Source organism: Hespellia stercorisuis DSM 15480 (assembly GCF_900142165.1).
GTDB classification, from domain to species: Bacteria; Bacillota; Clostridia; order Lachnospirales; family Lachnospiraceae; genus Hespellia; species Hespellia stercorisuis.
Map to the genome: position 1 here is coordinate 1 of NZ_FQZY01000006.1, position 57,671 is coordinate 57,671.

Below are 57,671 nucleotides of genomic sequence, written 5' to 3' on the forward strand. Positions count from 1 at the left end.
CTTCCTTGTGTTTTATGTCTCCATTGTACTAAAAACTCAGGAAAAAAGCGAATTCACATAGATTCACCTATGGTGAAAATGACTGTGGATAAGTAATGTTTTTCAATGTTCAGTTGTTGTTAAATATATTCAAAAGCCATAGAATTTGGCTTTGAATCAGAGTTATTTGAAAGATTGAAAGAGTAATCCACAATGAATTAAATTATTCAATCACAAACAATTGGTTATCCACCAATTACCGAAATAATATCGCAAAACAGGTTTTAAAAATTCTCTGTTTTGTACAAAAATTAATTAGTTCCCCAAGGGGGTTCTGAACAGTTACAGAAATTCTATGATCAGATGATTCAATTTATCCGTTCACTGTTTGAATCTGCACTGAAGACGAACGAATATCTGGAGTTTGCGGTGATTACAGGGTGTCTCCGGATCAGTAAGGAGTCGATTTTTACCGGACTGAACAATCTGAAAATCATCTCAATATTGAATGAAGAATACGATGAACATTTTGGATTTGTAGAATCAGAAGTTCGGGACTTGCTTTCGTTTTACCAGCGGGAAGCGCAGATGAGTACGATGAAGAAATGGTATGATGGCTATCAGTTTGGCAATACGGAAGTATATAATCCGTGGAGCGTGATCAATTACGTGAGTGCACTGATTCCGAATGCACATGCATTCCCGACAGCGGCATGGAGCAATACCAGCTCGAACAGCATTGTGAAGGATCTGATCTATCGTGCAGATGACACGGTGCGGGATGAGATTGAGTCACTGATGAACGGCGAGACGATTGAGAAGAAGGTGCATGAGGATATCACCTATGAGGATATCTATGCTTCGCCGGATAATCTGTGGAATTTCCTGTTTTTTACCGGATACCTCAAACAGGTTTCCATTCGGATGCAAGGCGTAAACCGTTATGTGACGATGGCAATTCCAAACCATGAGTTGCTGCATATTTATGAGAACACGGTTGAAAACTGGTTTCGGGATGAAATTCAACTGCAGGATTTATCAATTCTGTATGATGCCATGTTGAATGGCAGAACAGATATTTTTCAGCAGGAGCTGGAGAAACAGCTGCAGAGCACCATCAGTTATATGGACAGTAAGGAGGCTTTTTACCAAGGTTTCCTGTTGGGACTGCTGGCGAACTTGAAGAAGTATATTGTGAAGTCGAACCGGGAGGCCGGACTGGGGCGGTATGATATCTGTGTCCGCAGCAATAATGTGCGCATCGCGCCGGTAGTGCTGGAACTAAAGTGGGCGAAGAAGTTCAAGCTGATGGAGGATGCCTGTGATGAGGCGCTGAAGCAGATCGAGGACAAGAACTACACGGAAGGTCTTGAAGAGAATGGATATACCGAAGTGATCTGCTATGGTCTGGGGTTCTTTAACAAGCAGGTGCGGGTGAAGATGGTTCGGAAAGAACTGGAATGCAGCTAAGGTGGGATGCTTGTTTCAGCAGGGGATTAAAAGCCCCTGCTGAAAGGCAGCGTAGCTGCGGTGTTCATAAGCAAGTAGCAGAGCGGATTGCGAATGTCCGCTTTACTAGGAGACCAGTATTTATTTCAGTGAGAAATAGATACTGGTTTTCTGCGTCTCAGGGTATAGACATCGTTAAGTTTTTGTAAATAAGTGAGGTCGATTTTACTGCGAATTTACCGTTTGATTTACTGCTTATATTTACTGCTTAAAATCAAGTATTTGTATTGCAAAAACATTTGGAATATGTTATAGTCCAACTATTATTTCACAAGACAATCGTCTTGAAAGTTTCAATGAATCTAGCTGTATCAGCAAGATATTCAAAAACAAAAAAGTCAAAAAAGAAATGTGGTGAGTGCTTATGGATGTCGCGTCTGTGGTTTTATGCTTTCAATAAAAATATACCATGAGGAGAAAAGGCCTATGAAAAATAAAAAGGAAGATTTGATTCATAACAGCAGTATAGTGGAACAGGATATTCTGCCAGAGGACTATCAATTTAATCTCAGTGATTTTGCACTGTTTTTGTTTGTAATGAAAAGACGAAAAGCTTACGAATGTACACTCAGTATCATATTGGACGAACCGAATATCAAATTAGCAGACGTTAAGGTTGAACAGGTTGTTCTTAACAAATCAGGAAAAAGGGCAATTCGTCTGGACGCTTGGGCAATGTCAACGGATAACCGGCAATTCAACATGGAGATGGAGAATCATAGTAAAAAAGACTTTCTACCAAAACATTCCCGATATTATCAGGGAATGTTGGACAGCCCAATCCTGAAATCGGGTAAGAAGACAAAATACAAGCATCTTCCGTCCACGGTAATTATCTTCATTACGCAGGATGATTTGTTTGGAAAAGATTTGGCAAGATATACATTTACAGAGCAATGCGAAGAAGTGGAGAATCTTCATCTGGATGACGGAACAAAGAAAATATTTTTAAACATGATCAGTAAAAATGGTTCCAAAGAACTCGTAAGTCTGTTACAATATATGAAAGAAACAGATATTGAAAATCCGGAAATTGTAGTGAAGGATGAACGGATTATCGAACTGGATCACATCGTGACAGAGGTAAAAGAGTCAGAAGAATGGGAGGCGGTGAAGATGAACATTCTTGAAGTTGGAATTAAAAAGGGCGAGGCTTTGGGAGAAGCGCGTGGAGAGGCGCGTGGTCTTGAGAGAGGCATTGAAGCTTTTGTATTGGATAACCGTGAGGAAAATGTGCCAGAGGAACGGATTATAGCAAAACTTGCGAAGCGTTTTGAATTGACCGAAGAGAAAGCGAACGAGTATTATAAGCAATATGCAAAATAGACGCATTGATTAAAACTGTTATAGATGTTCTGGTAAAACCATCTATAACAGTTTTTTCGTATAAGGGGAGGTTGCATAATGACGGATACACCATTACCAATAGGGATTGATGATTTTGAAAAGATTATTACGAATAAAATGGCTGGGGAGGAGAAATCTTTACTCTTAAATCTTTCCTCTTGACACCAAATAAAAAAGAGAGTAAAATCACTTTAGTCTATTAAATAGCTAAAAGACAGAAGTGAAATTCTAAAATTCAAATTCACTGAAGGGAACAAGTAAAAACGATATCCATGTCAACAGAGAGCTGCGTATGGTGGAAAGCAGTGGCCAGAACGTTTTGAACATCATCCCCGAGAAGAGAAGCCGAACGTGCACGATGCTACGATTATCAAAGCAAGTAGGTTTCTACGGTCTGACCCCCGTTACAGGAGTCGCGTATGTCGGTACGTTGCAGAATCGTACTTGTTTCAAGGAAGAGACAGGGTGGTTGCGGATACTATATTCCGTCCCTAGTTAGGGGCGGATTTTTTAATGCCGTAAAATCTTCCAGTCATCCATAAAGAAGCAACAGCACAGGGTCCGGGCGGCTGTACTGTGCAAGATTCTGAACATCTGTAAGCATTCCCCCACTTCAAGTGCGTAGAGCACTAAGTGGTGGGTAAGGGGGATGCTTGTTTCAGCAGGGGATTAAAAGCCCCTGCTGAAAGGCAGCGTAGCTGCAGGATGTTCATGAGCAAGTAGCAGAGCGGATTGCGAATGTCCGCTTTACACCGGCGTTGTCTGAAGGAGGAGAGAAAATGAAAATGTACAAAAAAATCATGGATGGAGTGGCGGTGGTAGAGAAAGCCATACTGGTGTCGTCTACACTGCTCATTCTTGTACTGACTGTGGGAAATGTATTTTCCCGTAAGGTCATTCACCGTTCCTGGTCATTTACGGAGGAACTGGTAGTGGCGGTCTTTGTTCTGATCACATTGCTGGCGGCAGCACTTGCGAGCAGAGAAGGAGAACTGGTCAGCCTGTCGTTGTTTACTGACCGGCTGCCGGAAAAAATAAAGAAACCTTCAATGATCCTGATCACTGTGCTCAGTGTTATTTTTACTGCGGTATTGTTCAAATATGGATTTGACAAGGTTCTGATTCAGCTGGCCAACGGCAAGCGCACGTTCGTACTGAACTGGCCGGAGTGGATATTCTGGTCGTTCATCCCGATCGGTGCGGGCTGCATGATTCTGCATCTGATCGAATATTGTATTGATTTCTGCCGAAAAGACAGAGAGATTACGTCAAAAGAAAAGGAGGATAAATAAATGATAAGTGCAGTGCTTTTTCTTTCGTTTTTTGTTTTCCTGATCCTGGGTGTTCCGATCGCAATCTGCCTCGGATTGTCATCGATCTGCGCCATCATCTATTCGGGCACATCGATGATGATCGTTGCGACGAATATGTATTCCGGAATCAGCAAGTTTCTGCTGCTGGCAATCCCGTTTTTTGTATTGTCCGGAAATATTATGGCGAGAGCTGGGATTTCCAAGAGACTGATTAAATTTGTGGATACCTGTGTCGGACACAGAAGAGGCGGTATCGCTATCGTGTGTGTTATCGTGGCATGTTTCTTCGGTGCGATTTCAGGTTCCGGTCCGGCGACGGTCGCGGCTCTGGGAGCGGTTCTTGTTCCGGCTATGGTGGAGCGCGGCGGATTTACACCGCGGTTTTCGACGGCACTGATGGCGACTGCAAGTTCCATTGCCATCGTCATTCCGCCGAGTATAGCATTCGTTGTGTATGCATCGATCACAGGGGTATCCATTGCAGATATGTTTATGGCGGGAATTATTCCCGGAATCCTGATGGGGGGTGCGCTGGTCATCGTGGTTATGTGGGAGGCCAGACGCAAGAATATTCAGCCGGTACAGGAGAAAGCGACGGCGAAAGAACGCTGGGATGCCTTCAAGGATGCATTCTGGGGATTCCTGATGCCAGTGATTATTCTGGGCGGTATCTACGGCGGATTCTTCACACCGACGGAGGCGGCGGCAGTATCGGTTGTCTATGGCCTGTTCGTTGGAATCGTAATCTATCGTGAGATTAAACTGAAAGATTTATTTGATATTATCGTGGAGTCCGGTAAGACGACCGGTGGAATCATGCTGATCGTGGCAAGTGCATCCCTGTTCTCTTTCGTGTGTACCAAATTCGGTATTGCGGATGCGGCTTCAGGGCTGCTAGGCAGCATCGCGCACAACCAGATTGTGTTCCTGCTGATCGTCAACGTGATCTTCCTGATTGCAGGATGCTTTATCGATGCGAACTCGGCAATGTACATTTTTATTCCGATCATGCTGCCGGTATGTAAGGCACTTGGATATGATGTCGTGGCATTTGGCGTCATGGCAACGGTTAACCTTGCAATCGGTCAGGTGACACCTCCGGTTGGGGTGAACCTGTTTGTGGCAATTGGAATCAAGATCAAGAAAGGTATGGAAGTGACATTGCAGCAGATTTCCAGGGCTGTTATGCCGATGATCGCAGCCTGCGTTGCAATCCTGCTGATTGTTACCTACATTCCATCCGTATCTACAGGACTTCCGAAGGTGCTGGCGAAAAATGGTTCGTACACCGGGGATGTCACCACTGCATCTGCGGAGGAGAGCAGCGCGGCGGCAGCCGGATCGGACAAAGACCAGTCTTTCAATGAGATTGGAGATTACAGCGATCTGAACTGGGAGGACACAACATGGAATTTTGCCTGCTCCACAACAGAGAACAGCACTTGGGCAGACGGTGGACGTAAGTTTGGCGAACTGATGGAGAAGGCTACCGGAGGAAAAGTGAAGGTCAACATCTATGCGGCCGATCAGCTGACCAACGGAAACCAGTCCGAGGGAATCCAGGCGCTGATGAATGGGGATCCGGTGCAGATTTCCATGCATTCCAATCTGATCTACTCCGCATTTGACCCGCGATTTAATGTGGTATCCCTTCCATTTATCTATGATTCTGTGGAAGATGCGGATGCAAAATTCGACGGGAAAGCAGGAGACCAGATGAAATCCATTCTCGGAGAATATGGACTGCATTGTATGGGAATCGCAGAAAATGGATTCCGCGAATTGACAAACAGCAAGAATGAAGTGAAATCTGTGGATGATATGAAAAACCTGAAGATCCGTGTGGCAGGCTCCAATCTGCTCATGGAATGTTATAAGAGATGGGGCGCAGATGCCACGAACATGAACTGGTCTGAGACCTACACAGCACTGCAGCAGAATACTGTAGAGGGACAGGAAAACCCGCTGCCGGCAATCGATGCAGCCAGTGTGCAGGAGGTACAGCCGTACTGCTCCATGTGGGATGCAATCTATGACTGTCTGTTCTTCTGTATGAACAACGATATTTACAACGGACTGACGAAAGAGCAGCAGGCGGTTGTGGACGAGGCAGGACAAAAGGCAGTAGAGTATGAGCGTTACATCAACCGTTCCGGTGATGAAGAGATCATGAATCGCTGGGCAGATAAAAATGGTGTGACGATTACGAAAAAAGAAGATATGGACATCGACTCGTTCAAGAAAGCAGTGGACGGAGTGGATGAGTGGTATATGGAAGAACTGAAAAATCAGGGATACGACGATGCAGAGCAGCTGGTGAGTACCTTTACATCAGACAGTGGCGCTGAATCCGATGAGTACGCAGTGGAGGATCACAGTGATCTGAACTGGCCGGAGACGACATGGAATTTCACCTGTTCCACAACGGAGACCAGCACCTGGGCAGAAGGCGGCCGAAAGTTCGGCGAGCTCATGGAGCAGGCAACCGGCGGCAAGGTGAAGGTGAACGTCTACGCGGCCGATCAGCTGACCAACGGAAACCAGTCCGAGGGAATCCAGGCACTGATGAACGGAGACCCGGTACAGATTTCCATGCATTCCAATCTGATCTATTCCGCATTTGACCCGCGATTCAATGTGGTGTCACTTCCATTTCTGTTCAACTCTGTGGAGGATGCGGATGCAAAGCTTGACGGTGAGGCAGGAGAAAAGCTGAAAGAGATTCTTTCAACGTATGATCTGCACTGTATGGGAATTGCGGAAAATGGATTCCGTGAATTGACCAACAGCAAGCATGAAGTGAAATCCGTGGACGATATGAAGAATCTGAAGATACGTGTGGCTGGTTCAAATCTGCTGATGGAGTGCTATAAGAGATGGGGCGCAGATGCCACGAACATGAACTGGTCTGAGACCTACACAGCACTGCAGCAGAACACGGTGGAGGGACAGGAGAATCCACTGCCGGCAATCGATGCGGCCAGCGTGCAGGAGGTACAGCCGTACTGTTCTATGTGGGACAGCATTTATGACTGCCTGTTTTTCTGCATCAATCAGGATGTCTATGACAGTCTGACGAAAGAGCAGCAGGCCGTGGTCGACGAGTGCGGACAGATGGCAGTGAAGTATGAGCGTGATATCAACCGTTCCGGTGATGCAGAAATCATGAGCCGCTGGAGTGAGAAGAATGGTCTGACCATTACAGCGAAAGAGGACATGGACATAGACTCCTTTAAGAAAGCAGTTGACGGTGTGAAGGACTGGTACATCAAAGAGCTCAAGAGCGAAGGATACGACGATGGAGCTGATCTTGTGGAAACATTTACAGCAGATGAGACATCTTCCTTACAGTAATCCGACAATGCGAAGTGCACACCACACCAGGAGCAGTGCCATCACCAGATTCATCAGCTTATAATGGCTGTCATAGGCGTGGCGGAGAATGTTGCCGGCGACGGCCCAGATCAGATTCCCGACGGCACCAAGCACCATCAGATAGACTGCAAAAAGGAAGAGGGCCGGAATCCGGGTCTCATAGGGCAGAATAAAAGAGGAAAACATGGTCAGCCCGTACACAATGATCTTTACATTTAAAAGTTGAAGGATGAGACCCATCAGGTAGGATGGGTCTTTTCCTGTATCTGCATCGGAAGGCGGGCGCCTGCGCAGGGTCGTCCACGCGAGAAACAGGATGTAGACGGCGCCGATGTATTTCATGACAGGCTGGATACCGGGGACGACGCGCGCCAGTGTGCTGCAGAAGATTCCGCTCAGACACATGAGCGTCAGCGAGCCGGTCCAGATGCCCAGGAGCAGATGCAGATTTTTTTTGACACCATACCTGCTTGCGGTCGACAGCAGGAGGATATTATTAGGTCCCGGTGACCACACGGTAATGCACGCGGAGATAGTCATCTCGAGGAAAACGGTAAATGGCATGGTAAGTGAACTCCTTTCAAGTCAGGCAGTGCGGTACTCCTGAATAAGAAACGACATCTGCAGCAGGAACTTTGTGTGGGTATCCTCCAGATCAATCTGGCAGAGCTCCAAAATCCGGTTCATGCGGTAGCTGAGCGAGTTGCGGTGGATAAAGAGGCTGGCCGCGGTGTCTTTGAGACTACAGTTGCATTTTAGATAAGTTTGTAACGTCTGATACAGAGCCGTGTGGTTTTCGGCGTCATATTCTTTCAATGTATATAGGGCAGGATGCACAAAACGCATCAGAGAATCAGGGCTTTGAATCTGTGAGAACAGATCAAAGTCCTGAAAATCTATGTACAGGTAAACATCTTCCCCGGCCCTGTATTTCTTTCCGAGAACAAGCGCCTGGTGAGCCTGCTCATAGTAGGGGACAAAATATTTGATATCGGATAAGGTATTGCTGATCCCGATATGGATCTGTTCCTTTTGCGCAAAGTCCTGGAGTGCGGACAACAATTTGTCACTGATCAGGGTGGTGCGCTTGAGCGGAACAATGGCCACGATTCCGTGCCTGTGAAAAGTCACATACGTTCCGGGGATGTTGCGGATCAACCGGTCCGCCACTTCTTTTTTCTTGTGCCATCCTCTGGGATAAAGGTCAGAGGACAGGAAGAGTACCACATTGTATGGCGGAAAACGAATCTGCGTCAGACGGGGGAGGATTTCCTCGGACGGCGCACCGATCAAAAGATCATAAAGCAGCTGCTGATGGACTGTGATCACCTCAGACAGATCAGGGACATAGTGGGCAATCGTGTAGGCGACGGCGTCGCATACTGTGCGCAGCATATCTCCGAGGGCGGAGGGAGAAGCAATGTGCGCCCCCTCGATCAAAAGAATGAAACCAATCTGAGTGTCGTTTAAGAAGACCTTACAGCTGAGCTTGCGATAAGGGGATCTGGTACAGGTCACCTCCACCGCAGCAGTGGTAGTCTCCACCACATTCTGGACAGAACTGAGTGCTTTCACCTCCTGGATGAAATCATAGTTGCAGTATCCCTGCCGGATGTTTTCAATCCACAGTTCATCCACAATCGGAATGGAGGTGGAGGAAGAGATGATTTTAAATGTAGTGTCACAGAAAATCAGGGACTGTCCGAGCTTGATGGAGGCAAAGTCCAGAACAGAGTCTATGCTGTGCGTCTCGTCGGCCAGCGCCCGAAGCTCTTCAAAAAGTCCGTTGTTGAGAGTGGTCTCAATGAGCGTCCGGCAGGCGTTAAAAACGGAAAAGAGCGCAGAGTCGCTGATAAAAGCCATGTTGCCGATATCATTGGAAAAATCGGCAGAGCTCCCGCCCGGCAGGTGCTGGGCAGATCCCGGTCCGGTGTTCTCGGAATGGGCGAGAATACACTGGGCCGGAATGCTGGAACGGTCCAACAGCTGCTGCTCGTAGCCAAAATAAAGAACGTCCATGGAAAAGGCTGTCTGTCGATCATCAATCAGGGCGAGATCACGGATCGGTATATGGAATTTCTGAGAAAAAATCTCGAAATCATACTCTCTGCTCAGTGAAGTGATTAATTTTGAAAATGTCATACACACCCTCCTGTCGAAGCGTATCCAGGTAGATACCCGGAATCCGCGTTGCTGTTTTCCTGTAACATTTTTTGTAAGGTTATATCTGCGAAATGTATGAAAATATGTCTGTAATCCGCACATACATTTCCGTGATAATTTCACTATAGTGCATGGTGCACAAAAAGTCAATTTTTTCTCTTGCACTGCACACATGGAAGAAAAAGTGCAATTTCCTTATAATGAAATCAAACGTTGAAAAAGGTATAAAACAAGAAAAAATGAACAAAGAAACCGTAAGGAGGGATAGAATGTATCAGAAATTATTTGAATCAGGAACCATCGGAAAGCTGACCGTGAAAAACCGATTGGTGATGTCACCTATGGGATGTGGACTCGCCAATCTGGATGGTACACCGTCGGAGGATATGCTGGCATTTTACGAGGCGAGAGCAATCGGAGGTGCCGGATTGATTATCCCGGAGATCACCCGTGTGAATGACGTGCATGGAGCCGGTCTGATGAGACAGCTGTCCGTGACGAAAGACAGTCATATTGCACCGCTGGCGACACTTGCAGAGAGAGTCCATAAGCATGGAACTAAAATCTTTATCCAGCTGCATCATCCGGGACGCGAGACCATGTCTGTGCTGATAGGCGGACAGCCGGTAGTGTCGGCTTCGGCAATTCCGTGCAAGTTTACGAAGCAGGAGACTCGTGCACTGAGCACAGAGGAGGTAAAGGAGCTGATCGGACAGTTTGTGGCGGGGGCAGGCAGAGTGCAAAAGGCCGGGTGCGATGGCGTGGAGCTGCACTGTGCGCATGGATATCTCCTGCAGCAGTTCCTTTCTCCGTATACAAACAAACGTGAGGATGAGTACGGTGGAAGTTTTGAGAACCGCCTTCGTATAGTGACAGAGATCATTGCAGGAATCAGAAACCTGTGCGGACCGGATTTCCCGATTGGAGTTCGGTTATCCGTGGAAGAATTTCTGGACAAAACCGGGGTGAGTGAGGATTATATCCACATTCAGGATGGCGTGAAAATCGCTATGGCGCTGGAGCAGGCGGGAATTGATTTTGTGGACGTGAGCTGTGGCTTATATGAGACAGGCATGACCTGTGTAGAGCCGGTATCTTATCCGCAGGGATGGAGACGGAATCTGATCAAGGCAGTGAAGGATCATGTACAGATTCCAGTGATCGGTGTGTCGGTAATCCGAGAGCCGGTGGTGGCAGAAAAGTTTCTGGAGGACGGGGTGGAAGATTTCGTGTCCATGGGCCGCACCTGGCTGGCAGATGAAGCCTGGGGAAGAAAAGTACAGGAGGGCAGGGAGAAGGAACTGAGAAAATGTGTATCCTGTCTGCGCTGCTTTGAGAGTCTGAGTGAATACAATGGGGCCGGTCTTCCGTTTGAATGTTCGGTGAATCCAAGACTTGCGAGGGAATATAAGTTCGGAGACCTTGTTCACGATACAAAAGAGCATAAAGTGGTAGTTGTCGGCGGTGGACCTGCGGGAATGTGTGCGGCACAGACGCTTGCAAAACGGGGCGAAAAGGTAGTGCTCATGGACCGCAAGAGTGAGCTTGGCGGAACCGTCAATCTGGCAAAAATGCCGCCTTTAAAAGATCGCATGCAATGGATTGCAGACTACTATGTGGGAGAGTTTGAGCGACTTGGCGTGGACACCCGGCTGGAAACCGAGGCGACGATAGAGTGCGTGATGGCGGAGAAGCCAGATGCGGTCGTTGTTGCGACCGGTTCCGCATCCATCATTCCGGAGAGCATTCCGGGGGTGAAGGCAGATCATGTATATACGGTGGAAGCCGTGCTGACCGGAGAAGCCCCATTGGAGGGCAGGAAGGTCGCTGTGATCGGAGCGGGACTCACCGGTCTTGAGACTGCAGAATATCTTGGTGCAAAGGGCAATCAAGTCACGATCATTGACATGCTCACCGCACCGGCACCGAATGCGAACCAGACGAATGTTGGGGACGTCTGCGGACGTCTGGCAGCACAGAAGGCACAGTACAAATTAGGATATTCCTTAAAAGAAATCAAAGAGAACGGTGTAGTCATAGAGCACATGGAGACAAAGGAAATTGTGACAATCGAGGCGGACGCCGTGGTGCTTTCTCTCGGATTCCGGCCGGATCAGTCATTGGCAGAAGGACTGAAGGAACAGGGCGTTACAGTGAAGGTGATTGGAAGTGCAGTGCAGGATGGCGTCATTGCACCTGCGACCCGCGCCGGGTTCCAGGTGGGCCGGGAATTGTTCCTGGATCAGCCAGGGGCAGCGAGTTTCCGGCTTGAAAAGACAGATCTGGAGAACTTTGGCCGGGTTTCCCTGATGGACAATCAGGAGGGGGTATATCTGGCGTATCTGACAGATCCCGCTGCAATTGCAAGAATCCTGCCGCCGCCGCTTAAACCATTCTCTATGCCGGTTGTGACGCTGTCAGTATGTCACGTCAACAATCCTACATTTGCAGATGATTATTATGAGGCAATTCTCGGGGTCTATGCAACCTATGGACAGAGCCTTGGGCTCTATACGATGGGACTGGTGCTCGGCGGACCGGGAGCAGAGATGGCAGTACAATGTGGCCGTGACAACGGAAGTATCCCGAAAAAACTGGGGGCGGAGTTTGTGATCCGCAGGAATGGAGCAGATGTGACGGTCGGAGTGACGAGAAGAGGTACGCAGTTGATCGACCTTTCCATGAAGCTGGGCGAGTACAACAGTCCACTGACACACATGCTGTATCAGGCACCGGCAGCAGGAAAACAGACATTTGGCGGAGGCTTCTATTTCCATATTGACAGAGAACCGGATGAAAACGGAGTTTCACATTTCCAGAACGGAGCACTGCTGATGAACCAGTGTGAATACAATTACAAATCATGGGAGCCGGGAACCGTGTCATTGAAGCTTCAGTCAAGCATCGATGATCCGTGGGCAGAACTTCCGATTAACACCATCATCGGCGGGGCATACTCAGAGAACAGCCTGCTGGTTCACAAACTGAATCTGGCAGAAGAAGTGGATGCTGATGAGGTGGTTCCGTATCTTCTTGCCGGAAGGTATGACAGAACGGCATTTATGGAAACCGGCCGCCGATAAGGCTGCTTTTAAAGCGCAATGAAGCTGCCGGACGTCCACGAACAAGAAACAGAACGAAGTGTGGTTTCCGATGTATTCGTAAAAGAAGAAGTATTGGAATGATTTTGAATTATGCTGAAAACAGCATTGGAATGAATGAGTGCAATTGAAAAACGTATAAAACGAAAGGAAGGAAAAGAATATGGAAAATGTATTTGATCTGACAGGAAAAGTAGCAGTGGTAACAGGTGCAAGTTCGGGGCTTGGCGCAGATGCGGCCCTTGCCTACGCAGAGGCAGGTGCCGATGTGGCAGTGCTGGCACGCCGCGTGGAAAAGCTGGAGACCGTGAAGGCCGACATCGAGAAGACTGGGCGAAAGGCTATCGCAGTTCCTTGTGACGTCACCGACGAAGAGAGTGTGAAGACGGCAATGCAGACGGTACTCGACACATTTGGACACATTGATATTCTCCTCAACAATGCAGGCGTTGCAGTGCGGGGCGGTGTGGACAGCATGTCCGTGGAAGACTGGGATAAATCCTTTAACACAAATGTAAAGGGAATCTTTCTGGCGAGCAAGTATGTTGTGCCGCAGATGAAAGAGAGAGGCTATGGAAAGATCGTCAACATCGCGTCGGTCAATGCGGTGATCGCCGACAAAGGTGATATGTTTATCAGACATTCCTATAATTCTTCCAAAGCAGCGGTTCTCGGATTGACAAAAGGTATGGCGGCATCTTATGCGCAGTACGGAATCACAGTCAATGCAATTGGACCGGCCCTGTTTGAGACGGAGATGACGGGAGGAACCCTGTTCAAGTCAGAGAAGTTCCTGGCCGGATATAATATGATGAATCCGGCGGGCAGACCGGGGAAAAAAGGGGAGCTGAACGGAACAGTGCTTTATTTCTCAAGTGATGCTTCCAGCTATGTACAGGGGCAGTTTATCATTGTTGATGGCGGCGGATCCATTGTATAGATTTGAAAGAACTAGAAAATATGTTCATGCGCTGTGGGTGGAGACTCACGGGCAAGCAATGAAGCGGATTGCGAGTGTCTGATCTGCGGAGAAGAGAAAAGAACGGATGGGGAAGTGTCCGTTCTTTTTTTGCGTTCCGCAGTGAACCGCACTCAGTAGTTCGGTGAAACGAATAACAATATGGATTTATCGAATAACAATAAAAAAGTATTGAAAAACAGATATGTCTGTGCTATAGTATTTTACAACAAAGGAAGTAAAAGGTGTTCGAAGCTTATGTCAGAGTATCTGTCAGAGCATCTGTCAAAGTATCTGCCAGACAAGAAGTAAAGGAGACAAAATATGAATGAAATTATGACCAAAACAATTAACTGGGGGAAGATTACAAAGATAATTCTGGATATTATGTTTTTTTCCGGGATTATCGTGACAATCACACTTCCGTTCAGTCTGAAATGGGCGGGAAACCATTACGCGCAGTCCATTGAAGAGCATTACATCTCTATGCTCATGATATTTGGCGGATCGGCGTTCATGGGGCTGTTCATTATTGCCGAGCTGAGGAGCATGATGCGGACGGTAGTGCAGCAGGACTGTTTTGTGTATCGGAACGTGAAAAGTCTGGAGCGGATGTGTGGATTCAGCCTGATGATTTTTGTGTTGTTTCTGATAAAGGTATTTATTTTGCCGACTCCGGCGACATTGATCATTGTGCTTGTCTTTTTCATTGCGGCACTTTTCAGCGGAGTGCTGACGCAGGTGTTCGCAGAAGCAGTACGGTACAAGGAAGAGTATGATCTGACAATATAGGAGGTGCCATATGGCAATTATAATTAATCTTGATGTCGTGATGGCACAGCGGAAAACAAGTTTGAAGGACCTCGCGAAAGAGGTGGATATCACGATGGCGAATCTTTCCATTTTAAAAAATAATAAGGCAAAGGCGGTGAGGTTCAGCACACTGGATGCCATATGTAAGGCGCTTCACTGTCAGCCGGGAGATATTCTGGAATATGTGGAAAGCGATGAGGTGCCGGAGGAAGTGTAGCATAATAAACATGCAGTTATGATCAGGGAGAGGAGTTTGAAAATGAAACAATATTATGAACCAGGGGATAACTACGCCCTTTTTGGAGGAATGAGTCTGTTGTACGGTGTGATGTTCACGTTCTGTCTGTACAAAAATCTTGCGGGAATCACATTCCCGCTTTATGTGGCGGCAACAATCGCATTTGCGATATTTATGATCGGACACCTGAAGGCTGGGGCGAGACCTGTATCTGCAGGGAATGAGAATGTGGAACAGGAAGATGATATGCCTGGAGATGTGGGAAGTATCCCGGGAATACACGCGTTTGGAGCATTGAAAAAGAACACAGCAGGATATTTTGCGGGGATGATGATTCTTGGTCTGGCAAATGCCTGCACGACGAATCCATTTTTCATTCTGTTCAATTGGATCGGGATGGCTCTGCTGTTGGTGGTTTCTATGGTGCATCAGTTTTATGATGATAAGACATGGAATTTTACAGAATATTTTTCGAGGCTTGCAGTACTGTTCTTCGGCTGCTGTACATCGATTTTTACGCCGGTCACACATGGCGCTCGTTATCTTGGAGCCAAAGAAAGCGGAAAAAATAAGACGGCGATTTATGTCCTGCTTGGAATATCCATTGCATTTTTACTCCTGTGTGTGCTGTTTCCACTGCTGCTTACTTCAGATATGATTTTCCAGAGTGTATTCAGCCGCCTGCTGGCTCATATCAATGTGATTTCGGTAATTGCAGCAATTGTCTGGGGGCTGGCCGGAATGACAGCATGCTATGCATTTTTCTGCGCACTCTGCAGGAGAAATCTGCAGAGCGTTAAAGTGGGAAAGAAGTTTACGCTGAATCCCATTGTCGGAATTACATTTACCTCAATCATTGCCTGCGTATACACGCTGTACAGCGGAATCCAGGTCGTGTATCTGTTCGCGGGGCTGGAGAATGGACTTCCGGCAGGGGTGACCTACTCACAGTATGCACATACAGGGTTCTGGCAGCTGCTGTTCGTGAGCATCATCAATTTTTTGATGGTTCTGATCTGCAGAAATTTATTTACGGAGAGCAGGGTGCTCAATGCAGTGCTGACCGTGATTTCACTGTGCACGTTTGTGATGATCGCATCGGCGGCATTCCGCATGATTCTCTATGTACAGGAGTACAATCTGACATTTCTGAGACTGCTGGTGCTGTGGTTCCTGCTCGTGTTAGTGCTGATTATGAGCGGAACGGTGTTCAGTATATATAAGAAGAGTTTTCCGCTGTTTCGCTGCTGTATGCTGGTGGTTGCCGTTCTTTATATTGCATTTTCCGTATCGAAACCGGATTATCAGATCGCAAGATACAATATAGCACACGACAGCGATATGACGATTATGGATTTGTCTTATCTGGTGCATCAGCTGTCAGACGATGCGGCTCCGGCAATCGCGGAGATTGACCCGGAACAGATAAGCTATGACAATGAATATGGGAGTGTTTATGGCGGAAGTGAAAACGGATGGGGAGACGATGAGATCACAGTCTCGGCGGAGGAGATGCTGAATGATTATTTTGGAAATGTGTCGCTGAACTATGAGAATCTGGGAATCCGGAGAATGAATATTGCGAAGCTTCAGGCGCGGAGAGCAGCAGCGGATTGGAATCGCGCGGGTATTTTTACGCGATGAACCGCTCCTGCCTATGGCCGAGCCGACCAGTAATCTGGGTGCATCAAGGCTGCCCCTGATATATTTTCTTCCATTTCCCGGTGCGGTATTGCATAAAAGAGATGACCCAGTTTGCAAACCAGCCAACTGGCACGGCATACCATACCACAGCGATTCCATAATGGGGAGCAAATGTCATTGCAATAAAAACACGGATAAACAGATTTACTAAATTTGCAATCGTAAACAGCTTCATATCACCGGCTCCCCGCAGCAGACCGTCAACTGCCATTTTGAATCCGATCAGGCAGAAGAAATGCCCCATAAAGATCAGATAGCTGCGCCCGGTCGATATGGCCACACTGTTGCCGTCGGCACCCAGGAACAGTGCGATGATCGGCTGATTGAACAGCTCTAATATTAGAAAGAGAATGGCGGCGCAGATCAATACCAGCTTATTGGCAACATGATATCCCTCGATCACCCGCTTCTCCTTATGGGCACCAATATTCTGTGCGGTATAGGAGGAAACGGCGTTCCCTATGCCGATCATGGGAACTATGCACAGCGCTTCGATTCGCATTGCCGCTGAAAATCCCGCCAGTGCTTCAGAACCAAAACCATTCACGACAGACTGTACCAGCATCATTCCGATGGAAACGGTGGACTGCTGCAGGATGGACGGAAGAGAAATCCTTGCCATAGGCAGTAACTCTTTTCCGGAAAATATCCTGGAGTGTCCGGCGTCCATTTCTTTGAATTGAAGGATAAGAACAACAAAAGACAGGACGGACGATATACTCTGTGCAATCAAGGTTGCCCATGCTACTCCCGCGACACCCATATGAAACTGTGTCACCAGTATCCAATCCAGAATGATATTAAAAACGGAAGAAAAGATAAGAAAACAGAGCGGTATTTTTGACTTTCCCAGTGCGTTGAACATTGCGGACAGAACGTTGTACATAAAAAGAAACGGCAGGCCGATAAAATAGATATTCAGATATTCGATTGCCACATCAAACACATCGCCCGGTGTGTTCAGGGCGGTCATGATTTCTCTGCTGAAAAGCAGACCGACTCCGCCTAAGAGCACACTCAGGACCAGAAATACGATAAGAGATGTAAAGACAGCCGTTTTCATTCTGACAAAATCTTTTGCACCGAAATACTGGCTGACGATAACAGAGGCACCGATCCCGCCTCCGATCGCGACACAGATAAAAATGTTGGTCAGAGAATAGGACGCCCCGACAGCGGCCAAAGCCTGCTCGCTGACATAGCGTCCTACAATAGCGGAGTCTGCCATGGTATAGGTCTGTTGAAAAAGATTCCCGATGATAATGGGAAGTGAAAATATAATTAGCGCATATAATGGCTTTTTTTGAATCAGATAGTCATTTTCCATAATGATGTTCCCCCAAAAGTTTTGAAGCTATTTAGAATATCCTGTTTTGGATTGCGTGATTTCCAAATCGAGATTTTGTTTAATCATCATAGTGTAAAATCAGAGCGCTGTCAATATGGGGAGATATCCGGATTGCCCGGAGGAGCCATACAACGATTACAATGTCTAACAAATTATAGAGTAAAAAAAATATACTAACAATTTTCTACATTTGAAAAATTCGCCTATCTTGCTGCTGGATGAAGTAACTGCCAGCTTGGATGTGGAGAATGAACTTGCTGTTAAGGACGCTATCGCTAATCTGCTAAAGGACAAGAAAACGGTTGTAATGATCGCTCACACGCTATCCATCGTCCAGAAAGCCGATCAAATCGTTGTCATTTCCGATGGAAAAGCGGTTGAAAGTGGAAACCATGAAGAACTTTTGAAAAGGAGGGGCAAGTATGCTGCCATGTGGAACGCAGAACAGCAGCTTTCAGCATAAAAATGAGTTGGGACATGATTTATAGGCAACCCATGTATAGAATACTTTGAGGGCTTTGCACAAAGATGCAAAGTCCTCTTCCGGGTTTTTGGGGAAGTATGCTTATAGAAAAATCGTCATGTAAATTGGTAGGTAGAGGATATCATCCGCTTGTTTCAGGTCTTTTGTATAGATAATGAAACGCTGTCCGATTTTCTTCCCAAATTTCTTTTTGAACTTATCTAAAGACGTATGGCGGGCATAATTGGAGGATTTGACTTCAATAGGGCAGATGCGTTTCTCTTTGCTGATCAGAAAATCAAGCTCCATGCGATCGGCTTTATTTTCGCGGCTGCTTTTGGAATAGAAGAATAACTTATAGCCATTCGTTTTTAGAGACTGCGCAACGATGTTTTCCATAAGCATACCTTCATTTAAACTGAGCCGGTCAAAAAGTATCATCTTATAAATACCTTCTTCCATAAGTTCCTTATCAGAGAATGCAAGGCTGAGCAGCAACCCGGTATCTGCCATGTAGCATTTTAGAGTCATGCGTTCCGAATTCAGAGACAAACCGACGGTAGGATCAGTGGAGTTAAAGCAGGTGTTAATAATCATTGCCTCATCCAGCCAGATAAAGGAATCTTCATAATCGCGGAAACGGGCTTCCTTGCGGATAGAGGATAAGGTGTATTTTTTTTCGTGTTTTGATAATTGAGATGGTATCCCATCGAAGATGGAAAGGACTTTACTTTCATATCCCTTTGCAAATTTTGTGACATCATTTCGGTACAGCTCCAGAATTCGTCTTTTTACGCGATCTGTTTTCTCAAAATCTTTGGTTTGCGCATAAGTCAGGACGGCTTGCGGCATACCGCCTACGAGCATATACTGACGAAAAAGATTCATGGTCTTTCTGTGGACAGCCTCACCAACGGGGCAGTGTCGGTCAAAGCAGGTCTTTAGATAGGAAATGGTTACCTCATCGCCAAGGGCCCATAAGAATTCCTCAAAGTCCATAGGCTGCATGACAATCTTTTCTTCTTCTGAAGGAATAACGATGTGTTCAATATTTTGTTTCAAAGTAATAAGAGAGCCTGTTTCAATGTAGTCATATCGACCATCAGCAACAAAATGTTTGATCAACTGCCTTGCACGCGGATACATCTGTATTTCATCAAAAATAATTAACGACTTCCTTGTTACAAGGGTGATACCATAAAAAACAGAAAGCTTATTAAAAAAAAGATCCAGATCCATAGAATCATTTTCAAATACATCCAGAATCTGCTTTGTAATATTGGAGAAGTCTATGAGCAGATAAGAATCGTATTGTTCCTTACCGAAACTTTCTGCAATATAACTTTTCCCGACACGTCTTGCACCTTCGATGAGCAATGCACTTTCTCCATTACTTTCTTTCTTCCAATCACACAATTTCTGATATATTTTTCTTCTCATTTATTATCATCCTCCAATCAATCACGAAAACAAGATATGTTTACATGGTTATTATACACGAAAACAAGAAATGTTTGCAATGATATTATGCACGAAAACGAGAAAAGTTTATATGGCTATTATACACAAAAACAAGAAATGTTATACATTTTTGTAAACATCCAGGAAAAAGACTTGACAAATACGTAATGAATAAATACAATATAACTAAGTTATATAACTTGGTTATAGGAGAAAAATTGTATGAATGAAAATAACACATTAGATCGTATTCTGATTTACGGCAAAGACTTTTTTCTGAAATATACCTTTAAAAGTGCGCCATTGCGAAAAATTGTAGAAGCAGCAGGAGTGACTACGGGCGCTTTCTATGGTTACTTTGCGAATAAAGAAGAGCTGTTTTATGCCTTGACGGATGATACGGCAAATGGTTTGATGGCAATATTGAACTCTGTAGCAAATGATATGAACAATTTCCCTCCAAACGAAAAGATATTTAAAATGTGTGATGCGTATATCCATAGAATACCTGAAATTGTGGATTATCTGCTGGAACACCGCGATGAAATGAAGCTGATCATTGCCTGCTCACAAGGAACAAAGTACGAAAATTATTTCAATATGCTTCAAGAGAGAAATCAGGACAACATCTCGCAGAGCGCAGAAAAATCCGAGCAGATCCATTTGCTTTCGCCCGACACCATTGAATTATTGATGAGCGGTTACTTTTCAATGTTGGCAAAGCTTATAACAGAGGAAACTGATCGAGAGAAGATGATTCGCAGTATGACGGAAGTCGCAAGGATTTATCAAGGAGGAATGTTAGCTTTAATGCAAGAGGAGGCGGAATGATATGCATGAATACTACAGAAAAAATGAGGGCCGGTAGCAAACTGGCCGCAACATATTCTTGATTCAAATGACCCATTAAAATAATGCGAATAATTTGGCGGTAGCTTATGCCGCCTTATTATATAAGTGACGGTTAGTGAAAACTAACACTAGAATGAAAGGAGTTCTATTATGAACAAGAAAACCGTATTTGAACAATTAGCACAGCTTAGTTATCTGCCATTGTACGAGAAAGTACTGACGGCATCTCTTGAACTGGATGTCTATTCTCATCTGTGCGAGAAAACGACAGCTGAGATTCTCGCTAAAAAGCTGGGATGGAACGCAGCGAATACCTCTTATTTTCTGGAGGGATTAACAGCTCTTGGTTTTGTGATGAAGGAGGGAAATCTCTTCTATAATAGTGAGGAGGCGGAAAAATATCTCGTCAAAGGGAAGCCGGAGTATCTGGGAGGTTTTATACAGTACTACAGCGCGAACGAAGGTTCCATGCCTTTTGAGGTGGTAAAACTGGTGACTGAGGGACCACAGCCGATGCAGCAACAGACCAATGAACAGTCTATCGACTTTGTTTCAATGGGAGCTATGATGCGTCAGGCGCAGGAAGGTTACCGACAGCAGGAACTTTTAGAAATTGTTCGTTCTCTGCCTGAGAATGATACAATAAAGTCAGTTCTTGATCTTGGATGCGCAACCGGACTTCTTGGGATGTCGGTGGTTAAAGATAATGACGAACGCACAGGTACATTTATCGATCTGATGCCATCAGAAATCGTGATGGAATCCGCCGAACAGATGGGACTTTCTGATAGGGTCAAGGTTATGAATGGGAATTTCCTGACAGGTGACATTGGCGGTGGATATGATTTAATTCTCGCAGTATCAGTGGCACTTTTTGCCAAAGGGAACATGAATGCTTTCCTTAAAAAGTGCTATGACGTTTTGAACCCTGGCGGTGTGATGCTGGTGATTTCCGAGGGTATTGAGACGGATCACACCGGTCCCTGGGACATGGTGATGGGATATCTTCCTTATTACATGCAGGGGATGAACATGGGTGTGCAGAAAAATGAAGTCAGCGATGAAGCAAAGCGCATAGGTTTTGTGAAATGCGAAAAGCGTACGGAGATGCTTTGCTCTGGTGTTCAGGATATTGATATCTTGAGAAAATAATAGAATTCTGCGAAGTCGGACAATTGGGGAAATATCTAATCGTCCGGCTTTTTCTATTGTGAATAGATGCTTATCCTTAAAAATCTGGAAATTACAAGAAAACTTCCAGTGAATCCTTATTTTGCTATAGTTTTGTGTACTGATTTTAGAATATAATGAATGAAAACTAATACAAAGTACAGACTTTTTTGCGAAAAAACATTTACAATCAATATTAGTGCGCTCAGTAAAAATGGTTCCAAAATCAATGAGAATACTAATATCGGCTTTGGAAGGAGGCACAAAATGAACACAAACTATAGCGAAAATATAAAAAAGTTAGAAGAGTATAAGAAATGGCTGTTAGAAGATGAAAAAAGTGAGAATACAATTGAAAAATATGCAAGGGATATACGTATGTTTTTGGATTATCTAAAAGAAGAATATGAGGATGGAGAGGCAGTTACGAAACAGCATTTGATAAAGTTCAAAGAAAAGCTGGAAGGCTCTTATGCGATATCCAGTGCAAATTCTATGCTGGTGGCAGTAAATGTGTTTTTAAAATATCTTGGATTAGAATGTCTTAGGGTAAAACTGTTTAAAGTTCAAAAGCAGGTTTTTTCGGAAGAGAGTAGGGAATTGAGTAAAACGGATTACATGAAACTTATGGAGGCTGCAAAACTACTTCATAAAAACAGGCTCTGTCTCGTAATGGAAACAATCTGCTCAACAGGGATCCGAATCTCAGAACTCGAATACATCACAGTAGGTGCTGCTAAAATAGGACGTGCTGAAATAAGCTGCAAGGGAAAGAAGCGAATTATTTTTATTCCAAAAAAATTATGTAAAAAATTAATTGTATATACAAGAGATAATGAAATTGATACGGGGATAATTTTCAGAACAAAGACTGGGCGGCCGCTGGATCGCTCTAATATATGGCGCGAGATGAAGAAGCTATGTACAGACGCTTGTGTGGAGGCAACAAAAGTGTTTCCTCATAACTTCCGGCATTTGTTTGCCAGAACTTACTATAAAATAAAAAAGAATATCGTTCATTTGGCGGATATTTTGGGTCATAGCAATATAAACACAACAAGAATATATACTGTTTCAAGTGGCACAGAGCATATGAGAGAAATTGAAGAATTAGGATTAATTGTATAATTGACTACATAATAAGAATTATGTGGTCATTAATTATATGGTTTTTAAAATTATTACTTTCTATTTTAAATTCACATATTGCATTATCTGTATTTTATGCTAATAAAATCCCTCTGTTAGCATAGAAACGGTACACAAAAATGCCGGGAGGAGAATTTTCCTCTCCGCTCGGCTTTTTTGTGTAAAATATTATATTTACTAAGCTATGGTTTTCTATTTTTCGACAAAAAACGATTGTTTTTTGAGGGGCATTGTGATAACATAAAGAAAAAATTTTATGTATTACCACATAATTCTTATTATGTAGTGACATATTGTAAAAGCAGTAGAGTGCTACTTTTTTTTACAAGGAACTAATACCATGGCTATCTTAGTTTGATTCTTATGAAAATACAGGGAGGAAATAAACGTGCAATTAACAATCACGACCGATTACGCAATAAGAATTATATGTCTATTGGCTAAAGAAAATCAAATGTGTTCGTCTTCGTACATGGCATCCATGCTTGGCATACCACTTAGTTATATACCTAAAACAACCAAAATATTAAAAGATGCGGGGTTGATTGAGGCAGAAGAAGGGATACGAGGTGGATATCGATTAATAAAAGCACCTCAAGAGATTACATTGCGTGATGTCATTGTACATTCGGAAAGCACAATGAAAATCAATCGCTGCCTGGAACGGGATGGTTATTGCACTGCTAATGCAGCCTCTCAATGCAGGGTCCATAAGATACTGCTTGGATGGCAGGAAGATTTCGACAGCAAATTAGACAGCATTACGATTGCAGAGTTGATAGGAAAAGAAAACAAGAAACACTTTGGAACCTTTTATGTAGTTATGAAAGTTGATACAGAGCTACAAACATATACCCAGATGTATGCACATGACAAACAATATAAAAATAAAATACCGAAAGAGGGACTGTATTCTGAATTTGTATCTACATATCTGGAACATTTTGTTTGTGAGAAGGATGTCCAGAAAGTAAAGGAATTTCTGGATTATAGGAATTTGACGCAGGATTATTTCTATGGACATTTTGAAAAGGACACAAATTACAGGAGAAAAACAGGTGGAAAACCAGGTGATTGTGTCTGGATGGAAATGAAGGCATATTTTGATGAAGATGAAAACAGTGTGATGCTTTCCTTCCATAATTCTAAACTGGCTGATAAAAGAATGACCGCCATGGAAGAGGAATTACAAACGAAAGACCGCAATATTAGAGAGCAATACTGGAAGATGGTGTCTTTACTGATATCAGTATTGGACCATAACCAGATTATGAGTGCGGAACACAAAAACGAGATGAAGTGGCATACAGAATTACTTTATAGAAAGTTGGCTGAACTTAATCCAGACTATGGAATTACTGAGAGCGAGATTGTCGATGTGTCACATCTTGCAGCAATTCATGATATAGGAAAAATCAAAATACCAATTCAAATTCTAAATAAAGGTGGGTCATTGACAGAGGAAGAAATGGAATTGATAAAAATGCATCCATTGGAAGGTGCCGAGATGACGCTACGATTCCCGCAGGATCCATCCACAGAGATCCTGAACAGGTACAGTTATGATATCTGTCGGTCACATCATGAACGATATGATGGTACTGGATACCCAGATGGTTTGAAAGGTGATGAAATACCACTGTGTGCACAGGTGGTCGGTTTAGTAGACGTGTATGATGCACTGGTCAGTGAACGTGCGTACAAAAAGGCATTCAGGCATGAAGAAGCAATACAGACCATATTGGCTGGAAAATGCGGAACTTTTTCTGATAAATTATTGCAGGCGTTTCTAATAGCAGCCATGCAGCCGGAGTGGATGAACAACTAAAACGATAAGTATGCAGGAAACATTACGGGAAGGTGACACGAAGATGAAATGTAAAAAAATCTACAGACAAATAATTGCATACTTGCTAATCATTACAATGCTCATGACACAGGTCAATGTGGCAGTGGCGGCTGAAAATGATTCTGGGAAGAAATCCGTAGAGAACATTACGGATTCAACAGATGAGCTTACAACAGATGAAGAACAGAAAGAATTGGAAAGCCAGACTGATACATCTGATGTCCCATCATCTGATGAAGAGGAAACAGAGCCCGTAGAAGAAGCGGATAGTGATTCAGCAAAGACGCAGGAAGAGAGCGTGGATATTTCCCTGTATTATCAAGACAATAGAATCTGCATTTATAATGAGAAACAGCTGGTTTTAATCGGAAGTGGACAAGCTGTCAAAGAAGGTGATATTCAGGAAGGCTCGGATGGTGGAAAGGAGATTCAGGTAAATGGAACACCATTGCTTTATGGGCTGGATAGTAACTACTATCTTATGAATGATATATCACTAAGTGATGTCCGCTCATGGACACTGCCTGAGAGTTTTACAGGAACTTTTGTGAGTGGGGAGATTACAGAGGAAGATCCTCTTTATGATGAAGAATCGGACACCATCTTTATATATAATCGCTACCAACTTGCATTGATTATGGGAGATACGGCGGAAACAGAACCTGTTATGTCTCAGGATATGATTGCAGAAAATGTTGGGTTAGGTAATTTTATTTATCCTTCAGGTGAGGAGGATGGACAGAATTACCTCACCTATAGCTCCTCGCACCATTATGCGGTATCCCAAAAGTTTACAGAGGCAACACCGGAATTGAAGGCAAATACTTTAGTAACCTCTTTCAGTGATGAAGATGCAAAAGATGGACGAAGTTATGCGGGGCAGGTGGTCTATACCAATGGCGGCAAGGAATACATACTGATTGGAAACAAACAGCAGCTTGAGACAATCGGAAAGCCTGACGCTGACGGCAAGTATTATAAAGTTACGGAGCCGGTGTGGGGGCAGGAACAACACTTTATAGGCCTTACACTTGACCTTGGTGCGTGGACAGACACTCAGGCTGTGCCAACGCTGCTGTATACGGGAGATGCAGACATCACGGCAGATCAGACACTGTATGCAAAAGATACAACATATAAAGCGGTTGGAGGTTCAGACCACTCTGTAGGAATGTATCTTACACAAAAAAGAACGCTGTATATCGGCAGCAAGAAAGTAACCGATTCTAGTTCCGGTGCAATCACTTACACTTATGACCGAACTGCAACCGCTCATAATGTAAACATGGAGACAACAACGGATCTTACCTATTCACCCACAGCCAATTATATTATTTTCCGTGATATCGATCTGACAAACGAAGCATGGACACCGATGATGTTTTCGGGAACGATGATTGGTGCAAAGGCTACAGCGGGGAGCAGTATCTGGGATGATAGTGGAATCACAGCCAGTGAAAGACCGGTCATCTCTAATGTTTCGGTGGAACAGACCGGGGAATTACCAATTGAAAATTATATCGGTATTGGCTTCTTTGGTACCATTACAAATGAAATTAATGTAAATAATGTGGGTGTCAGTGCTGGCACGGTATCGGTCTCTAATATAGCAATCAACAATATAGCTGTTAACAATGCATCCAATACCACGAAAAATACGCAGACTGTTATAAGCGGACTCACCACTATATTAGGCGGCTTATTAGGAGGCGTTGTAGATTTATTAATTGGTGTCATATCTTTTGGAAATGTTAAATTGAATTTAAAGGATACATTAAGTGCGCTGTTAAATGCCCGTGCAGAAGATCCTACCATTTTTGCAACAGGAACATTTGCAGGCCGAGTTGTTGGCGATGTGAACATCACAAACTGTACAGTTTCAGGCAATGTTATGGTATCAAATATCAATGACCGTACCGGTGGATTTGTTGGATACAGTACAGGAATGACAGAGTATGATGGCTTATCTGATTTGCTTGGAATAACGGTCAACGTGTTGTCCTCTCTGCTGAATGCGATTCCTGGTTTGGGGCTGGGTGATTTGATTACCATTTTACTGGACAATGCTCTGCCGGTTGGAAGTCTAATTCCAACGGATTATATCAATCCCGTATTTGCAAACTGTAGTGTGGAAGGACTGACAGGCACACTGGGGCAGAAGGATAAAAATTATTCGGGTGGTTTTGTTGGTCAGCAGGTCGGTACGATTATTACAGACAGCACGATTGCCGACAGTACTTACACGATTCAGGCATCCGGCTACGGCGGCGGATTTTCCGGTCTTGCAAGAGACGCTGAAATCAAAGGATTGCTTTCGGATGTAGGGGTAGAACTGCTGAGGCTGATGCAGCCGCAGAGTATGGTGATTAATAGCAGTATAAATAACAGCAACGTAACAGTGAGTGGCGGCAATTATCTCGGCGGTTTTATTGGAGCGCAGACCAACAGCTATGCCATCAATGATAGTATAACAGGAAGTGTTGATGTATCTGCTGCAGAAAGCTTTGCGGGTGGTTTTTCCGGAATCGCAACAGTGGGCTGGCTTAGCAATCTGGGAAAAGATGAAGTTTCGGATACGAGCCTGCTTAGTACTGTAAAAGAACTTCTAACAGGACTCTTGGGTAGCAACTCATCCAAGGGTGAGATGCTGCTTTCGCTGGTTGGTGTTTCTCCTTCTGCTATTTTAGGATGTCAGATAAATGGTGCGTCCGTTAAGGTAGCAGCGAAAGATTATGCAGGAGGCATGCTTGGGCGAGGAGATGGGGTTTATCTTGCAGCATCCAGTGCAGAATATCTGGAAAAATTATCTTATTGGAAATATGATGCTGACGGTTATACAGATACCGCAGCCATTTCTGAGCGGAACAATATACTAACTGGTTTACAGGCGGTATCAGTAGCTGAAAATTATGCCGGAGGCATTGCCGGCAGTGTTGGAACGGCAAGTGTAGGCGGACTCCTGAACGGCACAATAGGGCTTGGCGGTTTTCTTGGATTTACTGCAAAGAGTGTTACGGTAACGGGTGTGGAAGCAGGATATGAGGTATCAGCAACTGGGAACTATGCCGGAGGCGGCTTTGGAGAAGCTGTTGGTGGAACTATTGCAGACATGAATCTAAGTGCAGTAAAAAGCATTTCTGCGAACAATCGAAGCGGTGGTTTTGCAGGATGTGTTGGACCAGGTGATCTTGCCGGTACTGGAGGACTGAAGTTAAGCCTGCTGGGACTGAATTTGTTGAAAGCCAATGGACTTTTGTCTGTGGCTCAGGGCGTGAACACGACAATTGAAAATATAGAAATATATGGTATTTCTGATGGATTTACGGTTGAAGCAACTGGAACAAATGGCGCAGGGGATACCAATATATTTACTGCATCAGGCTTTATTGCCAAGAGCAACAGTACGCAGGTGACCAATGCGAAGGTAACAAATTTACGTTCTGTAAAAGCGGACGGGACAGACGGTGTTGCCGGCGGGTTTATTGGAACTTCACAAAGCGGTGGACTGGCAGATGTTTCTGATGAAACTTCTCTTACGGATCTGATTCAAGCAGGAAATCTGCTTACAGCAGTGTCTTATTTGATCCCGAAATATACAACCTGTTCGGTTTCTTTTGTAGATGGTGGTTTCGTAGAGGCTGATACAGCTGGTGGATTTGCAGGGGATTTTCAGAGTGGAACCGTAGACAACAGTGCTAAAACAGATGATTATTATGCTGTATATAACATTGATCATGTTACGGGAGGAAGCTATGGCGGCGGCTTCGGTGGAAAGGTCTATTCAGGTGGTCTTGCGGATTCCAACGGTGGACTCAGCATTTTGGGCGGTCTTGCAGGACTCAGCATCAGTTCGGAAAATCTGCTTGGCGTTGTAAATGCTTATGTACCTTTTATAAAATACGCAGGAGTAAAATCAGACAAGGGATTTACTGTGGTGGCAGCTACGTTAGATGACATGGATGCAGTATCTGGAAGTGCTGGTGGATTTATTGGCTATGGAAGCGGCGTACAGATATCAAACAGTGATGTAACCAACTTGAAAAATACAAAGGTGACAGAACCTAAAACATTAGAAGCGGTGAGTGCAGATAGTTATTTTAACAATCAAAGCACATATTCCGTAACAGGCGGAAGGTACGCTGGCGGGTATATCGGATCCATGGATATCGGAAGTGCAGCTTCGGTAGGCGGCGGATTGAAGATTCTCGGAAATACCTTGCAACTTACGAATATTCTGGATGCTCTTTCCGTGGTGGTATCTACAATTGAACATTCAGACGTAACAGGAAATGTAGGCGGATTTTCTGTGCTGGCAACCGAGGCAGATAAAAATGGGGCAATCGGTATGGCAGGCGGATTTGCCGGAAATATATCCGGTGGACATATTCAGGATTCAAATTCCTATAACTTCTCTTATGTAATAGGACAGATTGCTGCCGGCGGCTATGTAGGGAATTACGAACCGGGCAATGTTGCCAATGTGTTAGGTGATGCAAGCATACTCGGCTCCTTAGTGGATACACAAGAAGCCCTCGCTTCTCTTGCGGAAGATTTTGTTCCAACGATTCGCAATAGTAGTACTACCTGCATCCCCTGTGGTGGTGCGGTGCGGGCTCAGGCATCCTCCGATACGTCGATTCAGAGAGGAATGGCCGGTGGCTATGCGGGACATAATGAAGGCGGCAACATCTGGGGGATGAATACAGATGGATGGAAGTCAGAAAACACAGGTGGACTTTCAGGAAGCTATACAGGCACAACAAGAGTTTGTGAAGCAATTCGTATCCGTTCTGTTTATGGAGCAGAATATGCCGGGGGATATACCGGGCTCATGGAAAGTGCAGACACAGCAGATACCGGAAGTCTGAAACTGCTTTGGGGACTTGTAAAAGTAAATAATCTGCTGGGCGCATTGAGTATCGTGTATCCAACAGAAGAAAATACTGCAGTCTATGGTCCTTTAGCAAAAATGGATATGGGTACATGGAACAGCTGGGTAGAACATATTGGTGTGAACGGTGGTTTCGGTGCAGATTTGGCGGAAAATGGAACCGTTACTTCGCAGGGAGAACTGGATGCGATCTTATCGAAATATATCTATGGCTATCATGTAGTGGCAGGACGTGCGGCGTATGAAAGTGGTGCCAATGTTTCTGGAGGCGGATGTGCTGGCGGATATGTGGGAGCAATGCACAGTGGAACCATTACAAATGGACAGGCATACGAGGCAAAGCTTGTTACTGCCATGCGGGCTGCAGGTGGATTTGCGGGAGAGATGTTCGCAAATGGTGCAGCAAAACTTGGAAGCGTGGATATTCTTGGACTCAAGCTGGATGTCGGTTCCCTGCTGAATGTTGTGGATGTATTTGTACCCGTGATCAAAGTTTCTTCGGTAACTGGTTATCAAAGTGGACTGACAGTGAAATCAATCGGAACAGATATAAAGCATAGCTGTGGTTATGCAGGCGGTTATGCAGGCTACCTATCAGGTGGACAAATATGGGGGGATGCAGCAGATGGCTCATCCGCACAAAACTCTGCAGGAGGATGTGACAGTAAGAAGCTATATTCGGTCACAGGAAGCAATAGTGTAGGTGGTTATGTCGGTCTTGCAACAGCAGGCTCCGTATTAGATGCCAATACCAATGCCAGCAGTGGATTGTTACAGGGTATTTTAGATACACTGATCAGTACACCGAACAGCCTGTTATCCGTATTGCAGGCAACGGTTTCCACCATACGAGGTGCAAAGGTAACGGCTGTAGATGACACTTGGGGTTATACCGTAAACGGAAGCTACAAAGAAGGAACAACAACGAAATATGCGAAAAGTGCGGGAGGCTTTGCAGGTTCTCTGGAAGCAGCAGTGCTTGGCGATGCGGATGGAACGAGTAAAGTTACAGTGGAAGGTCTGCGTGGTGTTATTGGCGGTTTGTATGCCGGCGGATTTTTTGGTCTGGCAGATGTAAGCAGTGTGGCATCAGTATCAGGCAATAATACGAGCTCCGGAAAGACAACGATTCTTGGTCTGGTTCAGGCTGGTGAAGTGAGTGTGCTGGATGCCTTTCGGACCTATATCTATTATGGGGGAGTAACCGGTATCAGCGAGGGATTTCAGGTCAAGGCAATGGATGCAGATTCAGAAGGTATCTTAGATTCCACACGATACACCGGAAATGCAGGCGGTTTTGGCGGCGGTTTGCTAAATGGAAGTATCAAGAATTCAAATGTACAGAATCTCAGCAGTGTATTGGGAATGAATTATACGGGTGGTTTTGTAGGACACTTAGGTAAAAATGGGACAGTGGATGTAGACAATGCAACCGTAGCAGATCAATTGAACCTGCTTGGTGCGACTGCAGGGGTACTGGATGTATTTGGCTCCCATGTAGATGATTCTACAGTGACTGGTATCTCGGAAGGCTATACCGTGAAATCATCAGGTGGAACGGAACAGGTTGCCGGTGGATTTGCCGGTTACAGTGATCTTTCAAAATTAGATACTTGTAAAGCCACGAATCTAAAAAAAGTGACCAGCGGACAGATTGCAGGTGGATTTGTTGGTGAGACAAAAATGAACTACGTTGCAAATGTTGAGGTAAGTTCTACGCTGTTAAACGTAATATTAAAAGTCGTCAATGCCCTTGTGAAGCTGCTCTATCTTGATAAGGCAGAAGATTGGGGTGTGATTGATCTAGGTATTGGTAATTTACTGGGATTAAAGGTATTAAGTGATGGACAGCTGCTCTATGTAAATCTTTTGGGATTAAAAATTGGGGTTGCACTGTCAAAAGCGGACACAGAAAACGAACAACTAACAGATGTTGCAATCATTACATTGGGAGACTCTACGGTAAAACTTCCTTGTACCGAGGAGGGAATTGACAGCTCGGGTACCAGCCAGCTTGCTGTTACACTGATCAAGGGAAATCGAAGCAATATTGTTTCCTCTAGGGTAACAGGAATTGCACGTGGCTATGACGTGTATGGTGGCGGAGCAACAGATGATGCGGATGGAACAGCTGAGAATGGTTATAGTGGTGGTTTTATAGGGATTAATAATGAAGGTGTATTTGAAAATAACGTAATGACCTTCTGCGATGTAGTACGTGGTACAAAAGATTTAACCGGACCATTTACAGGAACAACCAACCTTAAGTCCACCTATTATTTCAATACGATAAGATCCATTGAGGGAACGGGCAATCAATACAGTGTCTACCGGGCATTGAATGAGAAATTAAGTAATGCGCTGACAGCGGGAAATAGCCTTATCAGTGAAGCCAAGACCGACGAAACAACGGCAACTGCCTATAACCGTTACGATGTAAAACATCTAAATGTTATTCAAAAATATTCCGATTTGAAAGATGCGGTTATGGCAGAAGATAGTGCTGGTGATCATGCGGTTGCACTTGCTGCATATGAGAGTCCGGCAAAAGCAGTGCTTATGTCGGATACAAAGGTGCTGGATATCAATGATTCATTGACACCGGAACCGGGAGATATGCAGGACCCGTGCGAAGAAAGTATTAATGTGACCATTCAGAAAATATGGAAGGATTGGAATGACTGGGATAAGCTTCGCCCAGATGCTATAACAGTTACCATTTATCAAAACTATACAGATGCAGAGGGTAAGATACAGACGGTCAGATATTCCAATCCCAGTGATCCGAAGTTTGAAAATCCACTGACGCTGACAGCCACAGAAAATGGCTCCAATTGGTCCGCAACCTGGAAAAAGGTAGTGGAAGGACTTCCAGTGGCGTTTAAGGATAAGGATGGCACCATACGATATTATTTTTATACAGTAGAAGAAACTACGGTGGATGGATATATTACGACAATCGAATATGACAACACTGGATATGTGGCAACGATCACCAATCGCCATGACCCAGAACTTCCATTTACGGGAGGCAAAGGGCTTCTATGGCTTATTATATTAGGAGTGGCAATTGGAGGATACGGCATCTATCGCCGGGAAAAAAGAAAAAAAGAGAAACTGAAGGAAAGCATTCCATAGAAAACGGAGGGGAAAATATGAGTCGGAATTCCAGATTGCCACCAGAAAAATTCTATTAGGTAACTATAAATTTAAGATAAAGACAAAAAAGAAAGGCACAAAGAAAAGGTGACGAAGATGAAAAGGTTTAAGAAAATGAAAACCATGCTGGCAGTGCTGCTGGCCATGGTACTGACACTGGGGATGGGCACAAGTGTATTTGCAGCAGCTAACAACAGCATACAGGTAACAGGCAATAAGGAGTTTGCGGGTAAGAAAGTGGACGCTTATCAGATGTTTAGTGCGACAACATCGGGTACTGCAATTGCGTATACGTTAAATCCACAGTATGAGAGTTTTTTCAAGAGCAATGCAGATTATGGATGCACGGACCTCACAGGTACGGCATTATCTGACGCAGCATATCAGTATGTTCAGAAGTTAGGAAGCAATGATGATGCTAAAGTAACAGCATTTGCAAAGGAAGTTTCTGACTATATGAGAAATAATACTACTGAAACATTTACTGTTGCAGGAACTGCAACAGCATCTGAGACGGGCGCAGCAACTATTACTGGTCTTGAGGATGGATATTATCTTGTGCTCCCAGATAGTGGTTCAACCAGTGCTACAAGAAAAACCGCTGCACAGTTAATCAGTGTGACAGGTGGAAGTACAGAAGCAATCAACTTAAAAAGTGAGTATCCAACGGTTGACAAAGAGATTACCGGTGGAACTGCGCCGGGAGCAACAGATGCAAATATTGGAGATACCGTGACCTTTACACTGACATCAAAAGTACCGGATATGACAGATTATGATACCTACACTTTTAAGTTTCTGGATACCCTTTCAAAAGGGCTGACCTTTGGTTCCGTTACAAGCGTAACTGTTGATGGAGTTGCAATTACCCCGGAGACTGACTATACGGTATCATCAGCACCAAATACAACAGATAATACCAAGACAGATGTAACGATAGAGCTGACAGGAATGAAAGATAAGTATGCTGACAAGGCAGGGAAGACGATCGTTGTTACTTATACCGCTACGTTGAATGAAAATGCTGTAAGTGGAACAGTTGGAAATGAAAACTCCGCTAAAATAGAGTATTCAAATGACCCTACTGGAAATGGAACAGGAACATCCACACCAGATGTAGTAAAAACATATACCTTTGACTTTACTCTTGATAAATATACCGGTACATACGGCAATGATGCAACACGTCTTGCGGGAGCAACCTTTGAACTTCGCAAAGGAGCGGATGCAGGTTCTGCAGCAGCAATCAGTCTGATTCAGGTGAAGGCTGGAACCGCTACAGAAGCAGCAGTTTATCGTCCGGCGAAGGCTGGTGAGACTGGAACGGTTACATCTGTAACGACTCCGGAAAGTGGTAAGATTCAGTTTACAGGTCTGGACGCAGGAACCTATTATCTGTTCGAGACAGCGGCACCAGATGGATATAACAAATTAGCAGCACCTATTACAGTTGAAATTAGCGCTGATTATAATAAGACTACAGGAGAATTAGAGACAGTATCTGTTAAGTACAATGGTACAGCTGCTGAAACTGGAAATATTGTTCCGGTCCAGAATAATACAGGTACCACTCTTCCAAGCACTGGTGGACTTGGTACATTACTTCTTACCATCGCAGGTGTGTGTCTTGTGATCTTTGGACTGGTACGTCGTAACAGAAAAATGAAGGTAAATGGTTAAGCCATGAAAAAGAAATGCTTTGATCCCATATCCGTAATCATTATTTTGGCTGGTCTTGTGATTCTTGCCTATCCATTTGTAAGCAATTACTTACTGGAAAAAAATTCCAGTAAAGCAGTGGGGAGTTACGAAGAAGCACTTGCGAATTTAACAGACGAAGAAGCAGAACGGATATTGGAGGAAGCGAGAAACTATAATGAGCAGCTTTTTGCTCGGAATGGAAGCGAGTTGCCAAGCAATGAAAGCACTGGAACTGATAATCTGGAAGAAACCTATTGGAATATTCTAAACATTACAGACAGTGGGATGATGGGATATATTACAATTCCAAGATTAGATGAAACCATGCCAATTTATCACGGAAGTGCAGAAGAGGTACTGCAGGTAGGAGTTGGGCACCTGCAGTATACCTCGTTTCCGGTAGGAGGAGAATCCACTCACGCAGCACTTTCCGGGCATCGAGGTCTGACTTCAGCAAAATTATTTACGGATTTGGATCAGATGAAAACAGGAGACAGATTCTATCTTCATATATTGAAGGAAACCTTTGCCTATGAAGTGAATCAGATCGTGACAGTGGAGCCGAATCAGTTAAACGAACTTTCCATTTCGCCCGGCGAAGATTATGTGACATTAGTAACCTGTACCCCTTATGGGATCAATTCCCATCGATTGTTGGTGCGGGGAACACGAATACCTTACGAAGAAAAAACAGAAGAGGAAGATGTCAAAAATGCAGGCTTTTTCATCTCACGGCAATATTTGTATCCGATCATAGGAGCTGCTGTACTATTCCTGTTTTTCATTCTTCAAAAAATAGTATCAAAAGTCAAAAGAAAGGGGTGACAGTATGATAAATCGAATCCATAGAACAATATATGGATGCGTGCTTTTACTGGTAATGCTCCTAAGCAGTCATTTGGCTGTTTGGGCGCAGGACAGCGGAAGTATTACGGTGGAAGCAAAAACAAGCCGCAATGAACAGACGATTTATTTGTCAGGAGACACATTTGCTGTCACTCAGATTGCTGATGCACAGGTTCTCGAAAATGGAGGCATTGTCTATACGACCAGGGAAAAATTTTCACAGTTTGAAACCTCATGGGATGAAAAAAATGCCTCACAATTAAATACTCTTGCCAGCCAGTTAGAAACCTATATCAACCAAAATCATTTAGAGGAGTTTACACAGGTTACGGCATCTGATGGTACGGCGTTGTTTCAAAACCTGAATACAGGAATTTATCTGGTATTTAGACAGAAGGCAGATGAGGCAAATAAAGGATATACAACAGCTCCTGCCCTTATTAGCATACCAGATACGGACGCAGGAAATTATCTATATCAGGTCAAGGCAGATTTGAAGATAAATTGGGAAGATAAACCAATCCAGGAATCACCGAAAGAACCGGAGGTTGAAAAACCGTCGGGCGGTGTATGGAATCTTTTGAATAGTGTCAAGACAGGAGACAGCACCGTTATTGTAGGCTGGATTCTGTTGGGGATACTTGCTTTATTCATAATTTTAATCTTGATTAGAAAAAGGAAAAATGTTAAGTCCAATATAAAGTAAAGAAAGCAGCGAACTCTATAGGGTTCGCTGCTTTCTGTTTGCACATCATGGGCGCGCTTTAAGAGGGACGAGTCCCCAACATGCCCAGGTAGTGGCAAATGCTGATAAGATCGTTGTTCTGGACGATGGCAAAATCAGTGAAATGGGAACACCTGCTGAATTGATGGAAAAGGGGGGATTATACTCACGCTTGATCAAACTGCAACAGGGAAAAAATAAAGTTTGTTTATGCTCTTGACTTTTCCTTTTGGAGTATGTTACAATTCACACTGGTTAGACAAAACTAACCAATGTGAATAAATCATTTTGGACTCCTTTCTGCATAAAGCAGGCTGACTGCTGAAAACAGCTGCTTCCCTTTGAAAAAAGGGCAGAAAGGTTTTCAGGAAAGAAAAGGTGAAAGAATGGACTACTTAGAAATTGAAAAAGTGTTTGGCAGAGAAATTATCGATTCTCGTGGAAACCCTACGGTTGAGGCTGAGGTCTATCTGGCTGACGGAACAGTTGGAAGAGGTGCAGCACCGAGCGGCGCATCTACTGGAGAGTTTGAAGCACTGGAACTTCGCGATGGAGAGAAGAATCGCTTTGGAGGCAAAGGTGTTCAGAAAGCGGTAGATAACGTGAATACTAAGATTTGTGATGCGCTGACAGGAATGGATGCATCCGACATATATGCAATAGATCAGGCTATGATTCAGGCAGATGGAACAAAGGATAAATCAGTATTGGGAGCAAATGCAATTCTGGCAGTTTCTATTGCGTGCTGCAGAGCGGCAGCAGCTGCACTGGATATTCCGCTATACCGTCTCCTTGGTGGCGTAAATGGAAACAGACTTCCAGTTCCAATGATGAATATTCTAAACGGTGGAGCTCATGCGGCAAATACAGTAGATGTACAGGAATTTATGATTATGCCTGCAGGAGCAGACAGCTTCTGCGAGGGACTCAGATGGTGTACGGAAGTATTTCATGCACTTGGAGCACTTCTGAAAGAAAAAGGCTTAGCGACCGGTGTGGGAGATGAAGGCGGCTATGCACCCGATCTTGGAAGCGATGAAGAAGCGATTGATTTCATTCTTGAGGCGGTGAAGAAAGCTGGATACGAGCCAGGAAAAGATTTTGTAATCGCAATGGACGCAGCTTCCAGTGAGTGGAAGACTGGAAAGACAGGTGAATATCTCCTGCCGAAGACAGGAAAGAAATTTACATCTGCTGAATTAGTAGAACATTGGAGCAACCTGTGCGAGAAATATCCAATCTATTCTATTGAAGATGGTTTGGATGAGGAAGATTGGGAAGGCTGGAAGTATATGACAGAAAAGCTCGGTTCTAAAGTACAGCTTGTGGGAGATGATCTGTTTGTTACGAACACAGAGAGACTTCAGAAAGGAATTGCCAACGGTTGTGCAAATTCCATTTTGATCAAATTAAATCAGATCGGTTCGGTATCCGAGACTCTGGAGGCAATTAAGATGGCACATAACGCTGGATACACAGCAATTTCTTCACATCGCTCAGGCGAGACAGAGGATACGACCATTGCAGATCTTGCAGTTGCGCTGAACACTTGTCAGATTAAGACTGGTGCACCGAGCAGAAGCGAACGTGTTGCAAAATACAACCAGTTGCTTCGCATTGAAGAACAACTCGGCAAAAGTGCGGTATACCCAGGTTTTGATGCATTTCATATAAAAAGAAATAAATAGAAGATAATAAGTAATACAAGTGCTTGGTAAAATGACGAAGCACTTGTATTATTTTTACATATTATGAAAAAAGAAATGGTTCATTGCGGTTCGTAATCGTAGTTGATAATATTTCTCTAAATAATAATAGTAATTGTTATTGACATTTTGAAATAGTTAGGTTACACTAACCACATGGCAATATAAACAAATCATAAATAGAAGGAGAATGAAACTATGAATACAAAATTAGCGGAAATGATGAACCAGTACATTGCAGACACAAGTGTAGAATATGTCAAGCTGCATAACCTTCACTGGAATGTAACCGGAGGACAGTTTAAAGCAGTGCACGAATATATTGAAACACTATATGATGCGCTGGCTGACGTAGTGGATGCAACAGCAGAAGTTTTAAAGATGAACGATCAGATGCCCCTTGGAAGCATGAAGGATTATTTGGCAATTACAAAAATTGAAGAATTAGACAATGTAGAAAAAAGTGTAAAATCAGTTCTTGAAATTGCTCTCCGTGATATGAAATTATTAAAGGAAGAAGCGGAATCCATCCGAAAAGAGGCACAAGAGGATGATTCGTTTGAAGTGTCAAACAAAATGGAATCAGATATTGAAAATTATGCAAAAACAATCTGGTTTGTTTCTTCAATGCTGAAATAAAAGTTATGAAAAATCAGAAGAAGATGCATTATTCAAGACAACGAGAGAAAATACTTGAATACGTACAGAACAGAACTGACCATCCATCCGCTGAACAGATATACTTGTACATGAGAGAAGAAATCCCGAATATTAGTCTTGGAACAGTGTACAGAAACCTCAAAGTACTAGAAGAAATGAAAGAAATACGAAGAGTGCTCACGCCGTTAAATGAAGAGAGATATGATACCAGAATGGATAATCATGCACATTTTATATGCCGGAATTGTGGCAAAGTGATTGATCTAAATACGGTAGATAACTTAAAGACTGAACAGCTGTGTGAAGATCCTTCTCTGGGGGCGATATATACTGTAACTGTTACAATTGAAGGGGAATGTGCAGAGTGTATGGAGATAGAAAAAAGTGGAACTGTAACAAGGATGAAAGCGTAATAAGTGATAAGAATTTAAAATGGCGGAAAAACTAAGCAAAATTAAAACGAATACAAACAGGAGGACATAAAGATGTCAATGATTAACAAAGAAGTAAGTGATTTCGAGGTACAGGCATATCAGAACAATGATTTTAAAACGGTAACAAAGGCGGATATTTTAGGAAAATGGAGTATCTTTTTCTTCTATCCAGCAGATTTTACGTTTGTGTGCCCAACAGAATTAGAAGACTTGGCGAATAAGTATGAGGAATTCAAAAAAATAAACTGCGAAATATATTCAGTTTCATGCGACAGCCATTTTGTACATAAGGCTTGGCATGATGCGTCTAAAACAATCAAGAAAATCAATTATCCAATGCTGGCAGATCCAACCGGAACTCTTGCAAGAGATTTTGATGTGATGATTGAGTCTGATGGCATGGCAGAGAGAGGGAGCTTTATCGTAAATCCAGAAGGAAAAATCGTAGCATACGAAGTAATCGCCGGAAACGTCGGAAGAAATGCTGACGAACTTTTCAGAAGAGTACAGGCTTCTCAGTTTGTAGCAGAACATGGGGATCAGGTGTGCCCTGCCAAGTGGCAGCCGGGAGCTGACACATTAAAACCAAGTCTTGATCTTGTTGGACTGATTTAGAAGGTATCTAAGCGATGGAAAAAAACATGTATGATTTAATTATTGTAGGCGCGGGCCCGGCAGGGCTCTCCGCCGCAATCTATATGGCGAGAGCGAAATACAAGGTACTGGTGCTGGAAAAAGAAAAGACGGGCGGACAGATTACGATTACGTCGGAGGTCGTCAATTATCCAGGTGTTGAACTGGCCAGTGGGAAGAGCTTAACGGACAGTATGAGACGACAGGCAGAATCATTTGGAGCAGCATTTGCAATCGCAGAAGTGAAGGAAATGAATCTGGAGCAGGACATCAAAGAAGTTCATACAAACAAAGGAGATTTTCAATCATTGGGTGTGATCCTTGCGGTCGGTGCGAATCCGAGAAAACTGGGATTTGAAGGCGAGGAGACATTTAAAGGGAGAGGTGTTGCGTACTGTGCAACCTGTGACGGAGAATTCTTCACAGGCATGAATGTTTTTGTGATAGGTGGTGGATTTGCAGCGGTAGAGGAAGGTATTTTCCTCACAAAATATGCAAAACATGTGACGATGATTGTTCGCTCAGAAGATTTCAGCTGTGCTAAGACCGTGTCAGACAAGCTGAGTGGAAATGAGAAGATTACCGTTAGATTCCGTACGGAATTGATAAAAGTAGAAGGCAATAGCACGATGAAAAAAGCAGTATTTCGGGACAGGAACAGTCGCGAAACATGGGAGTACGATGCGGACGAGGATGGCGGATTTGGCGTGTTTGTGTTTGCGGGATATGCACCGAATACCGAGTGGCTTCCAAAAGCACTTCAGCTTAATGAACAGGGCTATATTGTGACAGATGGAAATCAAAAAACAAATCTCGATGGCGTGTATGCCGCCGGTGATGTGTGTGTGAAAAATCTGAGGCAGGTTGTCACTGCAGTTGCGGATGGTGCAATCGCGGCAACTTCACTCGAGCACGTTGTGACGAAGCTTCATAAAAAACTCTCCATACCAGAGTTTACGGTAATAGTGCCTGAACAAAAAAAGGATTCTGATACAGGAAATGCGGAAACAAACGGTAATACGATGAATTCCAATGATACGAACAGTGCTGGCGGTGTATTTCTGGATGACGCAGTCAAAAGTCAACTGGTGCCGCTGTTTGACAAGTTTCAACAGCCTGTATGTGTACGGGCATGGCTTGGCACGGATAAAGTGTCGAAAGAGGTAGAAAGCTTTCTGGAAGAGTTCACACAAATGACAGACAAGGTTTCATGGGAGAGGGCAGAAGAAAACGTACCGGAATATCTTCCTGCTATGGAAGTGATAAATCCGGATGGAAGTGCTTCAGGAATGATTTTTCACGGCGTTCCCGGAGGTCATGAGATTAATTCCTTCGTAATAGCACTTTACAACGCTGCAGGACCTGGAACCGCAATCTCACCTGACAATAAAGAAAAAATCCGGGAGATGAAACAAAACATAAATATGAAAATGCTGGTTTCACTTTCCTGCACGATGTGTCCGGAGCTTGTGATGTCAGCGCAGAAGATTGCATCATTGTCAGATAATGTGACGGCGGAAATGTTTGACCTGACGCATTATCCGGACCTGAAAGACAAGTATCAGGTGATGAGTGTGCCTTGTATGATTATCAATGATGATCAGGTGCTGTTCGGAAAGAAAAACGTGGAAGAACTGCTGGAAGTGTTAGAGCGAACTAACAAAAAATAATCAGGAAAGAGATGACAAATGCTTTGCGATGGCTGTGGATTGGTCCTTTCTTCTTGTAAAACGGTGTGGTTTCAACTATAATATAGAGAATATATTGTGTAAGAGAAGACTCTAGTCGTAAGGAAAAGTGGGGTGTGAAGTTATGGCACTTAAGAATAAGTTAGATATTACGGATTCAAGCGAACTTGCCAGAGAGGAAGAGCGAATCAGCAAAAAGAAAGCATTGCAGATGTTTGAAAATGGATATTTAGATACATTGAATGCGGGAACATTTAAAGCACTCTCCGAGATTCACAAATACCTATTTGAAGACATTTATGAATTTGCAGGACAGATCAGGGATGTGAACATAGCAAAAGGAAATTTTCGTTTTGCACCTGTGATGTATTTGGCAGTCTCAATAGAAAACGTAGAAAAAATGCCACAGAATACATTTGATGAAATTGTTGAAAAATATGTTGAAATGAATATCGCACATCCATTTCGAGAAGGGAATGGCCGAAGCACAAGGATATGGCTTGATCTGATTTTGAAAAAAGAACTGAACAGGGTGGTTGATTGGAGCCTTGTGGATAAAGATGATTATTTACTGGCGATGGAAAGAAGTCCAATCAAGGATGTTGAGATCAAGGTTCTTTTAAAAGCGGCTCTGACGGATAAAATCAATGATAGAGAAGTGTATATGAAGGGAATCGACCATAGTTATTACTATGAAGGATACACACTGTATCAAACAAAAGAACTGTGAAGAATTATAAGAAGAGAGAAAAATAACGCAAAAGGACAGTATTTACAGCGTCAATGGCTGCAACACTGTCCTTTCTGATGCAAAGCTGTCTGAAAAGGAAATTCACATGCTTGAGCAGACAGCGAAAACGAATGCATGCGATGTTTCTAAATGAGAAAATATCTTAATAACACATCTTGATATTGCCACCCTTTTGTAAAGGGTGTATTCTTAAGGCGGTTAGAGTGAACTAACAAAAAAAATCAGGAAAGAGATGACGGTTATGGGAAGATATTATCGCTTCTCAAAGAAGGTAACAGATGAGCAGGTAAAGTTAATAGAAAAGGAAATGAGACAGTTGGAAGATGTGGAATCCGTGGAAGTTACAAAAGATCACACCTTTCTAAAGGTTGTCACCAAGGATGATCAGTTTGCAGAGGTAATGAGTAAGGCTGTGAATATCTGTAACAGGCACGCAAATGGAACGGAGATTTCTTTTGCTCGATTTGCTACAGCCTGACATTGTCAGACAAGACACAAGACAAATATGATTATAATAAAAGGTGTTCATCGTTGAGTTGGTGGACATCTTTTTTCGATATACACGTCATTTGTCAGAATCTATCGAAAATTCAAAACAATAAAAATTGTCAGGAGGAACGAAAATGAGCTTTTTTCAAAATACATGTAAGCCAGAAGGTCTGGCGGGAAAAATGATGGTGAAGATAATGAATAACGGTCACGTGCAGATGGCAGACTGGGGATTTTCGCATTTACTAATCCAGAATGGAGACAATTTATGGCAAAAGAATTTGTAAGCGATCCCTTTGTAGGGGAGATCGGGGGGAATATCCCCAAGAATAAAGAAGAGATGGAAGAGGATCTTCTGGAATTTTTATATCAGCGCTGGCTGGACGGCAAATCAATGAAAGCAGCAGATGTTGCCGTTGATTTCGGCATCAGTAAAGCGGAATTAAACGGGCTGCTGCGAAGAATGGTGAGACACAACTATCTAAAGGAGATTGTTCCGAAAGAGGATCTGATCCTGACAGACTTTGGAAAGGCACAGGGAATGGAGTGCCTGCACAGACACGAGAACCTTACGACTTTTTTACAGCTTGTAAGTGGAATGGAGCTGGAGCAGGCACAGGAAAATGCATGCCGTCTTGAGCATATCATTGACAAACAGGCTGTACAGGGGATTATGGATTTTGTGCGGCATGGCGATGTTTACGAACGAAAGGTGAAATATCTGGATCTCAGAACGATGTATACGGTGGGAGAGTACGGTGCATGCATGATACTCTACCGGGTCGGTGAGCGGTCTCCCAGAATCCTGGCGCGCGAGCAATATTTTCAGGATGAAGGAATCCTGGTTGTGGACGAAGAGAGAAGCTGCTTCTGGTATAAGCTTAGAGAGGAAAAAAAGAGACTGATCGTCTGGTACAGGAAAAATGATCAGTGGGTAAAAGCAGAGAAGTCCGAATACCCAAAGCAAGCAGGACATACAACGCAGCCGGAGTATGGATACATCTTGCCGACTACGTTATTCACGTTTACTACAAGTGCCGCGATGCCGTTTCTGGAGGGGGCGCTGATGGTCGGACTGACAATGTGGGACGAACTGCCGACCGCAGAAAACTGCAGGGAGTTGTTCGTATATCTATTACAAAAATAACCCAACGAAAGGATTTAAGGAAATGGAAAAGAAAGACAATACAAGACGAAGCAGCGCATTGCCGACACTGCTTCAGTTGAGGTTTTTGATCGAACTGGAAAAACTGAAAAGCAGATGGGGGTCAGCAAGCATGATTGCAGAATGCTGTGGTACAACACAGGCAACTGTCAGCCGATATTTCAAGGTCTGCATCAACAATGGTTATCTGAAGGAAGACTTCCAATTCACAGAAACAGGAAAACTCTGGCTGGCAGAATACAAGAGTCTGATCGTGAAGCTGACCAATTATCTTCGGGCGATTGGTATTCCTGAACAGGAACTGGAAAACAATCTGCGTGTCATGATAGGAAATGTGGAAATGCATACATTGAAAAAAATGGTAGATGATAATGCGGGAACACCCGTGCAGCGGGCGATGCGCACCAAGAAAATGGTAAGATTTGCGCAGGAAGAACAAGAAGCTCTGGAAGATTGTCAGGTGTATTTCAAACTGCTGTGTATGGAGAATTATGCTTCGGACATGGAGAAATGCTTTTCTATGGCAAACCTTGGTTTTGAACGTGAGGCTTACCTGCGTCACGACAAAGAGCAGGATAAATGGTATCTGGAATTGACGGCCCGGGATATGGCTGCGCATTCCCGAGTGAGCGGTGAAAATATGATTGGACATGTAGCAACGCTCAAATACGACAGAGAGGGTGTACTGACAGCGGCAGAAATGGAAAACGAGAAAGTGAAAGTTCCATTGGAATACTGTCATTTCCGTCGGGGATCTGGATTGGAGCGAGTCGGATATCTGGCAGCAACGTTCACCTGTAATGTTGGTAATTCACATATGCCGGAGAGTACAGCGTTACTTTTCTTTACTTTTTGAAAACCTTATTCCACAAGAGGTTCTCCAAAATTATACATAGGGTGTATAACTTTCTTCACGTTTTATATTGACGCTTTCTTGTGCATATGATATAAATTATTCGGAGATAGCTGCAACTAACTAATTGGTGCTTTCAAAATAACAGAAGGTGCATTTTTTTTTGACTATAAGGTTAGAAATAACTGATATAAGTTAGCATGGCGTATCTGCGGACGACAATAAATTTCAAGCCGAAAAGGTGGAGAGGAGGGATAACATGAAAAAGTTACTCAAAAAATTAACCGCTGCAGTTCTTACAGCAACAGTGATTATGGCGATGGGGGTTGCGGCTTTTGCAGCGAATGGAGATGTGGCGACACATCAGGCGGCTCTTTATAAAGAAGGCACATATGGCACTGACTCAAAAGTTGAATCAATGGGAAATGGTGCAATAGGAGAGACCAACGCTCAAGAAAACTCGGATGGTACTTTTACCGTAACGGTTGGATTGGTTGAGGATTTTAAGGCGTATGGAATAACTTCAAACATGAGAGAGATTACCGTAAACGGAACTGCGGCAACAATGTTAGATCAAGATGGTAACGGTAAATATGACGCTTTCCAGTTTACAGAAAGCATGGCTTTTCCTCAGAAGTTGACTGTCAGCTTTACAATCAAATCGTCAATTATGCCGATTAGTGCAACTGGAGATTTGGTAATTTACTAAAGCTATATTAGAACTAGCGAAAAAGGATAAGAGGAGGAAATATGAAAAAAGTAAGAAAGGGAATTTTGACCTTATTGCTAATAATGTCAGTTGTATCTGGAAATGTCTATCCGTTTCTATCAAGTTCAATTGCAACCGTCTATGCAAGCGAAACTGAAACAACGTTAGACAAATTGAAAGCATTGCTGGGAGAAGCAAATAAATTAAATGAATCTGATTATACTCCAGAGAGTTGGGCAGATTTTGTAGAGGTGAGGGATAGCATCACAGCACCGGACGAAATACCAGAGAAATACCAGCAGACGGTTTTAGACGGTCTGCAGGAAGCAATGGACAATCTGGTCAAGGTGGAAACGACACTGGACAAATTGAAAGCGTTGCTGGAAGAAGCAAAGAAATTGAACGAATCAGATTACACCCCGGAAAGCTGGGCAGATTTCGTGGATATCAGAGACAGCATCACAGCACCGGACGAAATACCGGAGAAATACCAGCAGGCGATTTTAGACGGTCTGCAGGAAGCAATGGACAATCTGATTAAGGTAGAAACAACGCTGGACAAATTGAAAGCATTGCTGGAAGAAGCAAAGAAATTAAATGAGTCAGATTACACCCCGGAAAGCTGGACAGATTTCGTGGATATCAGAGACAGTATTACAGCACCGGACGAAATACCGGAGAAATACCAGCAGACGATTTTAGATGGACTACAGGAAGCAATGGACAATCTGGTCAAGGTAGAAACAACGCTGGACAAATTGAAAGCACTGCTGGAAGAAGCAAAGAAATTAAATGAGTCAGATTACACCCCGGAAAGCTGGACAGATTTCGTGGATATCAGAGACAGTATTACAGCACCGGACGAAATACCGGAGAAATACCAGCAGACGATTTTAGATGGACTACAGGAAGCAATGGACAATCTGGTCAAGGTAGAAACAACGCTGGACAAATTGAAAGCACTGCTGGAAGAAGCAAAGAAATTAAATGAGTCAGATTACACCCCGGAAAGCTGGGCAGATTTCGTAGATATCAGAGACAGCATCACAGCACCGGACGAAATACCGGAGAAATATCAGCAGGCGATCTTAGACGGTCTGCAGGAAGCAATGGACAATCTGGTGAAGGTAGAAACAACGCTGGACAAATTAAAAGCATTGCTGGAAGAAGCAAAGAAATTAAATGAGTCAGATTACACCCCGGAGAGCTGGGCAGAGTTTGTAGATGTGCGGGACAGTATCACAGAACCGGACGAAATACCGGAGAGATATCAACAGGCGATTCTGAATCAATTACAAAATGCAATTAAGCAGTTAGTGAAAAAACCAGAGACTTCGAACATACTGGAAGATGGCACTTATGCAGTTCAATTCCAAGCCTACGCTGACAGGGAAAAAAGCCTGACGGGAAACTATTTTGTTGAGGGAGGCCGACAGGCACTTGTTGTAGCAAAAGACGGAAAATATGAGGTTACTTTTAGAAAAACAAATAACCTCAAAGATGTACTATATCAGGTTTTAAAACAAAAATATTATAGTGACACAAAAACTCTTTTTGGACAGAAGGCGGGAACAAAAAACTGGATTGAAGGGTATGATTATCAAAATGCAAATTTCAATGCGGCTTTAAAACCTGGATTTGTTGAAGAAAATGATAAATATTGGATCGATACAAACTATGATATTCATAATAATTACACGGATTTCACGGTCGAGTTGGAGGATATTTCAGCGGATATATTATTGTATACAGCAACTGCAGATGGTCAAACAGGGATGTTGTATATAGATTTTGATGAGAATACAGCCCAGAAAATATCAGTGGACGAGTATAAAACAACAGAAGCGGTGACTTATAATATATTTACACAAGCGCCATGGGGAAAGAAAGTACCGGAGGACATGCTTGATAACAAATCAACATTCTGGTCAGTTGCAGACGATACAGCAAGCGCTGGTGTAAATATAAATGAACAATATCAGGAGACATTTAGAGCAGCGCAGCTGAGCCAGTGGTGCAAGGCAGGGGATGGTATTGCCATTGAAAATGGTGCAATAAAACTGTCGTTTAATCTCTCTGATGAGAAAGATATTGCGCTCGGTAAAACGGTGTATTACAAGTATCAACTTGGATATGGCGAAACGTACATTACTCTTTATCCATCTATGCAGGAAACGGAATCTTTTGAAATAGAGGATAATATTGCGTGTGCAAAAATCGCTACAGATACAACGGTTCTTTCAAAAGAGACGAAACTGGTAGCAGATGAAATTGTGGATGATCCAAAGACCACAGATGATGGGTACAGCTTATTCCATACCAATTTAGACGGTGCATCGAAGAATATGTATATGTATTATTGGAACTACGAATTCAAGACAGGCATAAAATCGATCAATACATCTCGAAAAGTAACAATGAAATTCAAAATTCCAGAAGGATGGAAGAATGAAAATGTTCGTTTGGCGTATTGGGGTGGTGACGGAACCGGAGGGATTGACCCGCAGGCGAAAGGTTCAGTCGATATTATAGGTCCTGAAGACGGTTTCTATGTTGTTAAAACAGATCGAATAGGTTATTTCTGCCTGTATGAGCTAAAAGATACAACGGCAACAGGAGAGGATTTAACAGATGGCACTTATCAGGTGCCAATTAACGTATACCATATGCTCATTGATGGACAGTTGTCTATGGCAGATCAGTGTCTTGCAGATATAGGAAAAGTTGTTGTGAAAAATGGAGTCAAGACACTTTATTCAGATTTTACAACTGTGACTAATACTGGTCTTGGATTGACAGGATATATGACAAAGATGTGGCTGTATGGCTCAGATTTAACTATGAATGGCAATTATCCCGCAGGTACATTAAATCCTGTTATCTTTACTTCTTATTATAAGAACGATGATGGAAGTTATCTGACGGATGTATTTAATGAGAACTCATTAAATTATTATCCAAGAGAAGGGTATGTTCAGTTGGTTAGTGATAATGCCAAATGGCCGGCAAGATTTAAGGTCCCTGTCATGGATGCTATCGGCGGAGGAAGTTTTGAACAAAGCGCATGGCTGACATTGGATTGGGCAAATGCTGAGAAGATTTCCGATGAAACCCCAGATGCACCAATCAAGGATGCTTTGGGAGAGGCAATTAATATTGCTAAGACAGCGGTAAAAGAAGAGTACACAGAGGATACTTGGAAGGCATTGGAAGGTTCGTATAATACTGCAGTAGAGGTGTATAAGAATTCTACAGATAACGATAAGCTGACAAAGGCTTACACAGATCTGCAAGCAGCAATTGACGGATTGAAAAAACCCGATGTCGTTTCTTTAGAGGACGGACTATATACAGCAACCGGAACAACGGGAGATACCAACATCGTTACCGGAACTAGAATGCTGATTTCCACAAAGGGCGAAGGGGACGAGGCAGTTACAAGTACACAGATTTATATGGATGTTCAGGGGATCAAAGGACTTGCTTACTATGATCTGGCACAGAAGGCATATGTGGATGCAGTGACAGAGAAAGACGAAGATGGTGCAATTACCAGAGTGAATTTTGCAATAGGCAATGTCAGCAACATGGTTTCTATTCGTTATAAAGACAGTGACGGCAAAGAAGTATCCGCAACGCTGAACTTCTCAGACTTTGTAAAACAGGAAGTGGATAAGAGCAAGCTTACAGAAGCGATTACAAATGCCAATGAAAAACTTGCAGAGGCAGCAAAAGATCCTGACAGGTATGATACCAACAAGATTGCAGCACTGCAGAGTGCAGTTGCAGCAGCGACCAAGGTCAATAACGATGGGGTGGCAATTCAAACAGAAGTTGATGCACAGACGGAAGCGGTAAATGCAGCAGTCAGTGACCTGTCAAAGACAGCCAGTAAAGAAGCACTACAGAATGCAGTGACCGAAGCGGAGAAAATCAATGGTGATGCCTATACACCGAAGAGTTTCCAAACACTGGTTGATGCGATTGCATCTGCTAAAGAGCTGCTGGATACAGAAGGTGTGACAGCGCAGGTATTAGATGCAGCCGTTTTGAAATTAGAAGCAGCCAGGGAAGGTCTTGTGGCTCGCGCAGACAAGACGGAATTACAAAAGGTATATGATGAAGCGGCAGCCATAACTAATCAGGGATATGTTGGCTGGGATATCCTGCAGACTACGCTGGAAAAAGCAAAAAAAGTATTGGATGATGCGAATGCTACAGCAATTCAGGTCAGCGATCAGATGAATGCCATTAAGAATGCGGTCAACAATCTGGACGGAGGTATTGATAAGTCAGTACTGATTGGCTTGATTGAAGAGGCGGAAAAATTGGATGTGTCTGCTTATTCCGATGCCAGTGCTGCTTATTTTAAGGCAGCTATTACATCGGCAAAAGCAACGGTCAATCATGCAGGAGCAACTCAACAGGGCATTGATAAGCAGATTCAGCTGTTACAGGCAGCTTCGGAAGCACTGGTACAGAAAGCCCAGGATAATACCGTATATGATGGAACTTACACCATTGATGGAAGAATGTGGCATGCATCGGCAGATCAGGCTTCCATGGGGAATGCGGCACTGGTGAAGCCAATGCAGATTATCGTAAAGACCGATGAAAATGGAAATACTGTGGCAACACTCCGTATGGAGTATCATGCAATGACGACAAGTCTCGGAACAGGCAAATTCACCGGATATCTGGCAGCACTCAATTATTTCCCGGGTTGGGAAGGCGGAGAGAGTGGCTATCAGATGCCGGTCAATGAGACACCAGTACCTGCAGAAGTAGAATCTTACTATGAAGGAGTATATGACAACTACAATGATCCGACAAATGGAACAGATGCTAATGTAAAAGGAAAATTGTATCCACACTTTATGGTATTGCCGGTAGACTTAAATGATGACGAAATCTGGGTACAGGTCTATGTGCCAGTTATGGAATCTTTAAATACCGGAAGCGGTACACAGTATGCGAAGCTGCAGCTTGACTGGAATACATTAAAGCAGATCAGCGGAGCAGAGACCAACAAAGAGGATCTCAACGCATTGATTGAAAAAGCACAGGCACTCCTTGATGGACTGAAAGATGGCGATACTGGCAATACAGCAGAAAATGTTGAGATGCTAAAGAGTGCCATTGCAACAGCAAATGATGTGAGTGGTAACTTAAACGTAGATCAGACAGCAGTTGATGCAACAGTCAAAGGATTGCAGGCCGCCATGGATGTGTTCAGTGAAGAGATTGTCAAGGTAGACAAGAGTGAATTGAAAAAGGCAATTGACGTTGCAGATACTTACTTAAAGGATCAAGATGTCGTGTACACGGAAGAATCAAAAGCAATCCTCCAGAATGCAAGGGATTATGCACAGAAAGTCTATGAGGATGAGCAGGCAACGCTGACACAGGTTAATTCTGCGGTAACGTCCATTGACAATGCAATTAAGAGTCTGCAGATAGACGGCACGGACAAGCGAGAACTTAAGAAAGCATTGGAGAGTGCGAAGACATATCTGAATGATACGGAAAGCTATTCGGCGGCAGCTATTGAAGCACTACAGGCATTATTTGATCAGGCGAAGAATGTGTATGAAGATGGAAAAGCTACACAAGAAGAGATTGATGCACAGATTCGTATCTTGAATTATGCAGTGGCAAATATGAAGAAAGTGGAGGAAATCACGGTAGATAAGAGTGGACTCCACAGCATGCTGCTTAGCGCTGCAAACATGGCAGGAAGAGAAAACCTTTATACAGCAAAGACAATCAAGAATCTAAAGAGTGTAATCACGGCAGCTGAAAAGGTATATCAGAACAAGAAAGCCACACAGGCACAGGTAAATGAACAGGCTTCGAACCTGTCATTGGCGATGCTGGCATTAGAAGCTAAACCGGCAGAAAATACTGGCGGCAACAATACTGGCGGCAACAATAATGGCAATAGCGATAACAATAATGGCAATAGCGATAACAATAACGGTAATAGCGATAACAATAACAATACCGGCGGACTGGATATTACAAAACTTGCAGATGGCGTATATTCCATCACAGGAAACACGGTAAAGATCGACAAGACGACAGCGTCCATGTCGAATGAGGCCATTAACCATACCATCAAACTGACCGTAAAAAAAGGCAAGTATTACCTTACATTAGATTTTGCAGGACTGAATATCAACGGAAGTTTTGGATACCTTGGAAACTTGAAGTATTTCAAGAGTGGGTATACGTTGGACAAATATGGCGCACCAGCAGGAACACTTGCAGATGTGACGATCGATGATTATCAGTTGAACAGTGATGGAAGCAAGGTGAAAGATAATTTGGGTACAGATTATCCGAACCATGTCACGTTCCCAATGATCAACGAGGCTCTGAAGGATGGTTACGTACCACTTCAGGTATTTGTGCCAATCATGGAAAGTATTTCAGCAGGTACGGGAACACAGCCGGTATTCCTGAAACTGGATTGGAGCACGATTAAGGCTGCAACATCGGATGATAACAAGTTTGAAGATAATAAGAATAACAACACAGGCGGCGACAACAGCGGAACCAGTGACAATGGCGGCAATTCGCTGCTTAATGGAAATAATACCCTGTCCAGCGGAACTACCGGGCAGACCAGCACAGGTTCTACATTGTCAAGTGGCAGCACGGGATTATCAACCGGCAGCTCTTCACTGAAAAGCGGCAGCACCGGACTGAGCAGCGGCTCATCCGCACTGAAATCAGGAACGACTTCACTGAGTTCAGGAAAAGATTCTTTAACGGGATCAACGGGACTTAGCAGCAGCTTATCAAGTGGAACGAAACTGGGAAACAGCACATCAACAGGCAGTAAAGCAAAGACAACAACGAAGGCGGCAGATGATACCAATACTTCCGCAGCAGCAGTACCACTGGTTATGAGCCTGCTGGCAGTAATTGCAGGTGTACTGTACAAGTTAAAGAGCAGAGGCTTACTGAAGTTTTCCAGATAGAAAGGACACCAGATGAAACGACAGATTTACAACATATTACAGAAAAGTCTAGCTGGTTTCATGACAGTTATGCTTGCCCTCCTTTTGGGGGCAGGCATTTCTGCTGTTCCAGTAAAAGCGGCAAGCGGCAGTGTGTACACCTGTACCATTAACCGATGCTATGCCCACCCGGTGACCGGAACAATTGAAGATTCCGGCGGGGAGGCATCTTATACCACCGGTCAGGGCATGGTGGAAGGCTGCGTCTATTCCGGCGGCATGCTGGAGGTTGCAGACGGAGGGCAATACTATCTGACCATTCGCTTAAGCCTGATGGATTATACGACCAATCAGAGTTTTCAGGTTCAGAATGTGGGAGATTCCGGCTGGTCATCTACCGGAACTGCAGTGACGGGAACCGGTTCAGACAGCAATGGAGCAACAGCAGATGTATGCATTCAGGTACCGAGTGAAAATTGTGTGGTGAGAGGTTCGATGTATGTCACCCCGATGGGCAGAGATGTGATTTTCTATCTGTACCCAAGTGATTATTCCGCAGGGAACAGTTCTGGAATGAATGCAACAATGGTAACAGAAAGTTCAGGCGGGACAGACACCAATGGGGACAGTGGAACAGATACTGCGAATAGTGGAACGACCACAACAGATAACAGCGGATCCACAGAAAATGGAACCACAGCGGGAACAGCAAGTGCAGCATCCACAACAGGAACTGGAAGTGCGGCATCCACAACTACGGGAACGACGGGAAGTACCGGAAATACAGAAAGCACAGGAAGTGCCGGGCTGCAGAGCAGCATTACCGAAGCGACAGCGCCGGATTCTTCGGATGCATCCACAGATTCGGAACTAAGTGACGCACAGGGATTAAGCCTTTCCACAAGAGTGGACGGAGAAGATGCTGACAGTGGACGCGGCAATGGCACAGTGAGTCAGGCAATGGTTCTGACTGCGGCGATTACGACCTCTGGTCTGATTATACTGGCTGTGGCAGCGATTGTGGTCTATTACTATAGAAGAAACTGGAAACGATGGGGTGGAGAGGATGATGACGATGAAGACGACGAATAGCAGAGACAGCCGTCTGGCTTTAAATCTACTGAAACGCAAAGGAAAGATGCTTTTGACAGCTGTCTGCATCTGCGCTATCTTAGTCGGTACCACAGGTTGTGTCAATCAGCATCCGGATGGAAAAGGTTCGACAGCGGAGACATTGGCAGAAGATGTGGATACCATGCTTGAGATTACAGACCCGGAGGAGAAGGCGGCGGTGGCAACAGCCAAGGCAAAAGTGGCAGCCATGTCGGAGGAGCCTAAGATCGTAGCGACCTCGCCGGCAACAGCGGATATCTGTGACAAACTGGAACTGGATCTGGTGGGCGTGTGCTCTTCCAGCGTCTCTACGATTCCAGAGCGCTATGACGATGTGGCTACAGTAGGAACCGCCATGAGTCCGGATATGGAGATTGTAGCATCTTTAAGTCCGGACTGGATCTTAAGTCCGGTATCCCTGCAGACGGATCTGGAACCGAAGTATAAGGAAGTGGATACGGACTATGCATTTTTGAATCTGCGGAGTGTCCGGGGGATGTACCGTTCCATTCAGGAGTTGGGAGACATCTTCGACCGCGAGGATCAGGCGAAGGAACTGGTAGATGAATTTACCACATTTTATGATGATTATAAGACAAAGAATGAGGGCAAGGATCATCCCAAGGTACTGATTCTGATGGGACTGCCTGGGAGCTACATCATTGCTACGGAAAATTCCTATGTGGGAAGTCTGGTGGCGATGGCAGGCGGCGAGAATGTTTATGCCGGCAGTGACCAGGAGTTCCTGACGGTCAACACGGAAGATATGAAGACAAAGGAGCCGGATATTATCCTGCGTGCTGCACACGCTTTGCCGGATCAGGTGGTGGAGATGTTCAATGAAGATTTTCAGACCAATGACATCTGGCAGCATTTTGACGCAGTGAAAAACGGAAGAGTCTATGATCTGACGTATGCGTATTTTGGCATGAGTGCGACATTTAAGTATCCGCAGGCACTGGAAGAACTGCAGCCGATTCTCTATCCGGAAAGTGCAGAGGATGAGCAGAAGGCGAAAGAGAACAGTGAGAATGCCCAGAAAGCAGCGGAGGATTCCAATGCCACAGAGAAATCGGAAGCAGCGGGGAGTAAATAGAAGGAAAGGACATCAGATGAACGAAAAGACAATAAGCGAAGACACAGGCTTTCAGGTTCTGCCAAGCGAAGGACAGCTGCAGGACCGGAACAGAAAGCAGAAACGGGTGATGAGAGCGACCATTTCTTTTGTGGTCGTGATCCTGGCTCTGGTAATCCTGTTCTTTGCAGCGATTAATATAGGAAGTCTGCAGGTAAGCTTCGGCGAATTACTGCAGGGATTATTTGTAAAACGAATTGAAAATGTAGCGACAATCTGGGATTTGCGTTTCCCGAGAATTATGATTTCCATGCTGGCAGGGGCAGCTATTGCGGTAAGCGGTGTACTGTTCCAGGCCGTGCTGAAAAATCCACTGGCAGATCCTGGGATCATCGGTATCTCAAGTGGAGCCAGTTTTGCAGCAGTGCTGATCACCGCATTTGCACCGAGTCTGTATTTTTTCACACCTCTGGTTGCGTTCCTGGGCGGTGTGGTCGCATTTTTCTTAGTGTACTGCTTATCATGGAAGGGCGGTTTAAGCCCTCTGCGCATTATCCTGACCGGTGTGGCGGTGAACGCATTATTTACCGGGCTGGCAAGTGCATTTAACTCCATGTCCGGCGGGGATATGACCGGTGTGGCATCTATTGTGGAGGCCAACATTACACAGAAGACATGGGACGATGTGGTGACACTGTTCCCGTACGTGGCAGCAGGGCTTATTCTTGCAGTTCTCTTTATCGGGGAGTGTAATCTGCTGACGCTGGAGGACAAGACGGCAAGAAGTCTTGGCGTAAATGTGAATACAACGAGAATCGTGATCTCTCTGGTTGCAGTGTTGTTGGCAAGTATTGCCACAGCCATTGCGGGAGCAATCAGTTTTCTTGGCTTAATCGTGCCGCATATCGGACGGATACTGGTGGGAAGTGACCACAAGGTGCTGGTTCCATTCTCCGCATTGGCGGGGGCACTGACTTTCCTGCTTGCGGATACACTGGGAAGAACGATTGCAGCGCCTTACGAGGTCAGTGCAGCCGTGATCATGAGTGTCATCGGCGGACCGTTCTTTATTCTGCTGTTAAGGAGGTCAACGAAATATGCAAACTAATATGACGAATACGATGACAGATCAGGCTGTAAGTACCGGACAGTCTGTACAGGCAGAGGGGAATCAGAAGTCGGCAATGGAAGTCAGAGGGCTGTCCTTTGCCTATGGAAATAATAAAGTCCTGCGAAATATTTCGCTGCAGATTGAAAAGGGAAAGATTACGACCATCATGGGGGCCAACGGCTGCGGCAAGTCCACGCTGTTCTCTCTGATGACAAGAAATCTGAATCCTAAAAAAGGAAAGGTGCTTCTACACGGCAAGAACATCCAGAATATGAAACTGATGGATATGGCGAAGAAGGTGTCCATTGTGCACCAGTATAATTCTGCTATGGATGACATTACGGTGGAGAAGCTGGTATCTTATGGGCGCACGCCGTACATGAAGCTGATGGCAACAGAGAGCGAGGAAGATAAGCGGATCATCGACTGGGCACTGGAGGTGACGAACCTGAGTAAGTACCGTGACCGGGAGGTTGGCAAACTGTCCGGCGGACAGCGGCAGCGCGTATGGATCGCAATGGCACTGGCGCAGAATACAAAGATTTTATTTCTGGACGTAAACTGGTGCAGGGGATATAGGGGTGTATAGAGTGTATACAGTTAAATAAAGTGGAAAAACGGAACAGAATACACAAAAGGTGAAGAAATATGTGTATATAGTAAGGAGAGGAAATGGATATCTGGCTTGAGAAAAGTATAGTCTCTGCCAGTTTTTTTATACTCCATTTCTTGTTGTTTTGGGGCAAGAGTTAGTATATAATATAAAGCAGTTATTATGAATCAAATAAAAGTACATAAGGAGCCACTTTATGAAAAACAGGAACACAGCGGTGATTGTAGCATAACCGGGAGGTTTGCGTAAATACAATCCAATGCACAAACCTCCTGAAAGGTTAGCGTTTATTTTTTAGGAGGAAAATTCAAATGAGTCATGTAATAAAAATAAGAAATGAAGCCAAAGCTGATTATAAAAAAGTTGAAGATATTACAAGGAAGGCCTTTTGGAATTTATATGTCCCTGGGTGCGATGAGCATTATCTGGTTCATGTTATGCGATTTCATAAAGATTTTCTATCAGAACTGGATTTTGTCATTGAGGCAGACGGTGAGGTCATCGGGAATATCATGTACACAAAGGCCAAACTAGTCGATGAATCCATGGAAGAGAAAGAAATCCTCACCTTTGGTCCGGTCTGTATTATGCCCGAATATCAAATAATGGGATACGGCAAAATGCTTCTGCAATATTCTTTTGAAAGGGCAGCCAGGCTTGGATACGATACAATTGTTATTTTTGGCAGTCCCAGCAATTATGTAAGCAGTGGTTTTAAAAGCTGCAAAAAATATAATATCTGTCTTGAAAATGGAACTTTCCCAACAGCAATGCTGGTAAAGGAATTAAAGCCCAAAGCAATTGATGGACGCAAATGGTTTTATTTTCAAAGCTCAGTGATGGATATAGATGAAGTAGAAGCGGAACGCTTTAATCAGAATTTGGAATTATTTGAGAAAAATACACAGTCAAGTCAAGAGGAATTTTATATTCTCAGCCATTCCGTTATTGGTGGAACTGGCGTTTGAAAAGGGTTCGTCTTATAGAGGACTCTTTAAGATAAGTTATACGGCGGGGGGGAAATCCCCCCGCCGTACTGTTATCATAGAGAGATTCAGTCGTTATAAATCATCTCTGTTTCTTTCATTACATCCATAGTCAGAAGTAGCCCTAAGGTGAAGGCATAGGAAAAAAGATCGTCTTCTTCGACATTGGAAAGATCCCTGTATAGCTGGGTTAGCTCCTGAAATCGTTGAGAGTCATCCGGCGACAATTTTGCCGTGAAATACCGCTCTCTTTCCTCTATTTTGCTGAGGATTTCATTCTGTTTGTCACTGCCCGGATTATACCGTTCCCACGGGATGATCTTGCCATTGTACAGGTCATGTAAAATATTTTTCATATTGGTGCTCGTCCTTTCGTTATGTTTTACACACTGCCTTGAAAGGACTGAGTGCGCATGTTATATTATTTACGCCGTATCTTCCTTCGGGCATGTGCTGGTGGAGGGAGTGGCGAGATGCTTTGCTAAGTTTGACGCCACTTCCTTCTATTTCTGTTTGGGGTCGCCGTAACTTTATGGACACTTTATCAAGATATACTTTCAGCGAAAGGTCCTTTGGGTTATCTGACGGACAGCCCATCCATTTATTC

General features: G+C 44.0%; 39 protein-coding genes, 1 pseudogene and 1 other annotated feature. Of the genes and pseudogenes, 35 read left to right on the forward strand and 5 right to left on the reverse strand.

Annotation, left to right across the window (positions count from 1 at the left end):
- The first annotated feature begins 342 nt into the window (after positions 1-342).
- The 4 genes from BUB85_RS22730 (at position 343) to BUB85_RS00945 (ending at position 7,502) form a co-directional block, all read left to right on the forward strand.
- A complete protein-coding gene (locus BUB85_RS22730; protein WP_073103894.1) occupies positions 343-1,449 on the forward strand; it encodes a PD-(D/E)XK nuclease domain-containing protein in 1,107 nt (368 codons plus the stop codon).
- A 465-nt stretch (positions 1,450-1,914) separates the two neighbouring features.
- On the forward strand, positions 1,915-2,814 hold the full coding sequence (locus tag BUB85_RS00935) for an Rpn family recombination-promoting nuclease/putative transposase (protein ID WP_073103897.1): 900 nt from the start codon (positions 1,915-1,917) through the stop codon (positions 2,812-2,814).
- Between the two features lie 256 nt (positions 2,815-3,070).
- Positions 3,071-3,331: a binding site (T-box leader), on the forward strand.
- A gap of 283 nt (positions 3,332-3,614) precedes the next feature.
- Positions 3,615-4,127: a TRAP transporter small permease gene (locus BUB85_RS00940; RefSeq protein ID WP_073103899.1), complete on the forward strand. Its 513-nt coding sequence runs from the start codon at positions 3,615-3,617 to the stop codon at positions 4,125-4,127.
- Positions 4,128-7,502, forward strand: coding sequence for a TRAP transporter large permease subunit (locus tag BUB85_RS00945; protein WP_073103901.1), 3,375 nt, complete (start codon positions 4,128-4,130; stop codon positions 7,500-7,502). It begins immediately after the preceding gene.
- On the opposite strand, the gene BUB85_RS00950 is transcribed toward BUB85_RS00945, so the two are convergent.
- Complete coding sequence (locus BUB85_RS00950) at positions 7,494-8,087, reverse strand: LysE family transporter (protein ID WP_073103903.1); 594 nt, start codon at positions 8,085-8,087, stop codon at positions 7,494-7,496. The genes BUB85_RS00945 and BUB85_RS00950 overlap by 9 nt on opposite strands.
- Positions 8,088-8,108: 21 nt before the next feature.
- The gene (locus BUB85_RS00955; protein ID WP_073103905.1) at positions 8,109-9,665 is read right to left on the reverse strand and encodes a PucR family transcriptional regulator; all 1,557 of its coding nucleotides are present in this window, start codon (positions 9,663-9,665) and stop codon (positions 8,109-8,111) included.
- A gap of 290 nt (positions 9,666-9,955) precedes the next feature.
- Here BUB85_RS00955 and BUB85_RS00960 point away from each other — a divergent pair, with 290 nt between their 5' ends.
- The 5 genes from BUB85_RS00960 (at position 9,956) to BUB85_RS00980 (ending at position 16,440) form a co-directional block, all read left to right on the forward strand.
- The gene (locus BUB85_RS00960) at positions 9,956-12,769 is read left to right on the forward strand and encodes an oxidoreductase (RefSeq protein ID WP_073103907.1); all 2,814 of its coding nucleotides are present in this window, start codon (positions 9,956-9,958) and stop codon (positions 12,767-12,769) included.
- Between the two features lie 181 nt (positions 12,770-12,950).
- The gene (locus BUB85_RS00965; RefSeq protein WP_073103909.1) at positions 12,951-13,727 is read left to right on the forward strand and encodes an SDR family NAD(P)-dependent oxidoreductase; all 777 of its coding nucleotides are present in this window, start codon (positions 12,951-12,953) and stop codon (positions 13,725-13,727) included.
- A 342-nt stretch (positions 13,728-14,069) separates the two neighbouring features.
- Positions 14,070-14,537, forward strand: a complete 468-nt coding sequence (locus tag BUB85_RS00970; protein WP_073103911.1) for a DUF2975 domain-containing protein — start codon at positions 14,070-14,072, stop codon at positions 14,535-14,537.
- A gap of 10 nt (positions 14,538-14,547) precedes the next feature.
- A complete protein-coding gene (locus BUB85_RS00975) occupies positions 14,548-14,775 on the forward strand; it encodes a helix-turn-helix domain-containing protein (RefSeq protein ID WP_073103913.1) in 228 nt (75 codons plus the stop codon).
- Between the two features lie 42 nt (positions 14,776-14,817).
- Positions 14,818-16,440, forward strand: a complete 1,623-nt coding sequence (locus tag BUB85_RS00980) for a DUF4153 domain-containing protein (protein ID WP_073103916.1) — start codon at positions 14,818-14,820, stop codon at positions 16,438-16,440.
- A 43-nt stretch (positions 16,441-16,483) separates the two neighbouring features.
- On the opposite strand, the gene BUB85_RS00985 is transcribed toward BUB85_RS00980, so the two are convergent.
- A complete protein-coding gene (locus tag BUB85_RS00985) occupies positions 16,484-17,827 on the reverse strand; it encodes an MATE family efflux transporter (protein WP_073103918.1) in 1,344 nt (447 codons plus the stop codon).
- A gap of 211 nt (positions 17,828-18,038) precedes the next feature.
- Here BUB85_RS00985 and BUB85_RS00990 point away from each other — a divergent pair.
- Positions 18,039-18,311: pseudogene (locus BUB85_RS00990) on the forward strand (ABC transporter ATP-binding protein); the annotation flags it as partial.
- Positions 18,312-18,413: 102 nt separating this feature from the next.
- Here BUB85_RS00990 and BUB85_RS00995 read toward each other — a convergent pair.
- Positions 18,414-19,751, reverse strand: coding sequence for an ATP-binding protein (locus tag BUB85_RS00995; RefSeq protein WP_073103920.1), 1,338 nt, complete (start codon positions 19,749-19,751; stop codon positions 18,414-18,416).
- A 243-nt stretch (positions 19,752-19,994) separates the two neighbouring features.
- Between BUB85_RS00995 and BUB85_RS01000 the strand changes: the two genes are divergently transcribed.
- The 25 genes from BUB85_RS01000 to BUB85_RS01115 all read left to right on the forward strand — a co-directional run bounded on the left by BUB85_RS01000 (position 19,995) and on the right by BUB85_RS01115 (position 57,046).
- Positions 19,995-20,603: a TetR/AcrR family transcriptional regulator gene (locus tag BUB85_RS01000; protein ID WP_073103922.1), complete on the forward strand. Its 609-nt coding sequence runs from the start codon at positions 19,995-19,997 to the stop codon at positions 20,601-20,603.
- A 171-nt stretch (positions 20,604-20,774) separates the two neighbouring features.
- Positions 20,775-21,776 (forward strand): class I SAM-dependent methyltransferase, encoded by a 1,002-nt coding sequence (locus tag BUB85_RS01005; RefSeq protein ID WP_084533865.1) that lies wholly within the window; start codon positions 20,775-20,777, stop codon positions 21,774-21,776.
- Between the two features lie 285 nt (positions 21,777-22,061).
- A complete protein-coding gene (locus tag BUB85_RS01010; protein ID WP_073103926.1) occupies positions 22,062-22,922 on the forward strand; it encodes a tyrosine-type recombinase/integrase in 861 nt (286 codons plus the stop codon).
- A gap of 409 nt (positions 22,923-23,331) precedes the next feature.
- A complete protein-coding gene (locus BUB85_RS01015) occupies positions 23,332-24,771 on the forward strand; it encodes an Rrf2 family transcriptional regulator (protein WP_073103928.1) in 1,440 nt (479 codons plus the stop codon).
- 43 nt (positions 24,772-24,814) lie between these two features.
- On the forward strand, positions 24,815-32,821 hold the full coding sequence (locus tag BUB85_RS01020; protein ID WP_242945284.1) for a Cna B-type domain-containing protein: 8,007 nt from the start codon (positions 24,815-24,817) through the stop codon (positions 32,819-32,821).
- Between the two features lie 117 nt (positions 32,822-32,938).
- The gene (locus BUB85_RS01025; RefSeq protein WP_073103930.1) at positions 32,939-34,522 is read left to right on the forward strand and encodes a SpaH/EbpB family LPXTG-anchored major pilin; all 1,584 of its coding nucleotides are present in this window, start codon (positions 32,939-32,941) and stop codon (positions 34,520-34,522) included.
- A gap of 3 nt (positions 34,523-34,525) precedes the next feature.
- Positions 34,526-35,368 carry a class C sortase gene (locus BUB85_RS01030; protein ID WP_073103932.1) on the forward strand — a complete coding sequence of 281 codons (843 nt, stop codon included), beginning with the start codon at positions 34,526-34,528 and terminating at the stop codon, positions 35,366-35,368.
- Between the two features lie 4 nt (positions 35,369-35,372).
- Entirely contained in the window at positions 35,373-36,095 is a 723-nt protein-coding gene (locus BUB85_RS01035; RefSeq protein ID WP_073103936.1) for a pilin N-terminal domain-containing protein, read from the forward strand.
- Between the two features lie 404 nt (positions 36,096-36,499).
- Positions 36,500-37,801 carry a phosphopyruvate hydratase gene (gene eno, locus BUB85_RS01040; protein ID WP_073104139.1) on the forward strand — a complete coding sequence of 434 codons (1,302 nt, stop codon included), beginning with the start codon at positions 36,500-36,502 and terminating at the stop codon, positions 37,799-37,801.
- A gap of 216 nt (positions 37,802-38,017) precedes the next feature.
- Positions 38,018-38,458 (forward strand): Dps family protein, encoded by a 441-nt coding sequence (locus tag BUB85_RS01045; protein WP_073103940.1) that lies wholly within the window; start codon positions 38,018-38,020, stop codon positions 38,456-38,458.
- 5 nt (positions 38,459-38,463) lie between these two features.
- On the forward strand, positions 38,464-38,892 hold the full coding sequence (locus BUB85_RS01050) for a Fur family transcriptional regulator (RefSeq protein ID WP_242945287.1): 429 nt from the start codon (positions 38,464-38,466) through the stop codon (positions 38,890-38,892).
- A 72-nt stretch (positions 38,893-38,964) separates the two neighbouring features.
- Positions 38,965-39,528, forward strand: a complete 564-nt coding sequence (gene ahpC / locus BUB85_RS01055) for an alkyl hydroperoxide reductase subunit C (protein WP_073103943.1) — start codon at positions 38,965-38,967, stop codon at positions 39,526-39,528.
- Between the two features lie 14 nt (positions 39,529-39,542).
- Positions 39,543-41,216 (forward strand): FAD-dependent oxidoreductase, encoded by a 1,674-nt coding sequence (locus BUB85_RS01060; protein ID WP_073103946.1) that lies wholly within the window; start codon positions 39,543-39,545, stop codon positions 41,214-41,216.
- Between the two features lie 142 nt (positions 41,217-41,358).
- On the forward strand, positions 41,359-41,964 hold the full coding sequence (gene fic / locus BUB85_RS01065) for a protein adenylyltransferase Fic (protein WP_073103949.1): 606 nt from the start codon (positions 41,359-41,361) through the stop codon (positions 41,962-41,964).
- 262 nt (positions 41,965-42,226) lie between these two features.
- Positions 42,227-42,463 (forward strand): hypothetical protein, encoded by a 237-nt coding sequence (locus BUB85_RS01070; protein WP_073103953.1) that lies wholly within the window; start codon positions 42,227-42,229, stop codon positions 42,461-42,463.
- 145 nt (positions 42,464-42,608) lie between these two features.
- Positions 42,609-42,761: a hypothetical protein gene (locus tag BUB85_RS21340; RefSeq protein WP_159434597.1), complete on the forward strand. Its 153-nt coding sequence runs from the start codon at positions 42,609-42,611 to the stop codon at positions 42,759-42,761.
- Positions 42,743-43,621: a metal-dependent transcriptional regulator gene (locus BUB85_RS01075; RefSeq protein WP_073103957.1), complete on the forward strand. Its 879-nt coding sequence runs from the start codon at positions 42,743-42,745 to the stop codon at positions 43,619-43,621. The genes BUB85_RS21340 and BUB85_RS01075 overlap by 19 nt, the downstream gene beginning before the upstream one ends.
- Before the next feature lie 22 nt (positions 43,622-43,643).
- Positions 43,644-44,495: a hypothetical protein gene (locus tag BUB85_RS01080; RefSeq protein WP_073103960.1), complete on the forward strand. Its 852-nt coding sequence runs from the start codon at positions 43,644-43,646 to the stop codon at positions 44,493-44,495.
- A 256-nt stretch (positions 44,496-44,751) separates the two neighbouring features.
- Positions 44,752-45,201, forward strand: a complete 450-nt coding sequence (locus tag BUB85_RS01085; protein WP_073103964.1) for a hypothetical protein — start codon at positions 44,752-44,754, stop codon at positions 45,199-45,201.
- Between the two features lie 41 nt (positions 45,202-45,242).
- A complete protein-coding gene (locus tag BUB85_RS01090; protein ID WP_073103965.1) occupies positions 45,243-52,187 on the forward strand; it encodes an NEAT domain-containing protein in 6,945 nt (2,314 codons plus the stop codon).
- A gap of 12 nt (positions 52,188-52,199) precedes the next feature.
- A complete protein-coding gene (locus BUB85_RS01095) occupies positions 52,200-53,258 on the forward strand; it encodes a heme-binding Shp domain-containing protein (RefSeq protein WP_073103966.1) in 1,059 nt (352 codons plus the stop codon).
- A 46-nt stretch (positions 53,259-53,304) separates the two neighbouring features.
- Positions 53,305-54,375, forward strand: a complete 1,071-nt coding sequence (gene isdE / locus BUB85_RS01100; RefSeq protein WP_073104146.1) for a heme ABC transporter substrate-binding protein IsdE — start codon at positions 53,305-53,307, stop codon at positions 54,373-54,375.
- Positions 54,376-54,484: 109 nt separating this feature from the next.
- Complete coding sequence (locus tag BUB85_RS01105; protein WP_242945311.1) at positions 54,485-55,462, forward strand: FecCD family ABC transporter permease; 978 nt, start codon at positions 54,485-54,487, stop codon at positions 55,460-55,462.
- Positions 55,452-56,054 carry an ABC transporter ATP-binding protein gene (locus tag BUB85_RS01110; protein ID WP_242945288.1) on the forward strand — a complete coding sequence of 201 codons (603 nt, stop codon included), beginning with the start codon at positions 55,452-55,454 and terminating at the stop codon, positions 56,052-56,054. The genes BUB85_RS01105 and BUB85_RS01110 overlap by 11 nt, the downstream gene beginning before the upstream one ends.
- Before the next feature lie 335 nt (positions 56,055-56,389).
- On the forward strand, positions 56,390-57,046 hold the full coding sequence (locus tag BUB85_RS01115) for a GNAT family N-acetyltransferase (protein WP_073103967.1): 657 nt from the start codon (positions 56,390-56,392) through the stop codon (positions 57,044-57,046).
- Positions 57,047-57,132: 86 nt separating this feature from the next.
- On the opposite strand, the gene BUB85_RS01120 is transcribed toward BUB85_RS01115, so the two are convergent.
- Positions 57,133-57,420, reverse strand: a complete 288-nt coding sequence (locus BUB85_RS01120) for a DUF6809 family protein (RefSeq protein WP_073103968.1) — start codon at positions 57,418-57,420, stop codon at positions 57,133-57,135.
- Positions 57,421-57,671 lie beyond the last annotated feature (251 nt).

What these genes read in the sequence shown, in the direction of transcription:
- BUB85_RS22730 (WP_073103894.1), top strand. Translation starts at nt 343, where the DNA reads ATGATTCAATTTATCCGTTCACTGTTTGAATCTGCACTGAAGACGAAC.
- BUB85_RS00935 (WP_073103897.1), top strand. Translation starts at nt 1,915, where the DNA reads ATGAAAAATAAAAAGGAAGATTTGATTCATAACAGCAGTATAGTGGAA.
- BUB85_RS00940 (WP_073103899.1), top strand. Translation starts at nt 3,615, where the DNA reads ATGAAAATGTACAAAAAAATCATGGATGGAGTGGCGGTGGTAGAGAAA.
- BUB85_RS00945 (WP_073103901.1), top strand. Translation starts at nt 4,128, where the DNA reads ATGATAAGTGCAGTGCTTTTTCTTTCGTTTTTTGTTTTCCTGATCCTG.
- BUB85_RS00950 (WP_073103903.1), bottom strand. Translation starts at nt 8,087, where the DNA reads ATGCCATTTACCGTTTTCCTCGAGATGACTATCTCCGCGTGCATTACC.
- BUB85_RS00955 (WP_073103905.1), bottom strand. Translation starts at nt 9,665, where the DNA reads ATGACATTTTCAAAATTAATCACTTCACTGAGCAGAGAGTATGATTTC.
- BUB85_RS00960 (WP_073103907.1), top strand. Translation starts at nt 9,956, where the DNA reads ATGTATCAGAAATTATTTGAATCAGGAACCATCGGAAAGCTGACCGTG.
- BUB85_RS00965 (WP_073103909.1), top strand. Translation starts at nt 12,951, where the DNA reads ATGGAAAATGTATTTGATCTGACAGGAAAAGTAGCAGTGGTAACAGGT.
- BUB85_RS00970 (WP_073103911.1), top strand. Translation starts at nt 14,070, where the DNA reads ATGAATGAAATTATGACCAAAACAATTAACTGGGGGAAGATTACAAAG.
- BUB85_RS00975 (WP_073103913.1), top strand. Translation starts at nt 14,548, where the DNA reads ATGGCAATTATAATTAATCTTGATGTCGTGATGGCACAGCGGAAAACA.
- BUB85_RS00980 (WP_073103916.1), top strand. Translation starts at nt 14,818, where the DNA reads ATGAAACAATATTATGAACCAGGGGATAACTACGCCCTTTTTGGAGGA.
- BUB85_RS00985 (WP_073103918.1), bottom strand. Translation starts at nt 17,827, where the DNA reads ATGGAAAATGACTATCTGATTCAAAAAAAGCCATTATATGCGCTAATT.
- BUB85_RS00995 (WP_073103920.1), bottom strand. Translation starts at nt 19,751, where the DNA reads ATGAGAAGAAAAATATATCAGAAATTGTGTGATTGGAAGAAAGAAAGT.
- BUB85_RS01000 (WP_073103922.1), top strand. Translation starts at nt 19,995, where the DNA reads ATGAATGAAAATAACACATTAGATCGTATTCTGATTTACGGCAAAGAC.
- BUB85_RS01005 (WP_084533865.1), top strand. Translation starts at nt 20,775, where the DNA reads ATGAACAAGAAAACCGTATTTGAACAATTAGCACAGCTTAGTTATCTG.
- BUB85_RS01010 (WP_073103926.1), top strand. Translation starts at nt 22,062, where the DNA reads ATGAACACAAACTATAGCGAAAATATAAAAAAGTTAGAAGAGTATAAG.
- BUB85_RS01020 (WP_242945284.1), top strand. Translation starts at nt 24,815, where the DNA reads ATGAAATGTAAAAAAATCTACAGACAAATAATTGCATACTTGCTAATC.
- BUB85_RS01025 (WP_073103930.1), top strand. Translation starts at nt 32,939, where the DNA reads ATGAAAAGGTTTAAGAAAATGAAAACCATGCTGGCAGTGCTGCTGGCC.
- BUB85_RS01030 (WP_073103932.1), top strand. Translation starts at nt 34,526, where the DNA reads ATGAAAAAGAAATGCTTTGATCCCATATCCGTAATCATTATTTTGGCT.
- BUB85_RS01035 (WP_073103936.1), top strand. Translation starts at nt 35,373, where the DNA reads ATGATAAATCGAATCCATAGAACAATATATGGATGCGTGCTTTTACTG.
- eno (WP_073104139.1), top strand. Translation starts at nt 36,500, where the DNA reads ATGGACTACTTAGAAATTGAAAAAGTGTTTGGCAGAGAAATTATCGAT.
- BUB85_RS01045 (WP_073103940.1), top strand. Translation starts at nt 38,018, where the DNA reads ATGAATACAAAATTAGCGGAAATGATGAACCAGTACATTGCAGACACA.
- BUB85_RS01050 (WP_242945287.1), top strand. Translation starts at nt 38,464, where the DNA reads ATGAAAAATCAGAAGAAGATGCATTATTCAAGACAACGAGAGAAAATA.
- ahpC (WP_073103943.1), top strand. Translation starts at nt 38,965, where the DNA reads ATGTCAATGATTAACAAAGAAGTAAGTGATTTCGAGGTACAGGCATAT.
- BUB85_RS01060 (WP_073103946.1), top strand. Translation starts at nt 39,543, where the DNA reads ATGGAAAAAAACATGTATGATTTAATTATTGTAGGCGCGGGCCCGGCA.
- fic (WP_073103949.1), top strand. Translation starts at nt 41,359, where the DNA reads ATGGCACTTAAGAATAAGTTAGATATTACGGATTCAAGCGAACTTGCC.
- BUB85_RS01070 (WP_073103953.1), top strand. Translation starts at nt 42,227, where the DNA reads ATGGGAAGATATTATCGCTTCTCAAAGAAGGTAACAGATGAGCAGGTA.
- BUB85_RS21340 (WP_159434597.1), top strand. Translation starts at nt 42,609, where the DNA reads ATGAGCTTTTTTCAAAATACATGTAAGCCAGAAGGTCTGGCGGGAAAA.
- BUB85_RS01075 (WP_073103957.1), top strand. Translation starts at nt 42,743, where the DNA reads ATGGCAAAAGAATTTGTAAGCGATCCCTTTGTAGGGGAGATCGGGGGG.
- BUB85_RS01080 (WP_073103960.1), top strand. Translation starts at nt 43,644, where the DNA reads ATGGAAAAGAAAGACAATACAAGACGAAGCAGCGCATTGCCGACACTG.
- BUB85_RS01085 (WP_073103964.1), top strand. Translation starts at nt 44,752, where the DNA reads ATGAAAAAGTTACTCAAAAAATTAACCGCTGCAGTTCTTACAGCAACA.
- BUB85_RS01090 (WP_073103965.1), top strand. Translation starts at nt 45,243, where the DNA reads ATGAAAAAAGTAAGAAAGGGAATTTTGACCTTATTGCTAATAATGTCA.
- BUB85_RS01095 (WP_073103966.1), top strand. Translation starts at nt 52,200, where the DNA reads ATGAAACGACAGATTTACAACATATTACAGAAAAGTCTAGCTGGTTTC.
- isdE (WP_073104146.1), top strand. Translation starts at nt 53,305, where the DNA reads ATGCTTTTGACAGCTGTCTGCATCTGCGCTATCTTAGTCGGTACCACA.
- BUB85_RS01105 (WP_242945311.1), top strand. Translation starts at nt 54,485, where the DNA reads ATGAGAGCGACCATTTCTTTTGTGGTCGTGATCCTGGCTCTGGTAATC.
- BUB85_RS01110 (WP_242945288.1), top strand. Translation starts at nt 55,452, where the DNA reads ATGCAAACTAATATGACGAATACGATGACAGATCAGGCTGTAAGTACC.
- BUB85_RS01115 (WP_073103967.1), top strand. Translation starts at nt 56,390, where the DNA reads ATGAGTCATGTAATAAAAATAAGAAATGAAGCCAAAGCTGATTATAAA.
- BUB85_RS01120 (WP_073103968.1), bottom strand. Translation starts at nt 57,420, where the DNA reads ATGAAAAATATTTTACATGACCTGTACAATGGCAAGATCATCCCGTGG.